Here is a 42,057-nt window from a genome sequence, read left to right on the forward strand (position 1 = left end):
TAGGCGTCCAGCGCGGTCTCCCGCACCCGCCCCAACAGCTCGGTAAACGTCGGATCACCCGAAACATCGGTACGCAACACCAACGTGTTGACGAAGAACCCCACCAGATCGTCGAGCGCCTGATCGGTCCGCCCGGCAATCGGCGAACCCACCGCAACATCCTCACCGGCACCCAACTTGCTCAACAACGCCGCCAACCCGGCCTGCAACACCATGAACACACTCGCCCCGGCGCGGCGGGAAAGCTCGCACATCGCGCGGTGCGCCTCGGGTGCGATCCGAACGGGTATCTGGTCGCCTTTGTAGGTCGCGACAGGAGGTCGGGGCCGGTCGGTGGGTAGCTGGAGCTGTTCGGGCAGCCCGGCCAACTGTTCGGTCCAATAGGCCAGTTGGGTGGCGAACACGCTGTCCGGATCGGACTGGTCCCCGAGCAGTTGGTGTTGCCACAGGGTGTAGTCGGCGTACTGCACGCCCAACGGCGCCCAACCCGGCATCGAGCCCTCGCATCGCGCCGCATAGGCAGCGGCCAGGTCGGCCGAAAGCGGGTTGAAGGACCAGCCGTCGCCGGCGATGTGATGCACCACGACCAACAGCACATGCTCGTCGGCCCCGATGGCGAACAGCTCCGCCCGCACCGGCACCTCGGCGGCCAAATCGAACTCATACCTCGCCGCGGCCGCCAACGCCTCCGGCAACTCCGACGCCGAACACTCGGTCACCCGCCAGGCCGGCCGGGCCTCGGCGGGGTCCAGAATCCGCTGGTGGGGCACCCCGTCGATCTCGGGGAAGACCGTGCGCAGGCTCTCATGCCGGGCCACCACATCGCCGACCGCCGCCCGCAACGCCTCCCGATCCAGCACCCCGCGCAACCGCAACGCCAACGGAATGTTGTACGTCGCGCTCGGCCCCTCCATCTGATGCAAGAACCACAACCGCCGCTGCGCAAACGACAACGGCACCCGCCCCGGCCGCTCACCGGCCCTCAACACCAACCGCGCCCGACCGCCGTCCACCAACCGAGCCGCCAACCCAGCCACCGTGGGAGCGTCGAACAACGCCCGCACACCAACCTCAACCCCGAGCGTGGCCCGGATACGCGCGACCAGACGAGTCGCCAACAACGAATGCCCACCCAAGGCGAAGAAATCGTCCTCCACCCCCACCGAAGCCACACCCAACACCTCGGCGAACAACTCCGCCAACAACTGCTCCTGAGGCGACCGCGCCGCCCGCCCAGCCACACCCGAACCAAAGTCAGGGGCCGGCAGCGCACGACGATCCAACTTCCCATTCGGCGTCAACGGCAACCCATCAAGCACCACCACCGCCGCCGGCACCATGTACTCCGGCAACCGCCCCCGCACAAACTCACGCACCACACTCGGATCCACCGCCCCCTCGGGAGCAATCACATAACCAACCAACCGGACATCCCCCGGCCGATCCTCCCGAGCAACCACCACCGCCCGCTCCACACCGGGATGGACACACAACACCGACTCGATCTCACCAGGCTCGATCCGAAAACCCCGAACCTTCACCTGCTCATCGGCCCGACCCAGAAACTCCAGCTCCCCCTCGGAGTTCCACCGCACCAAATCCCCCGTCCGATACATCCGCTCACCAGACCCACCAAACGGACACGCCACAAAACGCCCCGCCGACAACCCTGGACGACCCAAATACCCTCGAGCCAATCCCACCCCAGCGATATACAACTCACCCACAACACCCGGCGCCACCAACCCCAACCCCGCATCCAACACAAAAACCCGCGCATTACGAATCGGCCGGCCAATCGGCGGCGCGAGAGCCGAGGCGGTATCGCCGAACCAGGCGGTGGCATAGACGGTCGTCTCGGTCGGGCCGTAGATGTTGGCCACTCGACAGCCCGGGATCGCCGCCTCGATCGCCTGCATGGTCTCCCGCGTCACACGCTCACCGGCGAGCACCACGACGTCCGCGGTGATCTCCGCCCCGCCATGTGCCAGCACCTGCGAGAGGGCGGAAGGCACGGCGCTGACCATGCTGGTGTCCGATCCCGCGCTCGGGCGCTCGGTGAGCGTCAGCAGGTTCCGGACCAGCTCAATGCTCCCGCCGGAGCACAGCGGGCCCATGATCTCGAATACGGACACGTCGAAGTTCGTCGAGGTCGCGGCCAGCACCCGGGACAGGTCGGTCGCGCCGAAGGCGGAACCGGCCCAGCCGACGAGGTTGACGACGCTCTGATGGCAGACGACCACGCCTTTCGGGGTGCCGGTGGAGCCGGAGGTGTAGATCACGTAGGCGGGGTGGCCGGGGTGCAGCGGGGTGGTGCGGTCGGTGTCCGTGGGGTTCGTGTGGGGATGGCCGTCCAGGAGCGCGGCGGTGTCGGGGTCGTCGAGCACGAGGTGGGTGGTCGTGGTGGTGGGGATGGATGCGGCGGTCTCCCCGGCGGCGAGCACCAGGGTGGGCCGGGCATCGCGGAGCATGAGCTCGATCCGCGCGTTCGGGTAGTCGGGGTCGATGGGCAGGTAGGCGGCGCCGGCCTTGAGCACGGCCAGGATCGCGACCACCAGGTGCGGCGTGCGCGGCAGCGCCAACGCGACGATGTGCTCGGGCCCCACGCCGCGTCGGATCAGCGCGTGGGCGAGCCGGTTGGCGGCGGCGTTGAGCTCGGCGTAGGTCAGGGTCAGGTCGTCATGGCGTACCGCCGGGGCGCCGGGCGTGCGCGCGGCCCGCGTCTCGAACAGCTCGGGCAGGCAGACCGGCTCGAGTGGGGCGGCGGTGTCGTTGTGGTCGACCAGCAGACGATGGCGTTCCTCGGCGGTGAGGACGTCGATCCGGCCGATGGGCAGGTCCGGGTCGGCCACCGCGGCCTCCAGCAGCCGCACCCAACGGGCGAACAGCGTCTCGACGCCGGCGGGGTCGAACAGGTCGGTGGCGTACTCGATCTCGCCGTCCATGCCCCGGGCGGCGCCGTCGGGCGCATACCGCTCCCACAGGCTGACGGCGAGGTCGAACTTGGCGTTCCCGGTGGGCACCGGCGCCACCGCCGCGTCGAGCCCGGGGAAACCGAACTCGGCACCTGGCGCGTTCTGGACGGCGAGCATGACCCCGAACAGTGGGTGGTGCGCCAGCGAGCGCGTCGGGTTGAGGACCTCGACGAGGTACTCGAACGGGACGTCCTGGTGGGCGTAGGCGTCCAGCGCGGTCTCCCGCACCCGCGCCAGCAGCTCGGTGAACGTGGGGTCGCCCGAGGTGTCGGTGCGCAGCACCAGGGTGTTGACGAAGAACCCCACCAGATCGTCGAGGGCCTGGTCGGTACGCCCGGCGATCGGCGACCCGACCGCGACGTCCTCACCGGCACCGAGCTTGCTCAACAACGCCGCCAGCCCCGCGTGGAGCACCATGAACACGCTCATTCCGGCACGGCGGGCCAGCTCCACCAGACCCTGGTGCAGGCCCGCCTCGACCCGGACCGCCAGGCTGCCGCCCCGGTAGGTGGCGACGGCGGGGCGGGGCCGGTCGGTGGGCAGCTGGAGCTGCTCGGGCAGCCCGGCCAGTTGTTCGGTCCAGTAGGCGAGCTGGGCGGCGAAAACGCTGTCCGGATCGGACTGGTCCCCGAGCAACCGGTGCTGCCACAGGGTGTAGTCGGCGTACTGCACGCCCAACGGCGCCCAGCCCGGCGCCATCCCCTCGCACCGCGCCGCATACGCAGCCGCCAGATCCGCCGACAACGGATTCAACGACCACCCGTCACCGGCAATGTGATGCACCACGACCAGCAACACATGCTCGTGCGGCCCCACGATGAAAAGCTCGGCACGCACCGGGACCTCGGCGGCCAGGTCGAACTCGTACCGGGCCGCGCCGGCCAACGCCTCGGGCAGCTCGGCCGGGGAAACCTCGGTCACCCGCCAAGCCGGGCGCGCCGCGTCGGCGTCCAGAACGTGTTGGTAAGGCACCCCGTCGACCTCGGGAAAGACGGTGCGCAGGCTTTCATGACGGCCGACCACATCGGCCACCGCCGCCCGCAGCGCCTCCCGGTCCAACCGGCCGGACAAGCGCAACGCCAACGGAATGTTGTAGGTCGCGCTCGCCCCTTCCAACTGATGCAGGAACCACAACCGCCGCTGCGCGAACGACAACGGAATCCGCCCCGCCCGCTCACCGGCCGTCAACGCCAACCGCGCCCGACCGCCCTCTCCCAACCGGGCGGCCAACCGAGCCACCGTCGGCGCGTCGAACAACAACCGCACATCAATCTCCACGCCGAACGAGGCACGGATACGAGCGACCAGACGCGTCGCCAACAGCGAATGCCCGCCCAGCGCGAAGAAGTCGTCCTCCACCCCCACCGACGACACACCGAGCACCTCGCCGAACAACTCCGCCAACAACCGCTCCTGAGGCGTTTTCGGCGCCCGCCCGGCGCCGGGCTTCGGCAGGTCGGCCGAGGACGCGAAAGGCTCCAGGCTCCCGGTGAGATACGCCTCCCGGCATGCGTTGCGGCGCACCTTCCCGGTCGGGGTCATCGGGATCTGGCCGGGGGCGACCAGAAGCAGATCATCGGGCTCGATGCCGTGCGCGGTGGCCAGTTCCCGGCTCGCGGTCGCCACCGCCCGCGCGGGGTCGGACACGGCGGCGGGGTCGGCGGTGGCCACCACGACTACCTGGTCACGGTCCTCGCCGACGACGGCGAAGGCGGCGACCGGCCCGTTGCGCAGGCAGGGGTCGGCGAACTGGACGGTGGTCTCGAGCTCCTGCGGAACCAGGTTGCGGCCGCGGACGATGATCAGCTCGCTGAGCCGGCCGCGGATGAACAGCTCACCACCGTGCCGAAAAGCGAGGTCCCCGGTGCGCATGAACGGGCCGTCGCCGTCCGCGAGGCGAGCCCCGAAGGTGCGTTCGCTCTCCTCGGGCCGGCGCCAGTAGCCCTCGGCGACCGAAGGACCCGCGACCCAGACCTCACCGATCTCCCCGTCCGCACACCGCACCCGGGTGTCCGGGTGGACGACGTGCACGCGCAGGTTCATCCCGGCATACCCGTTGCCGACCAACGTCGAGGGGCCGGAACCGTTGGTCCGCTCCCCAGCCGTCACCGCGACGACCTGCCCCGGCACCGACTCGGCCGAGTCCAAGGTCAACCGCGCCGGCCCGGCGGGACCCCGGCAGGCCGTCGCGATGAACGTCTCAGTGGTGCCGTAGGCGGGAAAGAACGCGGAGCCTCGGAACCCGTGCGGCGCAAACGCCTGGGTGAACCCGTCGAGCACGCGCGGGCTGATCCGCTCCGCGCCGATCAGCGCGACCTCCCACCCGGACAGGTCGAGCTCGGCCCGCCGCCGGCGCGTGATCATCTCCACGCAGTGCTGGTAGCCGAACGGCGGCGCGCCGCTGAGCACCGGCGACCTCGCCGCGGAGATCTCGCCGAGCCATCGCGAGGGATCGGCGACGACGTACTCGGGAGTCAGGTTGACGACCTCGCCGGCCAACCGGCTCGCCTGCAGGACGAAGTTGAGACCCAACGCCCGATGTATCGGAGCCCAGTTGACCACCGACGCCCCGGCGGGCAGGGCGATCCGCTCGTGAAACGCGTCCAGCCACGCCATCAGCACGCCGTGCGACACCACGACGCCCTTGGGCTTTCCGGTCGAGCCGGAGGTGTACAGCAGCGCGGCGAGATCCGTCGGAGTGACCGCCGCCAGGGCGCCGCCCCCGGACACGACGTCACCGAATGGCGGCGCGTCCACGCACACGATCCGGATTGACGGCGCGCCGGTCTCCCGCCAGAACCGCTCCAGAACCGGGGCGATCGTCGAGTGGGTGAGAACGGCCTCGGCCCCGGCGTCCAGCGCGATCTCGGCGACCTGGCCGACGGCCCCGGCCCCCTCCGCCGGCGGTTCCACCGGGACCGCGCACGCCCCCGCATACAACGCGCCGGTGAAAGCCACGAGAAAATCGAGACCGCTCGGGAGCAGCACCAGGACCCGGGTGCCCGGACGGAGCGAGTCGGCAACCGAACGGGACCGCTCGTCCCATTCGCCCCTCGTCAGGGAACGCCGAGCACCGGTAAGGGGGTCGACGAACGTGATCGCCGTCCGGTTCGGGCCGAGTTCGGTGTTCCCGCGGAGCAGACCTACCAGGGTTGTCGAACCGGAATTCGCCATAAAGCAGCACCCCCACCAATCCAAGAGAGGAAAAGATCACCTCTGAACGCCCGACCGAATAGCCACGGCCGGGCGTATCGGACCGTTCTCAGCGTGTCTGAAGGCTCCTGGGGCGGAGATCGGTCCAGTGCTCCTCGACGTACGCCAGACAAACCTCCCGGTCAGCCTCGGCGTGTGCGATATCCCAACCGGCCGGCACCTTCACGAACGCCGGCCACAGCGAATGCTGACCTTCATGGTTGACCAACACCAAGAACCGACCGTTCTCATCCTCAAACGGATTGATCATGAGCACCCGTCCCTAACCACACGTATCGCGCACAGGCGATGGGTTGGACAATTCAGCGGGCGGCTACGCTGACACCAAGGAAAGACAATGCATACCTAACCCGGAAAACGCAACTGTTACAACCCGGCGAAGGCCGTCGCACCGGACTCGACCAACCGTGTGAACGAACACACCGGTCGGGCACATTACGTATCGAGCAAACGCCTAAATCGGCTCACTGAATACTTCTTTTCTCACCCACTCGGCCCCAGTACCGAGCAGTAGTCACCAGAACGGCCCACGCCCTCACCAGCCTTTGCTACCACGCAGTACTCACCAGATCGAGCGGCGCCCACCCGAAAGGTCGCACCGCCCCGGTGCGGCCACACCGCGCCGGATGCGTGCCGCGAGTCACCAGCAGGCTCACCGGGCCGAGCGCCTCCTCGGCGACGGCGACCTGGACGGTGACGCCGGCCGACCGCGCGACGGCGACCGCATGCCGGTACAGCTCGTGCGGCCGTCGAGGCCATCGACACCGCACCCGCGGTCCGGCTCGTTCGATGGACCCACACCGACCGCTACCTCGGAAAGTCGAGCCGCTCGAGGGCGAGCGGGCGCTGGCCCGCTGGAGCGACATCCGTTCACTGGAAGATCCGAAGATCGAATACCTCCGCCATGGCGTGATGTCCAGCATCGTTGGGATGCAGGTGGTCGCCGCTGTCGAACCTCGTGTCAAGCCGGCTTGGACGCGTCCGGCTACGCAGCACCGCGTCAAAGTCGACGACGTGGTCGAAGGTGTTGCTCCTCCGTATCCAGTGGTTGACCTGGCTCCGTACGCGCTCCTTCTCCGCCGTGTGAAACCCGGGGCCGGACAACGCACCCTCGAACGGTGTGATGGTAGACCCGATCATGGTGATCCGATTCCGTCGGGCCAGCGTCGCTATCTCGCTGAACCCTTCGATGAGTTGGGCGGCGGTCACCTGTTCGGCCGGCGGCGTGACCGATCCACCGAAACCAATGTCGTTGATCCCAAAAGAAGCGATGACGTACCTGACCCCGGTGAGGGAAAGAGCACCGTGCTCGAATCTGGCCATGCCGGCAGGACCGTGGAACGGCCGGTCCGGTGGGCTCGGGAACAGCAGGCGATTACCGATGATGCCGTGGTTCAGTACAGCGGTCGCGTTCGCGCCATGGTCGTGCTGGAGTCGCACGGCGAGGATGCTGGGCCATCGCCGGTTCGTGTCATGCGTGGAAGCGGCTCCGTCCACAAGGGAATCGCCCACGGCAACGACGGCGCGAGCGGGTCCCGGCCTCCTCACCTCGACGGCGGTGAGAAACGGCCACGACATCAAGGCCGTCGCAAACGGGAATCCGCTGGCACCACCGACGTCCGGGCCAGGCCGCGTGACGTAGCTCGTCTGCAGAGCCGGGAAGTGATCGGTGCACGCCTTGGCCGGCCGTGGAAGATATACGCTCACGGCGAGATCCGACAACGGTTCAACAGCCAGGTTCGAAGCGTCGCTCGTCACCTCACCCCCGGGCGCGATGGTCACCGAAGGGTGGCCATCGAAGCTCAAACGACGACTTGTCCCCGGCGCGATCGCCGCACCTTCCGCGCGCCGGGCGATGTACGCGGCTCCGATCTCGAGATCGGAGGTCCCGAAGGCATTACTGAGCCGAATCCGCGCACCGTCGCCACCCACCGAGCCGCGCACGATGAGCCGCAATGTCTGGCCTCGGTACTCGGCGGGCTCTCCCAGAGCCGGTTGAGGTGCCGCCGCCCAGGTACCGACCCAATGCTCCCCGCGCCCGGCCCCGGTCAGGGCCGTTCCTTCGCCGGATGCACGATCGTCGGCGATGGCATCGACCACGTCCGACTCCCTCCGTGCCGCGCCGACGACGCCCGCCGACACACACCTGACCCACCCCACCGGCGAAATGTGACCGACGGGGCGAGGACGGCGAGCGGTACGACCGCGTACCCGGCGGCGTCGTCGTGACCTCCGACGTGGGCGCGATCGCTCACACCACGACCACCGCGCCGCCCCGCCGGCCGTCGGCTCCCCCCTCCATCGCCCCGGTCCGGGTGTACCGGCGTACGGCCTGGCAGCCGCCGAAGAACAGGTGCGGACCGACGAACGGCCTGACGGCATGGCCGGCGCGCTCCAGCGCCGCCACGTCGATCCCCGGCTCGGCGTACGCGAGGCCCCGTTCAAGGTGCAGCCGAGGCGCATCCACGGCGTCCTGCGCCGACGCGCCTCGGTCGACGACGTTGACCACCACCTGCAGGAGCGCGCTGCGGATCCGGCTCGAGCCGGCGGAGCCGACCACCAGCTCGGCGACGTCGTCGTGGCACACCACCGTCGGGGCCATCGACGAGGGCAGCCGGTCGCCGAGGACGTGCGAGCCGAGGCCGCGAGGAACGACGTCGTGTTCGCCGAGCATGTTGTTCAGGTGCACGCCCGTGCCCGGGACACGAACCCCGGAGCCGGTCCCGTTGGAGCAGGTCACCGAGCAGGCCCAGCCATCGGCGTCGAGCACCGAGATGTGGGTCGTGGAGCCGAGCAGATCCGTGGACGCCGCCGAGGCGACCCTGCCCCGGGCCTCCCGGTCCGCCGCGTCCAGCGCGGCGGCGACCTCGGGCTCGCGCGGCGGGCCGTCGCCGGTCGCGAGATGGGTCAGGGCGCGGACCAGCCGGCCGCCGCCCGCGCTCGGGGGCGGGTTGGTGAAGACCTGACGCCCTCGGTAGGACACGCACAGCGGGGTCCGTGGCACGACGCGGTACGCCGCGAGGTCCTCGCGCGTCAGGGTGCCGCCCCGGGCACGCACCCAGGCCGACACGGCGTCGCCGATGTCGCCGGTGTAGAACGGCGCGGCGCCTTCCGACCCGAGCCGGTCGAGCGCGTCGGCGAGCTCCGGGTCGCGCAGCACCTCGCCCTCCCTCGGCGGGCGACCGTCGATCAGGTAGCGCTCGGCCGCCTCCGCCGACGAACTGATCACGCCCGCCAACAGCGCGAACACGTAGGCCTGCATCGCGTTCACCCGCACTCCCTCGCGGGCCAGCCGGGCCGCCGGCGCGGTCAGCTCGGCCAGCGGCGCGCGACCGAACAGCGTCGCCGCGGCGGCCACCCCCGCGGGCGCGCCGAAGGTGCCACACGAGGACGCCCCCACGTTGAACGTCTGGAGGGCGCCCTCGAAGGACAACACGACCTGCTCCATGGGCGCCGGACGGGCAGCGGCGCCGCGCCCGGGGGCTTCGACGAAGAAGTCGAGCAGCACCGGCCGCTGCCCGGGAGGGACGACGAGCAGGTGGCCTCCGGCGCCGAGGCCCGTGTGCAGCGGTTCCGCCACGAACGACGTCAGGACGGACGCGACCGCCGCATCGACGGCGTTGCCACCGGACCGCAGGGCCGCCGCCCCCGCGGCCGCCGTCGCCGGGTGCCCGGCCGCTACCACGCCCCGTTGCACCATCGGCGCCCCCCTCCTCACGGTGACGGCCCCAACGAACCCAGGCGCCGCCGCCGTTTACACCTTGCCCCACGCACTACCAGCGGTGAAGCTCGTCGAGGTAGCGGTCCCAGAGCCGACGCTGCCGGTCGATCCGGCATCGGAGGCGGCCGGCGACACTTCCTGGACCGAACGCGAGGACCAGGACCGTCAGCGCGAGGATCAGCAGCGCGACGTCCATGCCGGTTCCTCGCGGTGGTGCGCAACGATCGGGTTCCCGTCGAGCAGCACCAGGCACGGGCGGGCGAGCACGCTCGGGTCGTCCCTCGGGTCGCCGGGCACGGCGATGAGGTCCGCCCGCGCGCCGGCCAGCACCCGCCCGGCGGTGTCGCCGAGCCCCAGCAGCCGGGCACCTCCCGCCGTGCCGGCCCGCAGCGCGACCTCCGGCGGGCAGCCGAGCTGGACCATCGTGGCCAGTTCCTGCCACACCAACCCGTGTCGCTGGGTCGGCACTCCCGCATCGGTCCCCGCCGCGAGCGGCACCTGGTGCGCGAGCGCCGTGTGGAACGACTCGGCCGTGAGGTCCAGCAGGTCGGTGGCCTTGGCCAGCACGTCGGGCGGCATGCCGAGCGCGCGTCCGTTGGCGCAGATCGAGCGCAGCGGGGCGAGCGTCGGGACCAGGTACACCCCGGCGTCGGCCATCCGCGCGGCGGTCGGCGCGTCGAGCCTGCTGCCGTGCTCGATCGAGTCGGCACCGGCGTCGAGCGCGTTGACGATCGACTCCACCGAGTGCGCGTGCGCGGCGACCCCGCGCCCGGCCCGGTGCGCCTCGTCGACCGCGACGGCCAACTCCCCCGCCGTGAGCTGCACCGCTCCCGGGAGCTCGCCCGGCGGGCCGAGAATGCCGCCGGAGGCCATCAGCTTGATGCACTCCGCCCCGAACTTGATCTCGGCGCGCACCGCGTGGCGAACGGCGTCGGCCCCGTCGGCCTCCCGCCCGATGCAATGCACGTGTCCGCCGGTCATGGTGACCGCGCGGCCGGCGGCCACCACCCTCGGCCCCCGGGCGAGGCCCGCGTCGATGGCGCCGGCCACCTCGATCGCGAGCGCTTCGGTGGAGCCGAGGTCTCGGACCGCCACGACCCCGGCCCGCAGGTGCGCCTCGGCCCGGGCAGCGGCGCGGAACGACGTGCGTACGGCGGACTCCGAGGCGACCACCGACTCCGGCGCCACCGACCCGTCCCAGACCAGATGCACGTGGGCGTCCACCAGGCCGGGCAGGATGGTGGCCTCGCCCAGCTCGACGACGTCGCGCTCCGGCCCGTCGTCCCCGAGGACGTCGACGATCCGCTCGCCCTCGACCACGACCCGCCGGTTCGCCGTCATGGCCTGGCCGTCGAACACCCGGGCGGCGCGATAGATGACCGTCATGTGCTCGCCAGCTCCCCCCGCGCCGTCTCCCGCATGAACAGCGCCGCGACCAGCGAGATGGCCGCCGCGATCACGAGGTAGAGCACCGGGGCGAGCAGCGCGTCGGACACCGCGCTGAGATAGGTCACCAGCAGCGGCGAGAAGCCACCGAACACCGAGACGGCGACGCTGTAGCCGATCGACAGGGAGCTTGCGCGCAGCCGCGTCGGGAAGATCTCCACCAGCGCCGTCGGGGCGGCACCCGCCCACAGCGCCGTGGACACCGCGAGGATCAACTGTCCGGCCACCGCACCCGCGAACGACTTCGAGAAGATCAGCAGGAAGCTCGGATAGGCGGCGACCGCCGGCACGATCGCGGCGGCGATCATCATCCACCGCCTGCCCACCGCGTCGGACCACCGTCCCACGAAGGGGACGACGACGGTGAACACGGCCAGGCCTATCGAGTTGATCAACAACGCCTGGGGCAGGGAGAACCCGGCCCGTGCGGACAGGTGGGTCGGCATGTAGAGCAGGACCAGGTAGACCTGGGCCGTGCCGACGACCACCAGCCCGATCGTCAGCACCAGGTTGCCCATCTGGGTGCGCAGGCTGGACAGCAGCGGCGAGTCCGCCACCAGGTTGCGCGCCTTGAGGGCGACGAAGTCGGGGCTGTCCTCCAGCTTGGTGCACAGGTAGAAGCCGACGATCCCGAGCGGGGCGCCGAGCAGGAACACGGCCCGCCAGCCCCACGCCGCCAGGGCGTCCGGGGGCAGGGTCGCGCTGGCCGTCGCGCCGAGCGCCGCGCCGAGGAGCAGGGCCAGCCCGATCCCGGAGTAGGTCCAGCTCCCGGTGAGTCCGCGACGTCCCGGTGGCGAGTTCTCCACGAGGTAGGAGGTGGCGGTCGCGTACTCGCCGCCGGCGGAGAGCCCCTGCAGGGCGCGCGCCAGCACGAGCAGCACCGGCGCGGCGATACCCATCTGCTCATACGTCGGAAGCACGCCGATGGCGGCCGTCGCGCCCGACATGATCAGCACGACGATCGCCAGCGTGAGGCGCCGGCCGATCCGGTCCCCGAGCCGTCCGAAGATCAGCGCGCCGATGGGCCGGAAGAGGAACGCGAGCCCGAACACCGCGAAGGTGGCGAGCAGGCCGGCGGTCGGGTCGTGCGACGGGAAGAACAGCGGAGCCATGACCACCGCGAAGTAGGCGTAAACGCTGAAGTCGTACCACTCCACGAAGTTGCCGACAACCGAAGCGACAATCGCCCGCCGCCGCATTCCGGGCCCGATCGCATCGGTCCCGGAATCTTCCGCACGGGTGTTCAGACCGTCAGCCGCGCTGCTTCCCGCCATCGTCACTCCCCTGGTTTCCGATTGCGTTCCTCCTCCGTGCGAAAACGACGGAGAAATGGCAGACGAGGCCGATCAGCAGCCACACGCCGCCGCCGCTCAGCCCGATGAGCCCGCTGGTCAGAAACAGACATCCGCACGCAATGAACGCGAGCGGCATCACGAGCCACACGGCCGGAATCCGGAAGTCCTGCTCGCCGCTCGGGAGCTTCCGGCGCCTGGTCACCACGAGAACCACCAGCGGGAAGACGAAATGCAGTACGTAGAGGAAACCGCCGATCTTCGCGGCCAGCGGGATGGAGACGGTGGCGGCAATGACCGCGAACAGCGCGCCGTTCAGCGCGATCGTCACCCAGGGCACCCGAGTGGACCGGGATACGCTCGCCAGCCTGGCCGGGAGCAGGCCGTCGCGCGCCATCGCGAACGAGATCCGGCTGGTCACGATGAGCACGGCGTTCGCGGTCGCCGCGGTGGTCAGCAGCGCCGCGACCGCCATCAGGGTGCCGCCCGCCGGCCCCGCCAGCCGTTGCGCGGCGTCGGCCAGCGGCGCCTCGGTGGCGAGCTGCTCCGGGGACAGGGTGCCGACCGCGGCGAGCGCGACCAGGACGTAGAGCCCCAGCACGAGGAACAGCGTCAGGATGATCGCCTTGGGCAGGTTGCGCCGAGGCTCGACGACCTCCTCCCCCGCCGCGGCCACCATGTCGAAGCCGCCGAACGCCAGGAACGTCACGAGCGTGGCCGCCGCGACGCCGCCGAGACCGGCCGGAAGGAAGGACGCCAGCAGGTCGGGGTGCAGCGACAGCACGCCGCCGAACGCGAACACGGCGAGCACCACGATCCCGAGCAGGATGACGACGTTCTGCCAGCGCCCGGAGAGCCTGACACCGCCGAGGTTCACGGCGGTACAAACGGCCACCAGCAACAGCGAGCCCAGGACCACCGGGAGCCCGGTGAGTGCGGAGAGGTACCCGCCGAAACCCACGATCACGTATCCGCTGACAAAAATGTAGCCGCCCCAGAACGACCAGCCCATTACGAAACCCCAGTGCTCGCCGAGCACCTGCCGGGTCATCGCGTAGCCACCGCCCGCGAGCGGATAACGGCACGAGAGCTCGGCATAGGGAAGCGCGATGAGCAGCGCGGCCACGAACGCCAATCCGAACGAGATGAGCACGCCCGGCCCGGCCAGCGCGGCGCCCTGTCCGATCAGGACGAAAATCCCGCCGCCGATGGTGCCCCCAACCCCGAGTGACACCGCCTCCCGCAGCCCGAGCCCTCGCCGCAGCGGCGGTTGCGTTGCCGGCGCACCGTCGGACTTGTGCACTGATGAAATGGGAATCCCTCCCGGCGTGGGTGCCCCTCCGCCGCAAGCGGCGTCACCCTGCTCGTGCGACCTATCGATCGTCGCAGCCACCTGGCATCCATTCAACCTTAAATATCCTGCACTCAGGGTTTAGTGTTGCTTCATGCTTAACGTGAACCGACTGCGTGTCCTCCAAGAGGTCGCGGAATACGGCTCGCTCTCCAAGGCGGCCGAAGCGGTGGGCCACACCGTGTCCGCGGTCTCACAGCAAATCACCGCCCTCGAACAGGAGGCGGGAGCCCGCCTGGTCGAGCGGCATGCCCGGGGCGTATACCTCACCGAGGCCGGCCGGGTGCTGGTCGACCACACCGACGTGATCCTCGCGGAGGTCCGCGCGGCCGAGCTCGCGCTCGGTGCCCTCGGCTCGGGCAAGCGCGGCCAGATGCGCATCGCCTCGTTCACCACCGCCAACGCGGCGTTCCTGCCGCAGGCGATCCGCATCTTCGCCGGCCGGCATCCGGGGCTCACCCTGGTCCTCACCGAGGCCGACTGCGACGAGAGCGCGCTGATGCTCGCGCGGCGCCGCGCCGACCTCGCGCTGGTCTACGAGTTCCCCGCGGTGCCGTTGCGGCGCGACGGCCTGCTGCTCACCCCGCTCCTCGACGACTCTCTCTACGCCGCGCTGCCGTCCGACCACCGGCTCGCCGGCCGCACCCAGCTGGAGCTGACCGACCTCGCCGACGAGCCGTGGATCCAGGGGGCGCACCACAGCTCGACGGCCAACGTCCTGCCCTACGCGTGCCGCCGCGCCGGGTTCGAGGCCCGGATCGCGTTCCGCACCGACGACCAGATGACGGTGCGCGGGCTGGTGGCCGCCGGTCATGGGGTGGCGCTCGCGTCGTCGATCACGTTGGGCAGTACGCCGCCCGGCCTGGTCGTCGTGCCGCTGCGCAACCCCTGGCTGGTGCGGCGGATCTTCGCGGCGACCCGGGCCGACACGCCCGCGCTGCCCGCCGTCGACGCGATGATCGACTGCCTGCGCGAGGTCGTCCCGTCCGTCCGATGAACGCTCACGGCAGCATCGCGAACGCGCGCCCCGGCGCTCCGGTGCCGCCCTCCACCCGCAGCGGAAGGAAGCAGAACCACGCGCCCCTCGGCGGCAGCCGACCCAGGTTGCCGAGGCACTCGACGAAGACCATGCCCGCGCTGAGCCCGCGCACGTGGACCGGCGCCGCGTCGTGAGCCGGCCCGATCGAGGCCCCGTCCGTGCCGAGGCACCGGATGCCCCGCTCGAGCAGCAGCTCGACGGCGCCGACCGACGGCGCGGGCCAGCCGGGCGCCTTCCCGGTGGTCACCACGTCGTGGCAGTACGCCCGGCCGGCGGCGCCGCGCACGTAGTTGCGGTCCCATCCGGTGTGCAGCAGCACGATGTCGCCGTCCGCCAGCCGGCCGTGCCGGCCCTCCCAGGACACGATGTCCTCCGGCTCGACCAGCGGGCTCACGCCGGCCCGTCCGGAGTCCGGCCCCGCCGGCGCCTCGATCACGGCGGCGGGTCCCATCAACCGCCGCAGCTCGATGCGGTCGACCGAGACCACGCCCTGGTCCCCGGCGTCGGGCAGCCCGGACCCGGGCGGGGGCACGAAGTGCGTCGGGGCGTCGACGTGGGTACCGGTGTGCTCGTCGATCGCCATCCAGCGGGTCGCGTACGGCCCGAGCCGATCCGGCACGGTGTGGCTCCCGCACCGGTGGGCGGTGAACCAGTTGTAGGTCTTGACCTGGAACGGCAGGTGCGTCGTCCAGTGGCAGGGCAGGTCCTCGGCCAGCGGGAGGGAGAGGTCCACCACGTCCCGCGTCCCCGGCCAGTCCAGGCCGGTCACGCCACCCGCCTGATGTCGGTCGCCCGGCCAGCCGTCACGTCCACCAGGACGCCGCTGACCTCGATGGGACCCGCGATCGGCACCGGCAACGGGCGCGTGTACGGGTCGCCGAAGCGCACCAGCCCGTCCACCAGCCGCCCCGGGTCGAACCCCTGTACCCCGCCGATCGGGCCCGTCATGCCGACCTCGGTGACGAGAACCGTGCCGAGCGGGAGCCGATGCAACCGCGTCGTGGCCTCGTGCGAGTGCGTGCCAAGGACGGCGGCGGCCTGCCCGTCGACGGCGTGCGCGAACACCTGCTTGTCGAAGACGTGGTCGCCGTGGAAGTCCACGACCACGGTGCCCACCCGGTCGGCCTCCAGCCAGCTCTCGTAGGGCGGCCGGACCTTTCCCTCGATGTGTATGGCGCGCGGGTCGACCAGGTTCACCACGGTCACCGGGCCGTCCGCCGTCTCCACGGTGATCCCGCCGCGACCGGCCATCTCCGGCGGCACGTTGGCCGGACGGATCACCTTCGGATTCTCCAGCAGCTCGACCGACTCGTCGTCGTCCCAGGAGTGGTTGCCGCCGCTGATGACATCGACGCCGGCGGCCAGCAACATCCCGACTTCCTCCGCGCCCATTCCCAGGCCGTCCGGGGCGCAGTTCTCGGCATTCACGACGACGATATCCGGCGCGTGTTCGGCGCCGAGCTCGGCGATGCGCTCGACGAGCACCCGGGTGGCCTCGTGGCCCACAACATCACCGAAGAACAGCATCTTCACAGGGCACTACCTCCTCGCGAACCCTTGTACCGCGGTGCCAAACCGTGCTGAAGAAGCCCCTGATCACTGTCTTCGCACCCAGGCGGCTCTTGAACACGACCTAGTCTTCCCCGGGCAAATGCCGTGCGGATCGGCCGATTCGGCCATAGCTACTACCACCTTGTGGTTGTATCCGGTGACCATATCCGCCAGTTCTCCCGGACTCGCCTCCCGCGCTTAGCCCGGTGCCCTAACATCCGCGTCGACCTTCATTTCGCGGAACGCGGATGCATATTCCCGCCGGATCTCCAGGAGTACGCATGGACCAGTGTGGACGCCGCCGGGCCGGGGCCTCCCTCTACACCGGCCGAGACCTGGCGCCGATGCGCGCCCACCTGCGGTCCATCGGCTTCAGCGCCGAGGACCTCGCCCGGCCGATCATCGGGGTCGGTCACTCCTGGATCGAGACCATGCCGTGCAACTACACACACCGCCAGCTCGCCGAGGTCGTCAAGGAGGGGGTTCGCGCGGCGGGCGGCACGCCCATGGAGTTCAACACGATCGCGATCTCGGACGTCGGGACGATGGGCACCGAGGGCATGCGCGCCTCGCTGATCAGCCGGGAGGTGATCGCCGACTCGATCGAGCTGGTGGCCAGGGGCTATCTCTTCGACGGCCTGGTCAGCATCGTCGGGTGTGACAAGACGATCCCGGGCGCGGCGATGGCCCACACCCGCCTCGACATCCCGGGCGTGATCATCTACTCCGGCTCGACGATGCCGGGGCGGTTCAACGGGGCGCCGGTCACCGCCGCCGACGTCTTCGAGGCGGTGGGCGCCGTCGCGGCGGGCACGATGAGCGACGCCGAGCTCGCCGAGCTCGAACGGGTGGCCTGTCCCGGCCCCGGCGCCTGCGGCGGGCAGTTCACGGCGAACACCATGGCCATGGCGATGGAGTTCCTCGGGCTCTCCCCGCTGGGCTCCTCCGGTCCGCCGGCCCTCGACCCGCGCCGGAAGGAGGCGTGCCGGGCCGCCGGGGCGTTGGCGGTGGACGCGGTGCTGGCCGACCGCCGGCCGAGCGCCCTTCTGACCGGCGCGTCCTTCGCGAACTCGATCACGGCGGGCGCGGCCACGGCGGGCTCGACGAACCTGGTGCTGCATCTGCTCGCCATCGCCCACGAGGCGGGCGTGCCGCTGGCGCTGGCCGACTTCGACCGGATCTCGCGGGTCACCCCCGTGATCGCCGACCTGCGGCCGTTCGGCCGCTACACCGCCGTGGAGCTGGACCGGGCCGGCGGGAACCGGGTCGTCGCCGCCCGCCTTCTGGCCGAGGGCCTGCTGGACGGCGAGGCGCGCACCGTGACCGGCCGCACGCTCGGCGACGATGCCGCCGACGCCGTCGAGACACCCGGCCAGGACGTCGTGACATCGCCTCGGCGCCCGCTGCAGGCCACCGGTGGGCTGGCGATCCTCACCGGCAACCTCGCTCCCGAGGGCAGCGTGCTCAAGCTCGCCAGCCACCACCGCACCCGCCACGCGGGGCCCGCGCGGTGCTTCGACTCCGAGGAGGCGGCGATGGCGGCCATCCAGCGGGGGGACGTGCGGCGCGGCGACGTCGTGCTCATCCGGTACGAGGGTCCGCGCGGCGGGCCGGGGATGCGGGAGATGCTGGGAGCCACCGCCGCGCTGGTCGGGCGCGGGCTCGGCCCGCACGTGGCGCTGGTGACCGACGGCCGGTTCTCCGGGGCCACCCGTGGGCTCATGGTCGGGCACGTGGCGCCGGAGGCGGCGTCCGGCGGTGCGATCGCCCTGGTCCGCGACGGCGACACCATCGACATCGACGTGGATGCGCGGTCGATCCGCATCGAGGTCACCGACGCCGAGCTCGCCGCCCGTCGCCGGGACTGGACGGCGCCCGCCCCGTCCCCGGAGCGTGGGGTGCTGGCCAAGTACCGAGGGTCCGTCGGCTCGGCGTCGTACGGGGCCGTCACGACAGCCGCTGCGCCGACCGACCGGGAACACGGTCGAGCAGCCGCAGCGCCGGCACCGCCATCAGCGTGGTCGCGATCGCCATCCCGACCATGATGGTGAACAACGGCGGCGTGATGACCCCCAGCCGCAGGCCCACGCTCAGGATGACCACCTCGGTCACCCCCCTGGCGTTCATCAGCACACCGATCCGCAGCGCGTCCGGCCAGCTCTCGCCCACCAGCCTCGCGACCACGGCGGCCCCACCGAGCTTGCCCGCCACCGCGACCACCAGCACCAGCAGCGCCAACAGCCAGTGCACGGCGGTCCCCAGCTGGTCGACCCGGGTGGACAGGCCGACCACCACGAAGAAGATCGGCAGCAGCACGTTTCCCACCACCGCGTCGAGCTGCCGATGGACGGTCATCCGCCAGGCGCCGTTGCCCGGCATGACCACCCCGGCCAGGAAGGCGCCGAAGACCGTGTGCACGCCGGCGTGCTCCGCGACCCACGCGCTGAGCACGGTGATGACGACGGCCGCCCAGAGCGGCAGCCGCCGCACCCTACGCAGCAGCGGTCGGACCACCACCAGCATGGCCGCGACGTAGCCGGCCGCCAGCAGCACCTTGGCGACGGCCTCGACGGGACCGGCGACGCCGATCAGCGCGACGGCCCCGGCAAGCAGCAGCCAGGCCACGATGTCGTTGATCGCCGCGCAGGCCAGCGCGACCGAGCCGACCCAGGTGCCGCGCAACCCGCTCTCCGCCAGCAGCCGGGCGAGCACCGGCAGCGCGGTCACCGACATCGCCACCGCCAGGAACACCGTGAACGCGGGACGACCGACGGGGGTGGGGAAGACGCCGTAGAGAAGCTGCGCCAACACCGCCGCCAGCGCCATCGGCAGCAGGATCGTCACCTGGCTGATGGCCACCACCCGGCGGGCCATCGTGCGCACCGCCGCCTGGTTCAGCTCCATGCCGACCAGCATCATGAAGAAGATCAACCCCACCTGGGCGAGCACCTCGAGCGCGTCGAGGGCCTCGGAGGGGAACAGCGCCGCGTGGAACGCCGGGACCAGCTGACCCAGCATGCCGGGGCCCAGCACCACCCCGGCGGCGAGCTCGCCGACCACCCGAGGCTGGCCGAGCCGCGCCACCAACGCCCCGACCAGCCGAACCACGAGCACGACAACGGCGATGCTGAGCAGCACTGTCGCGCTCATCTGACCTCCGGCACGGGGACCTCACTGGGACCTCACTGGGACAGGGAGAGAACCGCCTCCACCCGGCTCGACGGACCGAGGCGTGCCCGGCCGCCGAGGTGCACCAACTCGACGATCGCGGCGAACCCCGCGAGCGACGCCACCGACCGCCTGACCAGCTCCAGCGCCGCGGCCGCGGTCCCTCCCGTCGCCAGCACGTCGTCGACCACCAGCACGCGCCCCGCCCGATCGAGATCGGCGCGCTGCACCTCCAGGACGGCCTCGCCGTACTCCAGGGCGAACGCGGCGGAGTCCACGGCCCCCGGCAGCTTGCCCGCCTTCCGGGCGAGCAGCAGCGGCCGTCCGGAGGACACCGCCACCACCGTGCCGATCGGTATGCCGCGGGCGTCAATAGCGAGCACCGAGTCGAACTGGCCGTCAAACCGGCGGACGATGTCCGCACCCACCGCCGAACGGAGCGCCGGATCGGCATACACCGGTCCAAGATCGAGAAATTGCACACCCGGCACGGGGAAATCCGTGTACGTTCGCGCGACTGTGCGCAGTCGGCCGCTCACAGTGAACGATTCAGATGCCGTCATGTGGACGTCACCGTCCTAGCTGTGGATTTTGTGGATAAAGCCCCGTCCCGCGGCCTCCGCACGCGCTGCCACGTTGGGGTAACGGCGGGTACGACCTTCCGCCTATAAAGTGTGTCTTCACGCGCAGGCCCTAAGCCTATACTGTCGCTTCAGGTGCCTGATTCGCCGCGTTGATCGAGATGGGTGGCCGCGGATAACCGTCACCGTCCGGCTCGCATCGCGCGGGGAAGCTGTCGACCGCCACGCCGACGCACACGCGGAACAGCAGCGATCACGACGGCACCCGGACGCACGAGTCCAGCGAACCGATGGGCACAGGACCGGGTCAAGCTCGCCCGGTGGCGCGGCGGGCTCGTGACACGGTCCGTCGGATCAACGCACGGGCGGGCGCGGCCGAGGGGGGTCACGACCGTGAGAAATGCGACGGGTGTTACGGAGGTGCGGTTCGAAATGAATGGAGACCGGGTAAGCGTCGCGATAGTTGACGATGAGCCACTGTCGCGCCGCGGTCTCGCCTCGATCATCGATCAGGAGGACGATTTCTCCGTCCTCGCGGACACCGTTTCCGCCGATGCCGCGCGCACCATCAGTACGTTGTATCCGGATGTTGTCCTGCTGGTCAGCGACGCATCGGCGGCGAAGGTCGTCGCCCAGCTGAGATCCCTTTCCACGGTGTCGCCCAGGTCGCGCTTCGTCGTTCTCGCCAGCCAGGACGAACCACGCCGCGTGCGACATCTGGTCACGGCGGGTGCGCAGGCATACATTCTGCGTAGCGCGGCACCGAGCGAGCTGGTCACGGCGATCAGGGTCGTCAGTGGCGAGAGCGGACGGGTCATGCTGTCGGTTTCGCGCCGGACCGTCCACGCCCTCAACGACGGCGACAACACGACGCTGTCCGAGCGGGAGATCGAGGTGCTGGACCTCGTGGCGGCCGGGAAACGCAACGTCGAAATCAGCTCGACCCTCTACATCGCCGAGGGCACCGTCAAGAGACATCTGACCAATATCTACGCCAAGCTCGGGGCGACCTCGCGGACCGATGCCATTCGCCGCGCCCGGGAACAGGGGCTGGAACTGCGGTGAGTGACGCATCACGCCAGCGGGGCGTAGAAGTAGCTCGTCCGCTCGACTATTCGCGAATGAGCCATAATATAGACGTCGGCGAACTCCACCTCGATGTGATCACCACTTTTCAGACGCCCGCTGAGCCGACCCCAACAGGCCGCGCGCCCGCCGTCGACCACGATGCCGGATATGGTGTGGTCTCCCGAGGAGATCAGTCGCCCGTGCTCGTAGAAGCGAGTGATGGACTCGATCCCGCGCATTTCCTCGAAACCGGGCCGCCGGTACACCGCATCCGGGGTGAACAGGTCGCCGAGCCGATCCCACTTGCCTGAGTCGATCGTGCTGAAAAGGTCGAGGATTGTGTCGGCGATGCTGGATGACGTCATGATCCCACCCGCCGGGTTCGGAAGAGCTCGATGCGCTCGCGGGCGCTGGCCGGGAGCGCCGAGGAGTCGGTGAGCACGGCCCCGTCGAGCGCGTGCCAGCACGTGCAGTCCGCCGGCTCGTCACAATCGACCGCGAGCTTGGCGATCACGCCCTGCGCGGCGTCGACGTTGCGCCTCATCACCTCCGCGACGGCGTCCGCGCTGACCGGCGCCTCCCCCACCCGCCAACAGTCGTAGTCCGTGATCAGCGCAAGGACGGCCAGGCACGCGTTCGCCTCCCTGGCGAGCACGGCCTCCGGCGCGGCGGTCATCCCGATCATGCTCAGCTGCCATCGGCGGTACAGGTTCGACTCCGCGCGCGTGGAGAAGGCCGGGCCGTCGATGCAGCAGTACGCGCCGCCGTCGTGCACCGCCCGCGCGCCACCGCCGGCGGCCACGAGGGCCGCGCGCAGCCGGGAGCACCACGGCTCGGCCGGCGACACATGGGCGACACAGCCGTCGTCGAAGAACGTCTTCGCCCGGGACCGGGTCAGATCGACGAGCTGGTCGGGCACGGCCAGCGTGCCGGGTCGCAGCTGCTCCACGAGGCTGCCCACCGCGCTGACGCTGACTATCTGCCGAATCCCGAGGACCCGCAGCGCGTAGATGTTGGCCCGGTAGGGCACCGCGGCCGGCGCGAGACGGTGGCGCGAGCCGTGCCTGGGCAGAAACGCGATGCGCCGACCGCCCATCGACCCGACGACGATCTCGTCGCTGGGAGCACCGAACGGCGTTTCGACAGAAATTCTTTCGACCTCGGCGAGGTGGCCGAGTCGATAGAGGCCGCTCCCTCCGATGACCGCAATATCCACCCGTTCGGACACCGCGGCAGAACCACCAATAGTCACGCCGGGAACCGTAGCAAGATGGCGGGTTAAAGGGTCTCCCTCGGACGGCCAGTTATCGACCCCCACCTTCGGTGTAGCGGCATGGTCGAAACGTGGTAGCCGAAATCTGGCGGACGGTGCCCTGCATTCGACCCTTCGAGGCATTAACGTCACCCGGTATGCTTTCCCTTGCGGAGAACGAACATCTCTTCACCTCGGAGTCGGTGACCGAAGGCCATCCGGACAAAATCGCGGACCAGATCTCCGACGCCGTCCTCGACGCCGCGCTGGCCGCCGACGCGGGCTCTCGCGTCGCCTGCGAGACCCTCATCACCACGGGGCTCGTGGTCGTGGCCGGGGAAATCACGACCGCGGCGCCCCTCGACATCACCGATGTGGTCCGCCGCACCGTCTGCGCGATCGGCTACGACAACGGCGACTACGGATTCGACGGCAACCACTGCGCGGTCATGGTCACGCTCGACAAGCAGTCCGCCGACATCGCGCAAGGCGTCGACCGCGCCGGCGCCGGCGACCAAGGAATGATGTTCGGATTCGCCACCCGGGAGACGCCCGAGCTGATGCCGCTGCCGATCGCGCTCGCCCATCGGCTCTCTCGCCGGCTCACGGCCGTGCGCAAGAACGGCACCTTGCCGTATCTGCGTCCAGACGGAAAGACCCAGGTGACAGTGCGATACCGCGACGGCGCCCCGGTCGCGGTGGAGAAGGTTCTCCTCTCCGCCCAGCACGCCGAGTGGGTGAGCACCGAGCAGATCCGCGACGACCTCTGGCATCACGTCGTCACCCGGGAGATCCCGGCCGAGCTGTACTCCGCCGAGGAGCTGGACGGGAGCTACTACGTCAACCCGACCGGCCGGTTCGTTGTCGGTGGCCCGGTCGGCGACGCGGGCCTGACCGGTCGCAAGATCATCGTCGACACCTACGGCGGGTACGCCCGCCACGGGGGCGGCGCGTTCTCCGGCAAGGACTCCTCCAAGGTCGACCGCTCGGCGGCCTACGCCGCGCGCTATGTCGCCAAGAACCTGGTCGCCGCCGGTCTCGCCGACACCGTCGAGATCCAGATCGCCTACGCCATCGGCATGGCCCGGCCGCTGTCCCTGCTGGTCGACACCTTCGGCACCGAACGGGTCCCGACCGCCACGATCCGCAAGCTCGTGGACGAGCACTTCGACCTGCGCCCCGCCGCGGTCCGCCACCACCTGCGGCTCGACCGGCCCATCTTCCGCAAGACCGCCGCCTACGGCCATTTCGGCCGCGACGACCCCGACTTCACCTGGGAGCACACCGACAAGGCCGACGCCCTGCGCCACGCGGCGGGCCTCGACGGGGACCCCCGATGACCGGGGGCGGCGGCGTGCGAGCCGATCTTCGCGCCGAGCTCAGGGACGGCCGGGGGATGCTGGCGACGTTCAGCCTGCTCGGCTGCGCGGAGGTCATCGAGCTGGTGGCGCTCGCCGGCTTCGACGCCGTGATCCTGGACATGGAGCACGGGCCGTTCGACCTGCAGCAGATGAGCCGCTGCCTGGTGGCGGCGCACCTGCGCGGCATGCCCGTGATCACGCGGGTGGCCAACGGCGACCCTTCGATGATCGGAAAGGTGCTCGATCTCGGGGCGGACGGGGTGTTGGCCCCGCACATCGGTTCGGCGGCCGAGGCGCGGGCGCTGGTCGCCGCCGCCCGGTTCGCCCCCGAGGGCGAGCGCGGGGCACACCCGTGGGTACGCGCCGCCGACTTCGACGGCGCCTCGGGCGGCAGTGCCGCCGGGTGGTTCGCGGACGCCAACTCCCGCGCGGCGGTCCTCGCGATGGTCGAGGGTGCCGACGCGCTGCACAACCTGGAGGAGATCGTGCACGTCACCGGGCTGGACGCGGTGTTCCTGGGCCCGGTGGATCTCGCGCAGGCCCTCGGCGTGCCCGGTCAGCCCGATCACGAGCTGGTGGTCTCCGCGCTCACCCGCGCGCGGGCGGTCGCCGCCGAGGCCGGGCTGGCCACCGCCGTGTTCGCGGCCAGCCCGGAGCGCGCCAGGTCGTGGCTCGACAAGGGCCTGGGGCTGGTGGCCTACGGCGTCGACAGCAAGCTGATCCTGGACGGCCTGCGGTCGGCACGGGACCGAGGCCGCCCGTGACGCGGGCTCGGTGCTACTGGGCGAGATAGCCGCCGTCGACCGGCACCACGGCGCCGGTCACGAACGACGCGGCGTCCGACGCCAGGAACCCGATGACCTCGGCCACCTCGTTCGCGGTGCCGAGCCTGCCCAGGGGGTGGGCCGCCGCCATGCTCTCCAGGTACTCCGGTCCGCCCGGCTCGTCCTTCAGCCGGGCGACCCGCTCGGTGAGGATCGTGCCCGGCGCGACCGCGTTGACCCGGATCCCGTACGGGGCGCACTCGACCGCGAGGTGCTTTGTCAGCCCCGTCGCCACGAACTTCGCCGGCCCGTACGCGGCCTGCCTGCGCTGGCCAGCCAGCCCGGAGATCGACGACACGCACACGATCGCGCCGGCGCCGGCCGGGATCATGTGTGAGAGCGCGTACTTGCAGGTCAGGAACATGCCGCGACCGTCGACCGCCATCACCTCGTCCCACGCCCCCGGCGAGGTCTCCAACACGTCGCCCAGCGGGATGATCCCGGCGTTGGCGACCAGGACGTCGACGGCGCCGAACTCCCGCGCCGCGGTCTCGATCATCCTTCGGGCATCCGCCGGGTCGGACACGTCACCGTGGACGATGCGGATCGCGCCGGCGGCCGAGCTCAGTCCCGCCTCGAGATCGGCCAGTCCGTCGGAGTTGACGTCCGTGGCAACCACCCGCGCGCCCCGGGCGGCGAACAGGCACGCCGTGGCGCGCCCGATGCCGCTGGCCGCGCCGGTGACGACGACAGTGCGCGCGGTGGACGATGCACTCACCGGCCCTCCTCACACGAAGTGCGTGGTCAGCATGGGCTGGCCGGTGCACTCGATCTGCAGGCAGTCACCCTTGGCCACCGGGAACGCCCTGCCCAGGGAGCCCGACAGCACCAGCTGGCCCGGCTCCAGCGCGACCCCGTGGCTGGTCAGCTTGTTCGCCAGCCAGGCGACCGCCCGCGCGGGCCCGCCCAGCGCCGCCGATCCGGTCGCCTCCACCACGGCGCGCCCGTTCAACCGGACGATCATGCCGACGGTCCGCAGGTTCATCGTCCGCAGCCGAGGGTCCCACCGCCCGTGCGCGAGCCCGCCGTAGGAGGCGTTGTCCGCGATGGTGTCGAACAGCGAGATCTTCCAGTCCTTGATCCGGCTGTCGACGACCTCCACCGCCGCCGCGACCGCGTCCGTCGCCGCCAGCACCTGCTGCGCCGTGACGTGCGGCCCCACCAGCCCGCGGCCGAGCAGGAAGGCGAGCTCGCCCTCCACCCTCGGCTGGATGAAGGTCGACACCGGCATCTCCGCGACGCCACGGCGGGCCTCGAACACCCGCGAGGTCAGGACGCTGCCGTAGTCCGGCTCGTCCACCCCCATCTGCTCCTGCATCGCGAGGCTGGTCAGACCGATCTTGTGGCCCACCACGCGGTCGCCGCCGGCCACGCGCTGGCCGGTCCACCTGGCCTGTACCGCGTACGCGAGATCCGGGTCCGCCGGTTCGGCGAGGCCGTTCAGCGGGTCGATGGGGTGCCCGTCCTCCCAGGCCCTGCCCAGGTCGGCGGCCAGCCGGTCGACGAGCGCCGAATCGTGTCCGATCGTCACTGTCCCACCCCCACTACCAGCGCGGTGTCGAGCGGTCCTCGGATCTCGACGACGCCGGGCCGCACCGGGGCGGACCCGCCGGGTTCCACCGGAGCCGGGAGCACCAGGTGACCCGCCGGGAGCCCGCCTTCGGCGGCGGCCAGCGCGGCGAGGTCGGCGCACAGCCGCTCGCCGCCGACGATCGTCGCGTCCAGCGGCGCCCCCGCCCCGACGCGCAGGCTCACCGGCACCGGCCCGTCGTGGTCGATCATGTGGTCGTCCAGGACGACGCCGCCGTTCGCGGCCGTGGCGGAGTGGAAGGCCGCGGCGAGGAACACGCCTCCGATCGCCGCCCTGACCTCCCGCGCCTCGGCGCCAGGGGGAACAGGGTCCCGCAGCACCACGGCGCATCGCGCCGACACCCGGTCGAACCGGGCCGCCGTAACCTCCTGGGCGATCACGTCCTCGGCACGCAACGGCGACGCACCACCGTCCAGCACGTGCCCGATGACGTCGTCGTCCCAGCCGTCCCAGTCATCCCGGTGCCCGCCCATCAGGTCGGGGGAACGGCTTGGGCGAGGACGAGGACACAGCCCGGCATGGGGCTGCGGTCGACCTTGCGGACGGCGAAGTGGTTGGCCTCCAGGATCGTGGTCCACTCCGACGCCGGGATCAGGTACTGCCCCATCATCGCGTGCACGTAGCTGAACTCCGGCGTGAACAGCTCGTGTCCGTCCCCGGTCCGCGCCGGCGGCTCGACCTCGGCGATGAGCAGGTGCGCGCCCGCGCCGAGCTGGTGAGCCATGTTCCGGAGGTACCGGCCCAGCACGTCGCGCCCCTCGGCGAGGATCTCGTGCAGCAGGAACATGGTCACCACCAGGTCGACGGTCCCGATGCCCTCGACCGCGCCGAGGTCACCGGCGTCACCGACGACGACCCGCACGCGGTCGGCCAGGTCGGCCTCCGCCACTAGCTTCTCGGCCTCGGCACACGCCGCCGGGCTGATGTCGACCCCCAGCCCGGTGCAGCCGAGCCGCTCGCACAGCCGGGTCAGGAACCTGGCGTTCCCGCAGCCGAGGTCGAGAACGTGGGAGGCGCCCACGCCCTGGATCAGCTCCATGACCGCCGGCACGACGTCGGTGCGCCCGAGCATCGCCGCGCCGTTGGCCACCCACTTCCCGTCCCGGATGTAGTCCTGACCGTACGGGCGGCCGGCGCCGACGAAGTCCGCCACGTGACACAGCGGAACCCCGTAACCGCCGACCAGCCACACGAGGTAGCCCTTGTCGCGGCAGATCTCCCGGCCGCGCTCGGTCAACACGAACCGCTCCGCATGCTGTTCGGCGAGCCCGCGATCCCGCAGGTAGCGAAGGCTGCCCAGCAGCATCGCGGGGGTGCTCTTCGGGTCACCGCTCGCGAGCGAGGCGGCGTCCAGGCCCTCCGCCTCCAGGGCCGAGAGCTGACCCGCCATCTCCAGCCCGGCGATCACCGAACCGATGGCGAACCCCTCGACCAGGCCGAAGGCGGGACGGGTGGTACTGGTGGTGGTAGGTGCGGCCACAGCTGCCTCCTCGATCGTGACCGGATGGATGGTCGTTGCGCCTCGACATCAACCAGAGCTGATCAGGTGCGCGCGCACCGGCATCCCGCGCTCGATGTTGTGCAGGCTCGCCAGGTTCCCCTGGTTCAGGCCGAATGCCAGCTGGCCTCGGCTGCTCACGTAGGCCAGTGGCTCGTGCAGCCCGACCTGGCCGAACGTGTCGCACAAGGGGAACTTGTAGCTTTGCTTGGCGATCTCCGTGACCACCACGGCGCCGGACTCCGGCACGTCCCCGAGCAGGTCGATGGTGATATTGGTCCACACGTTGCCGTACGCGCTGTCGATGCGAATGATCTCGCCTTCCGCCGCGCCGTTGCGCACCGAGGGCTCCGACAGGTCCAGCAGCGTGAGGCTGTCCAGGTCGCGCGCCGGGCCGACCTGCTCCACCGGGTAGCCGGCGGCGAGGTGGGCGGCGGCCGCGGCGACGACATCCCGGCCGTACCAGGTCGGAGTCGGGGGGAAGGACATGACGGACTTCTCCGTCACGTCGTAGGCCGCCAGCGGCGCGACCGAGCGAATTGCGCAGGTCGCAAGGCCGTTGTCGGGTACGACGAGCGTTTGGCCCTTCTCATTCCGGATCGCGACCGTCGGAACACCCGAGCCCGTCTCGGGATAGACGTAGGCGCTAATGATGGTCTCGGGCGGATACCATATCGGGATTTCCTTGAGATAGTACGCGCCTTCGACTACATCGAACGGCCTGACGTCGTGCGAGATGTCGATAATCGTACAGTCAGGGCAGATCGACATCATGAGGCCCTTACAGATGGCGGCCGCGTCGTCACGACTTCCGACATCGCTGAGAAAGGCTATCATCTTACGCGTCATCAAGAAATTCCCGTCCCTCGACCGAGCCGAGCCAAGAACGTACGAATTACCGGCTCTATGATCCCGCGAGTCATGCGGCGACGGCCATACATCGATACGGAACAGGATCTGCGACTTAGGTCGTAGCCAAGTCATCCGTTTCTACTGATGTCGAACGCGTTTCGGTGCGCGCGAGGAACCTGTCTATCAAGTGCCGTCCGTCACCGCTCGCGTGGGCGCCGCGATCGTTACTCGGCGGGCCGCTCGATGAAGAGCCCTCGTGTGTGGTCTTTGACCACCGCGCCGGCCGGCAGCACTCGGCCGCTCATGGCGATGTACACCCCGGTCGGCAGGGTCTGCACGGCGGCGATCGCCAGTCCGAGGTTGAACGCGGCGTCGGTGTCGGACATGCGGGCGGGTTGGATCGCGCCGGTGAGCACGACGACCTTGCCCGTGACGCCGCGCAGGTGCTCGGCCGTCGTGGTCAGCGAGTCCGTGCCGTGGGTGATCACGACGTGTTCGGCGTCGGCCGCCTGGACACGGCGTCGGATGAGGTCGCGGTCGGCGTCGTCGAGGTCGCGGCTGTCCTTGCGGCATACGCTTTCGACCGTCACGTCGAGCACGGTCCGTGCTCGCTCGAGGATGGGGGTCGCCATGGGTGGCCCGACTTCGATCTCGCCCCGCAGTGAGTACTCGGCGTCGATCGTTCCGCCGGTGGCGAGTACGAGGATGCGCATCAGACACCACCGGCCGCGACGACGGCTCGGGCATCGATGACTGCGCCGCCGTCGCCGGTCGCGCGGACCACGAGCGGGTTGATCTCCAAGGCCTCCACCCCGTTCGCCGCCGCGTCGCACAGCAGGCGCGAGAAGTTGCTGATGGTGGCGGTCAACCATGCGATGTCGGCCCGGTGGCCGCGTCTGTTCGCGAGCAGGGCCGGCCAGGCTTTGAGCCGCGTCAGCATGTCCAGCGCACCCTCCTCGGACACGGGCGCCAGGCGCACCGCGGTGTCGGCCACGTACTCGCTCCATATTCCGCCAAGGCCCGCGACCAGCACCGGGCCGAACGTGCTGGTGTGCCCGCCGAGGAACATCTCCCACTCGCCTTCGATCATCTCCTGGGCGTAGAGCAGCGGGGCCGCGCCGTCAGGTCCGGCGATGCGCATCAGCCGCTTCGCCTCGGCGCGGAGCGTGGCAAGGTCGTTGATACCCAGCGCCACCGCGTCGTCGTCGGTCTTGTGCACGATGTCGAGGCGTTTGAGCGCCACGGGCCATCGCAGGTCCGGCTCGCCAAGGTCGCCATCGGTCGTGTTCAGCTCACAGCCACGCGCGACGTCCAGACCGTAGCCGCGCAGCATGGGCGCGAGCTCGTCGTGCCGGAGAACCGCCTGGGTGTGTGGGACGAGCATGAACTCCCGTGCTGGCGACGGGCACGGCGGACCGCTCAGGCGACGGCGCCGGGTCTGCGCCCACCGCACCACGGCGTTCACCGCCATGACGGCCCTGGCCACCCCCTGCAGGACCGTCACGCCGGCGGCCGACATCTGGTCCTGCGTCGCCAGGTCCGGTGTGTAGGGCATCCGCGAGAAGAGGTGGACGGGAACGTTGGCGGACGCCAGCCGCGAGAGCCGCGCGGCGTCGAACCGGTACGGCCGCTCGCCGCCGACGCGCGGCAGTTCCCCTTCCAGGAGGAGTACGTCGGTGTTCTCGTCGGCGGCCAGCAGCTCGCTGAGGTCGTAGAAGGTCGTCGCGCTGCTCGCCGCCGGCCAGCTGCTGTCGAGCGGGTTCTTCACCGGCGCCCAGTCGCCGATGTGCTCGCCCAGCGCGTCGCGGGTGGTGGCCGAAAGGTCGGCGAACCGCATGTCCGCGCCGACCTCGCCGACGAGGTCGGCGGCGTGGTTGCACACCGCCCCGGAGATCGCATGCACGGCGACGCGGTTGCCGTCCGGGCGCCGAGGGTTGCCGAAAGCCACCAGCGCTTCGAGGAGGTCGTCCATCGAGGCGAAGGTGCTGATGCCGGTGCTCGCGGCCACCGCTTCCATGTCCCGTGCGGGCGGCGCCAGCCGGCCGGTGTGGGTCTGGATTCCCGCACTTCCCGTGGGGGTGCGGCCCGAACACACGGCGAGCACCGGCTTCCCGGCGACCAGTGCGGCCTCGGCGGCCCGCGCGAACCGGACGCCGTCGCCTGGTGACTCCAGGTACTGCAGCACGATGATGTCGGTCCCCGGATCCTGGACGAACGCCTCCAGATACTGGGCGGTCGTCACGCCGAGCTCGTTGCCGCTCGACACCGCGTACCGGCAGCCGATGCCGCGAGCGCGCACGGCTCGGATCCACGGGGCCAGGGATCCTCCGCTGTGCGAGATCGTCGAGACCCGCCCCGGCAGCAGATCGCGGCGGATCGGGAGCGTGTACCCCACCATCTTCGATGCGGTGGACACCACACCCATGCAGTTGGGACCGCAGAGCCGCAGCGTGCCGTCCCGGACCGCCGCCGCCACCGCCGGGTCGCAGTCGTCCAGGGTGAGCGGCTCCCGGCCGGAGGCATAGAGGGTGACGGCCCGGCTGCCCGAGGCCAGGGCGTCGGCCAGCACCCCGGGTGCCGACGAGGCCGGGGCGACGCACAGTACGTGCTCGGCGGGCTCCGCGAGGTCGTGCAGGGAGGGGACGCAGGCCAGGCCGTCCACCTCCCGACGCCGGGGGTTGACCAGGGAGACCCGGCCCCGGTAGTCGACCAGGTTGTCCCGCAGCACCGCGAAGTACCCCGATGTCGGCGACGCGCCGACGATGGCGATCGAGGCCGGGTCGAACAGTGGCGCGAGCGCGCCGGGCAGGATGTCCATGGTCGGCTCAGCCCCTCGGGTAGGGGTCGTGGACCGGCTTGTACGTCTTGCCGTCGACGAACGACGACAGTCCCGTCGAGTAGCCGTTGGACGGGTCCAGGGCTTTGAGCTGCGTGAACTTTGCGCCGAGGTAGTCGAGGGACTGGTCGTTGTCCATTCCGCGCATCACCATCCGACAGGCTTGCTTCGATGCCCGCAGCACGTGCTGGTTCTTGCGCATCAGCATCGTGGCGAGGCGTTCGACCTCGGCACGCAGCTCCGCCGCTGGAACCGCGCGGTTGACCAGCCCGACCTGCGCGGCGCGGGCGCCGTCCAGCTCTTCCGCGGTGAGGATGTAGTAGAGGCTGTCGCGGTAGCCCATGGCCTCGACGACCGCCTTGGTCACCATGCCGCCGGGGATGATCCCCCAGTTCACCTCGGAGAGGCTGAAGCGGGCCTGCTCCGCCGCGATGGCGAAGTCACAGGCGACGAGGTGGGTGAAGGCACCGCCGACGCACCACCCGTCCACCATCGCGATGGTGATCTTGGGGAAGGTGGACAACCGGTCCCAGCGCCATTTGCAGTACCGCTGTTCCATGAGGTAGCGCTGATCCGGCTTGTCCTCCAGCTCGCGGAAGAACTGCTTGAGATCCTGTCCCGAGGAGAAGTTGCCCTCCGCTCCCGCGATGACCACCACGTCGATCTCGTCGTCGATCTCCAGTTCGTCGAGTGCGTGGTACATCTCCATGTGCAGTTGGGGGCTCATGGCATTGCGCTTCTCCGGCCGGTTCAGATAGACCCACGCGATCCGATCGCCGGCCCGTTCGATTCGGATCGTCGAGTATGCCGAGTATGCCGACGCCTCACTCAATTCGTGCTCCCATCGCTTGGGTCCTGTCGATCGGACGGCCACGCCCGGACGTTCACCGATTTGAGCCGGGTGTAGCTGACCAGTTCCTCCACCGATTCCTCGTGCCCTACTCCGGATGCCTTGTACCCGCCGAACGGCACGCCCGGGAAATGCGTGGCGGCGTCGTTGACCCACACGTATCCGGCGTCGAGCCGGTGCGCGAGCGCGAGCCCGCGCCCGAGGTGGTTGGTCCACACGGCGGCGGTCAGGCCGTATCGCACGTCGTTGGCGACCCGGACGACCTCCCGCTCCTCGGTCCAGCGCATGACGGACAGCACCGGGCCGAACACCTCTTCCCGAGCGATCGTCATGTCGGGCGTGACGCCGTCGAACACCGTCGGAGCGAGATACAGCCCGCGCTCGTAGGCCTCCCCCGCCGGTTTCGCCCCACCCGTCACGAGCCGGGCGCCTTCCCGGGCCGCGAGGTCGATGTGGTGCAGCGACTTGCGGTACTGAGCCTCGGTCGCCAACGTCCCCATCTGCGTCTCCGGCGACAACGGCGAGCCGATCCTGATCGCCGCGACGCGCTCCACGATGGCGGCCACGACGTCGTCGGCCACGGACTCGTGCACCAGCAGGCGGCTGGTCGAACTGCACGACTGGCTCTGCCACCCGGTGAAGTTCATTCCCTTGACCGCGCCGGCCGCCGCGGCGGCGATGTCCACGTCGGGGCAGACGATCATGGCGTTCTTGCCGCCGAGCTCGAGGGTGACGTGCTTGACCGCGACCTCGGCGGCGGCCCGCTGGATCGCCCGGCCCGTCGGTTCGCTGCCGATGAACCCGATCCGTGGCACGGCCGGGTGGCGCACCAGCGCGGCGGGCACCGGGCCGCCGTTGCCGACCACGACACTCAACAACCCCTTCGGCAGGTGATCGGCGAGCAGTTCTCCCATGCGCAGCGCGGACAGGCACGAGTGCTCCGACGGCTTCAGGATGACCGCGTTCCCGGCGACCAGCGGCGCGGCGATCTTCTGCGCCGCGAACATGATCGGATGGTTGAACGCGGTGATGCGGGCGACCACTCCGTAGGGGGCGCGCGTGGTGTAGTGCAGGTGCGTGTTCGTCGCCGGCAATGTCTCACCGGCCAGCCGGAACGCCATCTCGGACAGCAGCTCGATACCGATCGCGCCCTGCTCGACGTCCCCGAGCATCGCGCTGTAGGCGTTGCCGACGTCCAGGGCGTCCAGGGCGGCGAGCTCGCGCCGGTGGCGCCGCAGCACGCCGGCCAGCGCCCGCACCGTTGCGGCGCGTTCTCGGACGGGCAACCTCGCCCAGTCGTGCGCCGCCGCGCTCGCCGCCGACACCGCCCGCTCGACGTCGGCCTCCCCACCGTCGGGCAGGGCGCAGACGGCCCGCAGGTCGATGGGGCTGATGCACGCGAAGGTCCGGCCGCTCGCGGCGGGAACCAGCTCGCCCCCGATCAGCATCCGCCAGTCGTGGCCGGCCACCCACGACACGTCCGGCGCGCTCACGCGACCCCCAGGACGACATGCGCGATCACCGTGGCGAAGAGGAACGAGCTGGCGATGGAGACCAGTCCGACCGGGACCACCCGCCATCCCACTCCCCTGAGCAGCGCCCAGTCCTTGCCGAGGCCGAGGCCCGCGATCGCGAGGCTGACGACGCCGATCGTCGAGAGGGACACCTGGCCGACGAACGCGTTGAGCACGCCGGACAGCGGCGAGACCGGGCTGGCGAGCAGGCACCCGATGCTGGCGACCAGGATCATCGTCGAGATGCGCGCGACCCGGTGCAGGTACGACGCCACGATCACCACGGCGGTCAGCACCAGCAGCCCGACCAGGGCGTTGCGCATGGCGTCCGGCTTCGCGCCGGACATCGCGGTCGCCAGCGCGAGCGGCACGAGCAGCAGCGGGTAGAGCAGCCACCGCGACGGCGCCGGCCCGTCGGGCTCGACGGACGCGGCCGCCGTGGCCGCGATGGCCGGCGGGGCATCGTCGCGTCGCCGACGGCCAGCCAGGAGCGAGTAGAACCGGTGCGCGAGCGGCAGCGCGAGGTACTTGCTGACGTAGATCCCGAACACCGCCGTCGCGAGGCTGCTCACCGAGCCCAGGGTGAGAACCTGCTCCCGCACCGCCGGATACTGATCGGCGATCGCCGTGGCGGCGGCGATCATCATCGATGCGGAGCCGACACCGGTCCCCATCGCGAGGGCGAGTGGGTCGAAGATGTCGTAACCGGCCAGGAACGACGCGAGGACGCTCATGAACAGCGCCCCGAAGACGGTACCGAAGACATACATCGCAAGGACGCCGTTGTATTCCGGCGAGCTGGCGCCATACCGTTCCGTCACCATGGAGAACGACGTCTCCCGGTCGATGGAGAAGCACGCTCCGATCGCCGGTCGGCCCATTCCCAGAATGACCGCGAGGGGCAGCGAGAGCACCAGCGTGCCGAAGAGGTGACCGAGCTCCTGGGTCAGCATCGCGGGACCCGCACGCACCAGCTCGGGCAGGTTCGCCCCGGCGAGGAACCCGACCTTGGCGATCAGGATGAGGACACTGGCCTCCATGAAGTATCCGGCGAACCGTTGCATGCGCAGGGGGAATGCGCGGATCTTCTGGATGCTGACGAGGCCACCCATGAGAATGGCCCAGATGACCGGGGAGAGGACGACGCTCCCGATACCGATGTTCAGCGTGACCGAGCCGATGAGCTGCGCGATGCCGGTGAGGGCGACGCAGACGAGCGCGAGCGGCAGGTAGACCCGCCATCCGATGCCGGAGCGTGTGCGGAGCGCCTTCTCCTCCGCGCTCACGCGTCGGCCCGCCGCGCCTGCTCCGCGAGCAGCTCCCGCCTCAGCCGCGCGTCGCCGGCGGCCGCCGACGCGGTCCAGGCCAGCGCGAGCGCGCCGTCGACCACCGCGTCGTCCGCGGCCGGGCTGATCGCGTCCCTGGCGAACTCGGGCGAGTGTGACGCGCCTCGGCTCCCGCGTATCCCGATCATGGGATGGATGGACGGCACGAGCTGGGACACGTTGCCCATGTCGGTGGAGCCTCGGGTGCCCTGGTCGTCGGTGCTGGCCGTCCGCCCGGTGCGCGCGACGGCCCGCGCGTAGAGCGCCCCGAGGCGGGCGTCCTGCTTCAACGGGGCGCAGTCCGGCTCGGTCCGCTCCAGCGTGAGGGTCGCCCCGGTGGCCAGCGCGCCCGCCCGGAAGCACGCCGTGATCCTCTCGGTGAGACGCTCGCATTCGTCGGTGGTGAATGCCCGGACCTCGCACTCGACGACGGCGCGGTCGGGAATGACGTTGGTGACCCGCCCGGCTTCCCGCACGAACAGCCCGATGCGGCTGGCGTCGGCGACCTGCTGGCGAAGCAGCCCGATGGCCACCTGCGCGATCACCGCGGCGTCGGCGGCGTTGACCCCGGCCTGCGGCGCCGCGGCGGCGTGAGCGGCCCGCCCGGCGTAGGTGGCGGCGAACCGGTGCACCGCCTGGGTCCGGAACGCGTCCGGGTGGACGTCGTTGCGGCTGGGGTGGACCATCATGGCCACCGTCACGTCGTCGAAGACGCCGCCCTCGACCAGACGGATCTTCCCGTGCCCATGCTCCTCGGCAGGGGTGCCGATGAGCTTGACGCGAACTCCGAGCCGGTCGGCAACGGCACGGAGACCGAGCGCCGCGCCCACCGCGCTGGCCGCGATCATGTTGTGTCCGCAGGCGTGGCCGATCGCGGGCAATGCGTCGTATTCCGCGCACAACCCCACCGTCATGTCGCCGTCACCGAAAGTGGCGGTGAGAGCCGTCGGAAGACCCGCGATCCCGACCCGTACATCGAAATCCGCGCGTTCGGCGGCCTCGGCCACCGCCGAAACGGCCCGGTGTTCGGCAAAGGCGAGTTCGGGATGCTCATGGATGTAGTGGCTCAACCGGACCAGTTGCGGACGCGCGCCGGTGATGACATCCCGGATCTCGTCGTCGACGGCATCCCACCGCGACGCCTTCGGATGTGCCCCGTCGATCATTCACGACCTCCTCGTCCGGCAACCGCGTCAAGGATCCGTGATTGACGGAATTTCGACCGAAGATGCAGGATCTGTTCATGCCGTCACCGTCGACGCAGGAATCGGCCCAGCTGTCCGAGCTCGACCTGTGCATCGTCAACGCCCTGCAGGTCGTCCCGAGGGCGCCGTGGAGCCTCATCGGCGAGACCCTGGACATCGATCCCGTCACCGTGGCGCGCAGGTGGGAGTCCCTGCACCGGCGAGGCGCCGCCTGGGTGTCGGCCCGACCGTTGGAGGTGCCGGCCCGCAGCGTCGCGCTGGTCGAGATCGAGTGCCGATCCGGACACGGCACCCGGGTGGCGGACGAGCTCGCGCGCGATCCGCACGTGCGCACGATCGACATCACGGCGGGCGGGCGCGACCTGGTGGTCACGGTGACCAGTCCCGACGTGGACGGGTTGACCTGGTACCTGCTGGACGGGTTCGCGTCGCTCCCGTCCGTGTCCCGGGTACGCAGCCAGCTGCTGGTGGATGCCTACACCGACGCGCGCCCGTGGCGGCTGCGCTCGTTGTCCCCCGACCAGCTGCGGATCCTCGACGAGCACGACGAGCGCGGTGCGGTCCCCACTCCGCGCCACCACCCGACCGACTGGGCTATCGCCGCCGCGTTGTCCTCCGACGGCCGGCTACCGGTCGCCACCCTCGCGCAACGAACCGGGGTGAGCCTCAGCACCGCCCGCCGGCGGCTCGGCAACCTGCTGCGGAGCCGGCGGATCCGGCTGCGCTGCGAGCTGGCGAGATGCCTCTCGGGCTGGCCCGTGCTGGCCTGGTTCTTCGCGCGGGTTCCCTCCGAGCACGTCGACCGGACCGGGCGCGCCCTCGCCCGGCTCCCCGAGGCGCGGCTGGTGGCCTCCACCGTCGGGCCGTACAACATGATGTTCTCGGTATGGCTGCGCTCGGTCCGACAGGTGCAGGACCTGGAGGCTCGGATCGTGCGCGAGCACCCGCACGTCGGCATCGTCGACCGCAGCGTCGTCATCCACCAGTACAAGCTGGCCGGGCGCCTCCTGGACCGGGCCGGCCTGTCGGTCGGGGTGGTACCGCTGCCCACGTCCCAGCGGGTGTGACGCCGTCGTCCTCGGTCACACCAGGCGTCGCAGCGCGTCCGCCGCCTTGAGGCCGGACCCGGTGAGCACGAGGACGGTCTCCTCGTCCGGGTCGAGGAGCCCACGCGCCACGAACCGCCCCACGGCCGCGGCCGCCACCGCGCTGGTCGGCTCGACGTACAGGCCCAGCCCGGCCAGGTGGTGCGTGGCGGAGCGGATCTGCTCCTCGGTCACCGTCTGGACCTCACCTCGGCTGTCCCTGATCGCCGCGAGAACCTCGGGCCCCCGCACCGGTGCCGTGATGCTGGTGCCCTCCGCGATGGTCGGTGTCCATTCGTCGCACGCCACCACGTCGGCCGCGCCGGCCCGGAACGCCGCCGCGATCGGCGCGCAGTTTTCCGGCTGGGCGACGAGCAGCCTGGGCATCCTGGCGATCTGACCGGCGCGCAGCAGCTCACCGAAGCCGATGCCGCAGCCCAGGACCAGGCTGCCGGCACCGGCCGGAACAACGACGTTGGCCGGCGCCCGGAAGCCGAGGTCCTCCCAGATCTCGTACGCCAGCAGCTTGACCCCCTGCAGGAACATCGGGTGCCAGTTGTGGCTGGCGTAGAAGATGCCGGCGGATCGGCGCAGCGCCTCCCGCGCGGTCTGCTCGCGCGAACCGGGAACCAGCTCGACCGCCGCCCCGTGCATCCGGCTCTGCAGGGTCTTGTTCTGCGACGTCGAGCCCGGGGCGAGGATCGTGGCCCGCACCCCGCAGGCGGCCGCGTACGCCGCGACCGAGGCCCCGCCGTTGCCGGAGCTGTCCTCGAGAACGGCGTCGACGCCCTGCCCGGCCAGCATCGACATCATGACGCTGACACCGCGGTCCTTGAAGCTCGCCGTCGGGTTGAACCATTCGAGCTTCGCCTTGAGCCCGACCCCTCCGACCCTCGCCTCGACCAGCGGAGTGTGGCCCTCGCCGAGTGACACCTCGCGCCCGATCCCCGCCGGCAGCGCCGCGCGGTAGCGCCAGTGCGACCGGCTGCCGGCATCGACCTCGTCCGGCGTCATCGCCGCCGTGGGCGTCACCATCAGCGGCCCGCCGTCGTCGCCGCGCCACCTGGGCACGTCGAGGGGATAGCGGGTGCCGGTCCGGTCGACGAGCTCCGCCGCGCCGGACGGTTCGTCACGTGATCGCATCTGGGGAGGCCTCCCGATCGAGGTCCGCGAGCACCGTTCGGCAGGCGTCACTCCACGCCAGCGACCGCAGGGTGAACCGATGCAGGCCGTGCTCCCGCGTGTAGCCGATCGCGCCGTGCACCTGGTGGGACGCCTGAAAGATCCGCGCGATGCATGCCGGCCCGGCGACGCCCGCGTGAGCGGTCCCGCCGACATCCACGCCGCGCGCCGACACGGCCCCCGCGAGCAACGCCTTCACCAGCAGCAGCTCCTCCACACACACGCACAGATGATCCTGGACCCGCTGGAATGCCGAGATGGCGCGGCCGAACTGCCGTCGCACGGACGCGTAGGACAGCGCCATCTCGGTCGCCACCGACGCGGCGCCGAACGCCTGCGCCAGGTACCCGAGCGCCAACGTCGCGCGCACCCGCGCCACGTCGTCGGAGGAGAGCCGGGACGGCTCGGCGCCATTCGCCGAGATCAGTTGGTGTACCGCCGTCATCGGCTCGCCGGCGTTGTCCAGCACCTCGGGCTCGACCGTGGGTGCGACCTTGACCGGCACGGCGAACCAGTCGCAACCGCGCCGGTACACGGCCACACTCCGGTCGGCCCCGCGCACCCACCGACCGGTCCATTCGCCAAACAGCACCTTCGCCCGCACCGACGCCGAGACCGACGAGCACGGGAGCAGCACCGAGGCCCCGCGTTGTTGGACCGGTTCGCCGATCGACGCCAACAGCCGGTTCGCGACCTGCGTCTCCAGCAGCGGAAACGATGCACCGGACCGGCCGATGGCCACCGCGACGGCCACGAGATCGTCGACGCCGCCACCGGACCCGCCGTGCCGTTCCGGGACGCCCACCGTGGTGAGCCCGGACTCGACCAACCGGTCCCAGCACCTGACCGAGTCCGAGTTCGTCGCGCTGTAGGTCACGCCCGTGCCCCCCAGCGCACCGGCCACGGCGTCCTCGATCTCATCCACTGAGGAGCCCCTTCATGATCACCGAGCGGAGCACCTCGTTGGTGCCGCCGCGCAACGTGAAGCTCGGGGACAGCCGCACCGCGTCCCGGTACAGCGTCGCCACCCGGGAATGCGGCGGCGCCGAGGACGCGATGGCGGCGATGGCGGACACGGAGTGCTGCTCCAGCCTCGTACCGAGGTCCTTGACCAGGCTGGCAGCAAGGGACGGCGGTTCACCTCGGTCGATCTGACGGGCCACCGAGTACGCCAGCATCCGAAGCCCGTGTATCCGAGCGAGGACCTCACGGACCGGGCCGCCGGTGGCAGGGTGTTTCAGGGCCTCCTGAAGGAGAACGAACGTGCTGAGGAAGCGCTCGGGCCCGCTGCGTTCGTACGCGAGCTCCGCGGCCATCTGCGCCCAACCCTCCCCGACGCGGCCAACCACATCGCCGTCGAGGAGCCTCACGTCGGAGAACAGGACCTCGTTGAAGTGGTGCCGGCCGTCCAACTGCCGGATCGGGCGAACCCGCACGCCAGGCGAGTCGAGCGGCACGATGAACTGGCTCAGCCCGTCGTGCCTGGCCTCCGTACGCGGCGACGTCCGGCACAGGACGACCAGGAAGTCGCAGCGGTGCGCATGGCTCGACCAGACCTTGGCGCCGTTCAGGACCCATGCCCCGTCCCGCCGCTCGGCGCTGGTCCGCACGGCGGCGAGATCGGATCCGGCGTCCGGCTCGGACAGACCCAGCGCGAAATAGCAGCCGCCACCGGCGATCGCGGGCACGAACCTCGCCTGCTGCTCCGGCGAACCGTGCCGCAGCAGGGACGGGCCGACCTGACGATCGCCAACCCAGTGCGCCGCGAGCGGAGCGCCGGCGGCGACCAACTCCTCGGTCACGACCAGCCTCTCCACCGCCGAGCGCCCGCCTCCGCCGAGGGCCGCCGGCATGGTCATACCCACCCAGCCCCGGTCCGCCACCCGCCGGCTGAACGCGGGATCGAACCCGACGTGCCAGTTGTCACACCGCGGCTCGAACGTCCCGAGCCGCCGCTGCTCCGCGAGGAAGTCGCGGACCTCCGCGCGGAGGTCCTCGAAGCCCTCGGGCAGTGACGCCACGTCATCCAGCAGACGACCCAACCCCGTCCCGCGCAACGACGCTCTCCCATCAAGTCACCGCCGACTCAGCCGACCGGTCTCGGATCCGCCCGTTCAGATATCCGCCCACAGCGCGGGCCGCTGCCCTCGCATACGCCTCCTGGAGCGGACCGTCCAGGTGACATTATCTGACCTATGTCAGGTACTCAAGTAATACTCTTAGCTAACGTATCCGCCCGGTTGGACGGCGCCCTCGACCTGGACAACGTGCGGATCTCAGCGCGCAAAGGCGCAGGGCTCCGCCACGCCTAGGGGCCGGGAACCCTCCCGACACACCTTGCTTGGATCGCCCTCCGCGATAGCATGATCACGTCACACAGGGGAGATCTGGTGGACCAGAACCACGGACTGCTCACGAACCTCGCGGGCGGCCTGCTGATCGCGGTACTGATCAGCGGCATGTTCCTGCTCTTCCTCTGGGTGGTCCGTGCCCTGACCCCCGGCCGCCGCGGGTCTCGCCTCAGGATCCCCGCCTGGATCTGGCTGCTCGCCCCACTCCTGGCGGCGATCGGCACGATGGGCACAAGCTCAAAGTTCAGCGCGGACCACCCCGGAGCGTACGTCGTCGACGGCTGCCTGCTCCTGTTCCTCATCATGGCCGTCGCCCTCACCGTCCGGGCCATCATCCGCGCCGTGCGAGACGCCCGCCGCTTGCCCCCACAGGCCCCCCGCGTGCCCATCAACGAGGACTAACCGGCACTGCCCATTGCCCGAGCAGGAGTGGCTCTCCGGCCCGCTGGCACTTCGCCGTCCCACCGGAGCGCTCGTGAGCGGGTGAGCCCGGCGAGCTCGGGGGCGTGGCGGGGTTAAGGGCAGTGCGGCCGGTAGGGCAGTTCCGGTGAGACGTATTTCTCCCATTTCTCACGGGTCAAGGTGTTGGCGGTCGCGGCGCAGATGCGCTGCGCCGACCGGTCGCTGTCCATGTCCCACAGCCGCACCGTGCCGTTGGCGTCAGCGGTGGCCAGGGTGCGCCCGTCGGGGGTGAACGCCACCGAGTAGACGCTGTCGGTGTGGCCGGTGAGGGGTTGGTCGACTGGGATGGGGTGGGTCGGATCGGTGGTGTTCCACAGCCGCACCGTCTGGTCGGCTCCGGCGGTGGCCAGGGTGCGCCCATCCGAGGTGATCGCCACCCCCCGAATGTTGGCGGTGTGGCCGGTGAGGGGTTGGCCGAGCAAGGTGGGGTGGGACGGATCGCTGGTGTTCCACAGCCGCACCGT

General features: G+C 70.6%; 36 protein-coding genes. 7 read left to right on the top strand and 29 right to left on the bottom strand.

Going from position 1 to position 42,057, the window contains the following annotated elements; all coding sequences use genetic code 11:
* The 8 genes from N912_RS59760 to N912_RS59775 form a co-directional block, all read right to left on the bottom strand.
* Nucleotides 1-6,149, bottom strand: a 6,149-nt coding sequence (locus tag N912_RS59760) for a non-ribosomal peptide synthetase (protein WP_156994476.1), incomplete at its 3' end; no start/stop codon positions are given.
* Nucleotides 6,150-6,237: 88 nt separating this feature from the next.
* The gene (locus N912_RS0148310) at nt 6,238-6,438 is read right to left on the bottom strand and encodes an MbtH family protein (RefSeq protein ID WP_028928032.1); all 201 of its coding nucleotides are present in this window, start codon (nt 6,436-6,438) and stop codon (nt 6,238-6,240) included.
* A 620-nt stretch (nt 6,439-7,058) separates the two neighbouring features.
* Nucleotides 7,059-8,288, bottom strand: coding sequence for an SGNH/GDSL hydrolase family protein (locus N912_RS59765; protein ID WP_156994477.1), 1,230 nt, complete (start codon nt 8,286-8,288; stop codon nt 7,059-7,061).
* A gap of 151 nt (nt 8,289-8,439) precedes the next feature.
* A complete protein-coding gene (locus tag N912_RS0148320; protein ID WP_037070466.1) occupies nt 8,440-9,888 on the bottom strand; it encodes a gamma-glutamyltransferase in 1,449 nt (482 codons plus the stop codon).
* Between the two features lie 73 nt (nt 9,889-9,961).
* Entirely contained in the window at nt 9,962-10,105 is a 144-nt protein-coding gene (locus N912_RS64415) for a hypothetical protein (RefSeq protein WP_156994478.1), read from the bottom strand.
* Nucleotides 10,087-11,295 carry a metal-dependent hydrolase family protein gene (locus N912_RS59770; protein WP_051581828.1) on the bottom strand — a complete coding sequence of 403 codons (1,209 nt, stop codon included), beginning with the start codon at nt 11,293-11,295 and terminating at the stop codon, nt 10,087-10,089. Before N912_RS59770 ends, N912_RS64415 begins: the two co-directional genes overlap by 19 nt.
* Entirely contained in the window at nt 11,292-12,554 is a 1,263-nt protein-coding gene (locus tag N912_RS0148335; protein ID WP_051581829.1) for an MFS transporter, read from the bottom strand. Before N912_RS0148335 ends, N912_RS59770 begins: the two co-directional genes overlap by 4 nt.
* Before the next feature lie 52 nt (nt 12,555-12,606).
* Nucleotides 12,607-13,950, bottom strand: coding sequence for an APC family permease (locus N912_RS59775; protein ID WP_211261667.1), 1,344 nt, complete (start codon nt 13,948-13,950; stop codon nt 12,607-12,609).
* A 151-nt stretch (nt 13,951-14,101) separates the two neighbouring features.
* Between N912_RS59775 and N912_RS0148345 the strand changes: the two genes are divergently transcribed.
* Nucleotides 14,102-14,995, top strand: a complete 894-nt coding sequence (locus N912_RS0148345) for a LysR family transcriptional regulator (protein ID WP_211261668.1) — start codon at nt 14,102-14,104, stop codon at nt 14,993-14,995.
* 4 nt (nt 14,996-14,999) lie between these two features.
* On the opposite strand, the gene N912_RS0148350 is transcribed toward N912_RS0148345, so the two are convergent.
* Nucleotides 15,000-15,806: a cyclase family protein gene (locus N912_RS0148350; protein WP_028928036.1), complete on the bottom strand. Its 807-nt coding sequence runs from the start codon at nt 15,804-15,806 to the stop codon at nt 15,000-15,002.
* Nucleotides 15,803-16,564 (bottom strand): YmdB family metallophosphoesterase, encoded by a 762-nt coding sequence (locus N912_RS0148355; protein ID WP_245645971.1) that lies wholly within the window; start codon nt 16,562-16,564, stop codon nt 15,803-15,805. Before N912_RS0148355 ends, N912_RS0148350 begins: the two co-directional genes overlap by 4 nt.
* Before the next feature lie 305 nt (nt 16,565-16,869).
* Here N912_RS0148355 and ilvD point away from each other — a divergent pair, with 305 nt between their 5' ends.
* Nucleotides 16,870-18,633, top strand: a complete 1,764-nt coding sequence (gene ilvD, locus N912_RS0148360; RefSeq protein WP_028928038.1) for a dihydroxy-acid dehydratase — start codon at nt 16,870-16,872, stop codon at nt 18,631-18,633.
* On the opposite strand, the gene N912_RS63150 is transcribed toward ilvD, so the two are convergent.
* Nucleotides 18,536-19,738: a cation:proton antiporter domain-containing protein gene (locus N912_RS63150; RefSeq protein WP_084212136.1), complete on the bottom strand. Its 1,203-nt coding sequence runs from the start codon at nt 19,736-19,738 to the stop codon at nt 18,536-18,538. The genes ilvD and N912_RS63150 overlap by 98 nt on opposite strands.
* A gap of 32 nt (nt 19,739-19,770) precedes the next feature.
* A complete protein-coding gene (locus tag N912_RS0148370; RefSeq protein ID WP_028928039.1) occupies nt 19,771-20,319 on the bottom strand; it encodes an adenine phosphoribosyltransferase in 549 nt (182 codons plus the stop codon).
* A 438-nt stretch (nt 20,320-20,757) separates the two neighbouring features.
* Here N912_RS0148370 and N912_RS0148375 point away from each other — a divergent pair, with 438 nt between their 5' ends.
* Complete coding sequence (locus N912_RS0148375) at nt 20,758-21,402, top strand: LuxR C-terminal-related transcriptional regulator (protein WP_051581831.1); 645 nt, start codon at nt 20,758-20,760, stop codon at nt 21,400-21,402.
* A gap of 8 nt (nt 21,403-21,410) precedes the next feature.
* On the opposite strand, the gene N912_RS0148380 is transcribed toward N912_RS0148375, so the two are convergent.
* Together N912_RS0148380 and mtnP are read right to left on the bottom strand one after the other, a co-directional pair.
* Complete coding sequence (locus N912_RS0148380) at nt 21,411-21,770, bottom strand: nuclear transport factor 2 family protein (protein WP_051581832.1); 360 nt, start codon at nt 21,768-21,770, stop codon at nt 21,411-21,413.
* On the bottom strand, nt 21,767-22,621 hold the full coding sequence (gene mtnP / locus N912_RS0148385) for an S-methyl-5'-thioadenosine phosphorylase (protein ID WP_211261669.1): 855 nt from the start codon (nt 22,619-22,621) through the stop codon (nt 21,767-21,769). The genes N912_RS0148380 and mtnP overlap by 4 nt, the downstream gene beginning before the upstream one ends.
* Before the next feature lie 194 nt (nt 22,622-22,815).
* Here mtnP and metK point away from each other — a divergent pair, with 194 nt between their 5' ends.
* Both metK and N912_RS59785 read left to right on the top strand, forming a co-directional pair.
* Nucleotides 22,816-23,997: a methionine adenosyltransferase gene (gene metK / locus N912_RS0148390; protein WP_028928043.1), complete on the top strand. Its 1,182-nt coding sequence runs from the start codon at nt 22,816-22,818 to the stop codon at nt 23,995-23,997.
* Nucleotides 23,994-24,782: an HpcH/HpaI aldolase family protein gene (locus N912_RS59785; RefSeq protein ID WP_051581833.1), complete on the top strand. Its 789-nt coding sequence runs from the start codon at nt 23,994-23,996 to the stop codon at nt 24,780-24,782. The genes metK and N912_RS59785 overlap by 4 nt, the downstream gene beginning before the upstream one ends.
* A gap of 13 nt (nt 24,783-24,795) precedes the next feature.
* Here the strand turns inward: N912_RS59785 and N912_RS0148400 are convergent, their stop codons facing one another.
* The 11 genes from N912_RS0148400 to N912_RS59800 all read right to left on the bottom strand — a co-directional run bounded on the left by N912_RS0148400 (nt 24,796) and on the right by N912_RS59800 (nt 36,474).
* Complete coding sequence (locus N912_RS0148400; RefSeq protein WP_028928044.1) at nt 24,796-25,560, bottom strand: SDR family NAD(P)-dependent oxidoreductase; 765 nt, start codon at nt 25,558-25,560, stop codon at nt 24,796-24,798.
* Between the two features lie 9 nt (nt 25,561-25,569).
* Nucleotides 25,570-26,373: a 2-keto-4-pentenoate hydratase gene (locus tag N912_RS0148405; RefSeq protein WP_051581834.1), complete on the bottom strand. Its 804-nt coding sequence runs from the start codon at nt 26,371-26,373 to the stop codon at nt 25,570-25,572.
* Nucleotides 26,370-26,906: a hypothetical protein gene (locus tag N912_RS64420; RefSeq protein ID WP_028928046.1), complete on the bottom strand. Its 537-nt coding sequence runs from the start codon at nt 26,904-26,906 to the stop codon at nt 26,370-26,372. Before N912_RS64420 ends, N912_RS0148405 begins: the two co-directional genes overlap by 4 nt.
* Complete coding sequence (locus N912_RS0148415) at nt 26,906-27,913, bottom strand: SAM-dependent methyltransferase (protein ID WP_028928047.1); 1,008 nt, start codon at nt 27,911-27,913, stop codon at nt 26,906-26,908. The genes N912_RS64420 and N912_RS0148415 overlap by 1 nt, the downstream gene beginning before the upstream one ends.
* Nucleotides 27,914-27,961: 48 nt before the next feature.
* Nucleotides 27,962-28,780, bottom strand: a complete 819-nt coding sequence (locus N912_RS59790; protein WP_051581835.1) for an SAM hydrolase/SAM-dependent halogenase family protein — start codon at nt 28,778-28,780, stop codon at nt 27,962-27,964.
* 227 nt (nt 28,781-29,007) lie between these two features.
* A complete protein-coding gene (locus N912_RS0148425) occupies nt 29,008-29,496 on the bottom strand; it encodes an asparaginase domain-containing protein (protein WP_028928048.1) in 489 nt (162 codons plus the stop codon).
* The gene (locus N912_RS0148430) at nt 29,496-31,601 is read right to left on the bottom strand and encodes an acetate--CoA ligase family protein (protein ID WP_028928049.1); all 2,106 of its coding nucleotides are present in this window, start codon (nt 31,599-31,601) and stop codon (nt 29,496-29,498) included. Before N912_RS0148430 ends, N912_RS0148425 begins: the two co-directional genes overlap by 1 nt.
* 7 nt (nt 31,602-31,608) lie before the next feature.
* The gene (locus N912_RS0148435; RefSeq protein WP_211261670.1) at nt 31,609-32,493 is read right to left on the bottom strand and encodes a p-hydroxycinnamoyl CoA hydratase/lyase; all 885 of its coding nucleotides are present in this window, start codon (nt 32,491-32,493) and stop codon (nt 31,609-31,611) included.
* Complete coding sequence (locus tag N912_RS59795; protein WP_051581836.1) at nt 32,448-33,962, bottom strand: aldehyde dehydrogenase family protein; 1,515 nt, start codon at nt 33,960-33,962, stop codon at nt 32,448-32,450. The genes N912_RS0148435 and N912_RS59795 overlap by 46 nt, the downstream gene beginning before the upstream one ends.
* Nucleotides 33,959-35,269 carry a DUF3100 domain-containing protein gene (locus N912_RS0148445; RefSeq protein WP_028928051.1) on the bottom strand — a complete coding sequence of 437 codons (1,311 nt, stop codon included), beginning with the start codon at nt 35,267-35,269 and terminating at the stop codon, nt 33,959-33,961. The genes N912_RS59795 and N912_RS0148445 overlap by 4 nt, the downstream gene beginning before the upstream one ends.
* Nucleotides 35,266-36,474, bottom strand: coding sequence for an amidohydrolase (locus tag N912_RS59800; protein WP_064745607.1), 1,209 nt, complete (start codon nt 36,472-36,474; stop codon nt 35,266-35,268). The genes N912_RS0148445 and N912_RS59800 overlap by 4 nt, the downstream gene beginning before the upstream one ends.
* 77 nt (nt 36,475-36,551) lie before the next feature.
* Between N912_RS59800 and N912_RS0148455 the strand changes: the two genes are divergently transcribed.
* Nucleotides 36,552-37,580 (top strand): Lrp/AsnC family transcriptional regulator, encoded by a 1,029-nt coding sequence (locus N912_RS0148455; protein WP_028928052.1) that lies wholly within the window; start codon nt 36,552-36,554, stop codon nt 37,578-37,580.
* A 15-nt stretch (nt 37,581-37,595) separates the two neighbouring features.
* On the opposite strand, the gene N912_RS59805 is transcribed toward N912_RS0148455, so the two are convergent.
* The 3 genes from N912_RS59805 to N912_RS0148470 are packed head-to-tail and all read right to left on the bottom strand — an operon-like array spanning nt 37,596 to nt 40,801.
* Nucleotides 37,596-38,741, bottom strand: a complete 1,146-nt coding sequence (locus N912_RS59805; RefSeq protein ID WP_037070468.1) for a threonine synthase — start codon at nt 38,739-38,741, stop codon at nt 37,596-37,598.
* Complete coding sequence (locus N912_RS0148465) at nt 38,728-39,705, bottom strand: acyl-CoA dehydrogenase family protein (RefSeq protein WP_028928053.1); 978 nt, start codon at nt 39,703-39,705, stop codon at nt 38,728-38,730. Before N912_RS0148465 ends, N912_RS59805 begins: the two co-directional genes overlap by 14 nt.
* Nucleotides 39,698-40,801 (bottom strand): acyl-CoA dehydrogenase family protein, encoded by a 1,104-nt coding sequence (locus N912_RS0148470; protein WP_245645970.1) that lies wholly within the window; start codon nt 40,799-40,801, stop codon nt 39,698-39,700. Before N912_RS0148470 ends, N912_RS0148465 begins: the two co-directional genes overlap by 8 nt.
* A 369-nt stretch (nt 40,802-41,170) precedes the next feature.
* On the opposite strand from N912_RS0148470, the gene N912_RS0148475 reads away from it, so the two are divergent.
* Entirely contained in the window at nt 41,171-41,533 is a 363-nt protein-coding gene (locus N912_RS0148475) for a hypothetical protein (protein WP_028928055.1), read from the top strand.
* Nucleotides 41,534-41,646: 113 nt separating this feature from the next.
* On the opposite strand, the gene N912_RS59810 is transcribed toward N912_RS0148475, so the two are convergent.
* Nucleotides 41,647-42,057, bottom strand: a 411-nt coding sequence (locus tag N912_RS59810) for a WD40 repeat domain-containing protein (protein ID WP_037070470.1), incomplete at its 5' end; no start/stop codon positions are given.

Source organism: Actinospineispora acaciae DSM 45401 (assembly GCF_000620785.1).
In the GTDB taxonomy this organism is placed as follows: Bacteria; Actinomycetota; Actinomycetes; order Mycobacteriales; family Pseudonocardiaceae; genus Pseudonocardia; species Pseudonocardia acaciae.

What these genes read in the sequence shown, in the direction of transcription:
- ilvD (WP_028928038.1), top strand. Translation starts at nt 16,870, where the DNA reads ATGGACCAGTGTGGACGCCGCCGGGCCGGGGCCTCCCTCTACACCGGC.
- N912_RS59770 (WP_051581828.1), bottom strand. Translation starts at nt 11,295, where the DNA reads ATGACGGTCATCTATCGCGCCGCCCGGGTGTTCGACGGCCAGGCCATG.
- N912_RS64415 (WP_156994478.1), bottom strand. Translation starts at nt 10,105, where the DNA reads ATGGACGTCGCGCTGCTGATCCTCGCGCTGACGGTCCTGGTCCTCGCG.
- N912_RS59790 (WP_051581835.1), bottom strand. Translation starts at nt 28,780, where the DNA reads ATGACGCGTAAGATGATAGCCTTTCTCAGCGATGTCGGAAGTCGTGAC.
- N912_RS0148310 (WP_028928032.1), bottom strand. Translation starts at nt 6,438, where the DNA reads ATGATCAATCCGTTTGAGGATGAGAACGGTCGGTTCTTGGTGTTGGTC.
- N912_RS59805 (WP_037070468.1), bottom strand. Translation starts at nt 38,741, where the DNA reads ATGCGATCACGTGACGAACCGTCCGGCGCGGCGGAGCTCGTCGACCGG.
- N912_RS0148355 (WP_245645971.1), bottom strand. Translation starts at nt 16,564, where the DNA reads ATGCTGTTCTTCGGTGATGTTGTGGGCCACGAGGCCACCCGGGTGCTC.
- N912_RS63150 (WP_084212136.1), bottom strand. Translation starts at nt 19,738, where the DNA reads ATGAGCGCGACAGTGCTGCTCAGCATCGCCGTTGTCGTGCTCGTGGTT.
- N912_RS64420 (WP_028928046.1), bottom strand. Translation starts at nt 26,906, where the DNA reads ATGGGCGGGCACCGGGATGACTGGGACGGCTGGGACGACGACGTCATC.
- N912_RS59785 (WP_051581833.1), top strand. Translation starts at nt 23,994, where the DNA reads ATGACCGGGGGCGGCGGCGTGCGAGCCGATCTTCGCGCCGAGCTCAGG.
- N912_RS0148335 (WP_051581829.1), bottom strand. Translation starts at nt 12,554, where the DNA reads ATGCGGCGGCGGGCGATTGTCGCTTCGGTTGTCGGCAACTTCGTGGAG.
- N912_RS0148380 (WP_051581832.1), bottom strand. Translation starts at nt 21,770, where the DNA reads ATGACGTCATCCAGCATCGCCGACACAATCCTCGACCTTTTCAGCACG.
- N912_RS0148320 (WP_037070466.1), bottom strand. Translation starts at nt 9,888, where the DNA reads ATGGTGCAACGGGGCGTGGTAGCGGCCGGGCACCCGGCGACGGCGGCC.
- N912_RS59800 (WP_064745607.1), bottom strand. Translation starts at nt 36,474, where the DNA reads ATGATCGACGGGGCACATCCGAAGGCGTCGCGGTGGGATGCCGTCGAC.
- N912_RS0148430 (WP_028928049.1), bottom strand. Translation starts at nt 31,601, where the DNA reads ATGGACATCCTGCCCGGCGCGCTCGCGCCACTGTTCGACCCGGCCTCG.
- N912_RS0148455 (WP_028928052.1), top strand. Translation starts at nt 36,552, where the DNA reads ATGCCGTCACCGTCGACGCAGGAATCGGCCCAGCTGTCCGAGCTCGAC.
- N912_RS0148370 (WP_028928039.1), bottom strand. Translation starts at nt 20,319, where the DNA reads ATGACGGCATCTGAATCGTTCACTGTGAGCGGCCGACTGCGCACAGTC.
- metK (WP_028928043.1), top strand. Translation starts at nt 22,816, where the DNA reads ATGCTTTCCCTTGCGGAGAACGAACATCTCTTCACCTCGGAGTCGGTG.
- N912_RS0148425 (WP_028928048.1), bottom strand. Translation starts at nt 29,496, where the DNA reads ATGCGCATCCTCGTACTCGCCACCGGCGGAACGATCGACGCCGAGTAC.